Source organism: Kitasatospora sp. NPDC017646 (assembly GCF_044329365.1).
GTDB lineage: Bacteria > Actinomycetota > Actinomycetes > Streptomycetales > Streptomycetaceae > Kitasatospora.
Genome location: NZ_JBIRJC010000039.1, coordinates 1 through 54,370, shown reverse-complemented (window position 1 = coordinate 54,370; position 54,370 = coordinate 1). Strand labels below are relative to the sequence as shown.

Below are 54,370 nucleotides of genomic sequence, written 5' to 3'. Positions count from 1 at the left end.
TGGAGATCGACGAGTCGCTGCTCACCGGCGAGCCCGACCCCGTCCTCAAACAGCCCGGCGACCAGGTGATGTCCGGCAGCTTCGTGGTGGCCGGCGCGGGCGCCTTCACCGCCACCAGGGTCGGCCGCGAGGCCTACGCGGCCCAGCTGGCCGAGGAGGCCAGCAAGTTCACCCTGGTCAAGTCGGAGCTGCGCAGCGGCATCAACAGCATCCTGCGGTTCATCACCTACCTGCTGATCCCCACCGCCCTCGGCCTGATCATCAGCCAGCTGGCCGTCGAGGGCCGCGACTGGCGCGAGGCCGTGCGCCGGATGGTGGCCGGCATCGTGCCGATGGTCCCCGAGGGCCTGGTCCTGCTGACCTCGGTCGCCTTCGCGATCGGCGTGATCCGGCTGGGGCGCAGGCAGTGCCTGGTCCAGGAGCTCCCGGCGATCGAGGGCCTGGCCCGGGTCGACACCGTCTGCCTGGACAAGACCGGCACCCTCACCGAGGGCGGCATGGACGTCGTCGACCTGCGGGTGCTCTCCGACGGCGAGCCCGCCCCGGTCGACGAGGGCGCCATCGAGCACGCGCTCGCCGTGATGGCCGGCGCCGACGCCCGCCCCAACCCGTCCATGCAGGCCGTGATCGACGCGTACGGGCGCGGCGAGGGCCCGGGCCCGGGCGGCAACGGCTGGCGGGTGATCGAGGCGATGCCCTTCTCCTCCGCCCGCAAGTGGAGCGGGGTGCAGCTGCTGGAGCCCCAGGGCGGCGAGGCCAGCTGGCTGCTCGGCGCCCCGGACGTGCTACTGCCCGCCGAACACCCGGCGCTCGCCGAGGTGGACGAGCTGGGCGCCCAGGGCCTGCGGGTGCTGCTGCTCGGCCGCACGCCCGTCCCGCTGGACTCCCCCGACCCGGCCTCCGGACTCGTCCCGCTGGCCCTGGTGGTGCTCCAGCAGCGGCTGCGCGCGGACGCCGCCGACACCCTGCGCTACTTCGAGGGGCAGAGCGTCCGGGCCAAGGTGATCTCCGGCGACGCGGCCGTCTCGGTCGGCGCGGTCGCCGGGCACCTCGGCCTGCCCGGCGCGGACCACCCGCTGGACGCCCGCACCCTGCCCGAGGACGCGGACGAGCTCGCCGAGACCGCCGACCGGACCAGCGTCTTCGGCCGGGTCACCCCCCAGCAGAAGCGCCTGCTCGTCGGGGCCCTCCAGTCGCGCGGCCACACCGTGGCGATGACCGGCGACGGCGTCAACGACGTGCTCGCGCTCAAGGACGCCGACATCGGCGTGGCGATGGGCACCGGCTCGGACGCCACCAAGGCCGTCGCCCAGATCGTGCTGCTGGACGACTCCTTCGCCACCCTGCCCTCGGTGGTCGCCGAGGGCCGCCGGGTGATCGGCAACATCGAACGGGTGGCCGGGCTGTTCCTGGTCAAGACGGTGTACTCGGTGCTGCTGGCGCTGCTGGTGATCTTCACCCACTCGCCGTACCCGTTCCTGCCCCGGCACTCCACCGTGCTGTCCACCCTCACCATCGGCGTGCCGGCCTTCTTCCTCGCCCTCGCCCCCAACAACGAGCGGGCCCGCACCGGCTTCGTGAAACGCGTGCTGCGGCTGGCGGTCCCCGGCGGAGTCATCGCCGGCACCGGCACCTTCGTCGCCTACTCGCTGGCCCGGGCCAACCACGCCACCGACCTCGAGGCCGACACCAGCGTGGCCACCCTGACGCTCTTCCTGATCGCCATCTGGGTCCTCGCCATCGTCGCCCGCCCGTACAACTGGTGGCGCCTGCTGCTGATCGGCACCATGGGTTTCGCCTTCGCCCTGGTGCTGGTGGTGCCGTGGCTGTCGAACTTCTTCCAGCTCTCCCTGGTCGGTGACCGCGACCCGTGGACGGGCGTCGCCATCGCGCTGGTCTGCGGCGTGGTCCTGGAGACCGCCTGGGCGTGGATGAAGCGCCGCGGCTTGGAGTGACGACCGAGGGCGTGTCCGGCGATTCCCGCCGGGCGCGCGATCGCGAATCGTCGGACACGCCTAGCATCACCCCGAGAGGGGGTGCCGAATGGCGCGCAAGGGTGGGGAACTGGAGGCGTTCATCGCCTTCCTGGGCGGGCTGCTGGCGGCCGGGCTGGCGGCGCTGGCGATGGCGGGCATCGGCCTGGCGGTCAGGCCGACGCCCGCGCTGAAGTCGGCGGCGCTGGTGACGCTCGGCGCCATCTGGCTGACCGTCACCACCACCGTCTACCTGCGGATCAAGCCGCGCAGCAGCTGACCCCGGTCAGCCCTCGAAGTCCCGGGCCGCGGACAGCTCGTACGCCCGGTCCGGCTCACTGAGCGCCGCCAGCACCTCGAAGCGCCGGTGCCACTGCCCGACCGACCAGGCCAGGCCCGCCGCCAGGCCCTCCGGGGTGGCGGCGTGCAGCAGGCCGGGCACCGGCGGGACCTCGAACTCGTCGTCCTCGTCGGCGGCTTCGGCCAGCTCCGGGTCGTACGGCGGCTCCGGGACGTCCGCCTCGGGGTCCCACCGCCAGTCGACCGCGGCCTCGCCGCCGTCCGGCCCGACCACCAGCAGCTCCTCGTGCTCCTCATAGGCGACGGGGCAGCCGGGCAGCAGCTCCCGCACCACGGCCGGGACACGGTGCAGCACGCCCTCGGAGAGCACCCGTCCGCCGGCCACCTCGCTGGCCAGCGACACGTGCAGCCGCTCGGCGAGCTCCGCGGCGAGCGCCGGGGCGACCGGCAACAGCGGGTACGGGTGAAGCAGTTGGACCAGGTCGGGGGCGTCGGCGACGACCGCCTCGGTGGCGTCCACCACCACCGTGCGGTCCGGGCGGCGCCCGGTGGCCGGGTCCAGCGGCGGCAACGCCCTTACCACGTCCAGCGGTTCGATCCGTTCGCGGTCGACCCTCGCCAACGCGCTGTGGATGCCGTGCAGTTGGCGGTGCCCGACCTCGGCGGCCGGGTCGGTGAGCCGGTCCAGCACCTCGTCCGGGCCGTGCACCTCGGCGAGCAGCGCGGCCAGCGTGGTGCGCACCCCGAGGGCGTGCAGGAACTGCTCGTCCAGGGTGGTGCGGGCCTCGTCGTACAGGCCGCGCAGCAGCGGGTCGGCCCCGGCGGCGCGCAGCCCGGCGGGCTCGCGGCCGCCCAGCACCGGGTGGTCGCGCAGCCACCAGGCGGTGTACGGCGGCAGGTCGGCGTAGCTGCCGTCCGGCAACAGGGTGCGCACCGGGTTCACCACGGCGTCCCGGTACGGCGGGCGGGCGAGCGCGGCGAGCGCCTCCGGCCAGGCGTCGTCGTCCACCAGGTCGAGGTCCCGGACGGCCAGCAGCTCGGCGGCCACCGGCGGCACGCCGACCGCCTCGTCGGCGTGCAGCGCCTCCAGGGCGTCCTCGGCCCACTCGGCGAGCCCGTCGGGCGCCTCGTCCAGCAGCCCGGTGGGGTGGCCGCCGGCCGCCCGGTCGGCGGGCACGGTCGGGTCGAGCCGCTCCAGGTCGTCCGGGTCGAGCACCACGTCCTCGGCGCGCACCAGCACGAAGTCGGCCAGCACACCGACGGCCGTGAGCACCTCGGGGCCCCAGCGCTCCAGCAGCTCGTCGTCCACCCAGCCGGCGTCCTCCTCCCGGGCGAGCGCGGCGAACGGGCTTCCGGGCAGCACCAGTTCGCCCGCCCGGGCGGGCTCGCCCTCGTCGTCCAGCAGTGCCAGCCGGGCCAGCCAGGGGTGCTCGCCGGGCGCCGGGGCGGCTGCCTTCACCAGCGCCAGCACGGCGTCGGCCAGTTCGAGCGCGGCGTCCAGGTCGTCGTCGGCCAGCTCGTAGGAGCGGGCGACGGCGGCGCGCACCTCGGGGGTGTCCAGCACCCCGGCCGGGGTGGCGGTGCCGGCGCCCAGCTTGGCCAGCAGCGGGTGGGCGGCCTCGGGGTGGGCGAGGCGCAGGTCGAGCGCGGCGAGCGCCCCGGCCAGCGACTCGGGGTAGCCGGGGAAGGCCGCCCAGTCGGCGTCCCCGGAGGGCAGCAGCACCCGCCGGGGACCGGTGACGGTCCGTCCGTCGGCGAGCGGTACGGGCAGTGCGCCCAGCGCCTCCGGGTCGGCCGCGCCGAGCGCCGCGTACAGGTTGCGCCACCAGGCGGGGTCGCGGTCCAGCCCGCCGAGCTGGTCCACCACCTCGGCCAGCGGCACCCGGCGCACGTTGAGCACCCGCAGCTCGGTGCGGCGCTCCAGACCGGCCGGCAGCAGCCCAGGGAAGATCGGCGCGAGCGCCTCCACCACCGAGCCGTCCGCGCCCTCCAGCAGCGTCGCGTCCCGGGGCCGCAGGGCGGGCGTGCCCTCCTCGACGCCGCCCGGGTGCGGCAGGAACGGGGTTCCGGGCAGCCGGGACAGCACCGCCCCGCGCAGCGCGTTGTCCAGTGCGCCCTGCCCCAGCGGTCCGGGGACGAGCCCGAGCGAGCCGAGGTCGGCGCCGCGGGCGCGCAGCAGGTCGGCGTAGCTGTCGGCGGCGCGCTCGGTGAGGAAGTCGGCCAGCGCGCCGGAGGCGATGTGCCGGCGGGTGGAGTCCAGCGGGTAGGAGGCGATCAGCAGCGCGGGCAGGCCGATCGGCTCGTCACTGGGGGTGGGCGCGTGCAGCACCGGCGCGATGGCGGGCCGCTGCGGGCTGCCGTCCTCCTCCACCGGGACGGCCCAGGTCACCGTCCAGTACGGGCGGGCGCGCTCCTCGGTGGGCCGGTCGGCGAGCAGTTCGGCGTCCAACCGGCCGGAGGCGCCGGCGGTCTGCCAGACCGTCCGCCGCAGCCGGCCGCCCGCGTCGTCGGTGACGGTGACCTCGGTGACGCCGTCCGGGCGCGGCTCGGCGGCGCTGCGGGTGAGCATCCGGGTGCCCTCGGGGGTCTCCACCACGACCTCGGCCAGCCCCGGCAGGGTGAGCAGCAGGGCGTCGTCGATCCCGGCCAGCAGACGGCGGGTCAGGTCCTCGGCGGCGGCGTCGCGCAGCGGCAGCACCACCACGGTGTCGTAGCCCTCGGGCGCCGGGCCCTCGGCCGCGAACGGCAGTCGCAGCAGCGGCACGTGGCCGTCCCGGGCCCGCAGCTCGTCGGCCAGCGCGGGCTGCGCCGCGGCGAGCGCCCGGGCCTCGCCCAGCGACCAGCGCACCCCGCCCGCCGCGCCGAGCACGGCCGGCTCGTCGGTGACGGCGAGGACGGCGGCGAAGCCGACGCCGAACCGGCCGACGGCGGGCTCCTCGCCGCGCTTGGAGGAAGCGCGCAGGGTGGACAGCGACTCGACGGCCGCCGCGTCCAGCGGGGCGCCGGTGTTGGCGGCGGCCAGCACGCCGTCGGCCAGGGTCAGCCGCAGCCGCCCGGGTCCGCGCCCGGCCCGCACCGCCGCGTCGGCCGCGTTCTGCGCCAACTCGACCACCAGGCGGTCCCGGTAGCCGCCGAGCGCCAGTTCCTCCTCGGCGTTGGCGTCCTCCCGGAACCGGGCCGGCGAGGCGGCCCAGGCGTCCAGCACCCGCCGGCGCAGCGCGGCGCTCCCGAACGGATCCGCGAGGTGCTCGTCCGCGCCGCTGCCGATGATCCGAGGTTCCACTGGACCTGCCGCCTTCCGCCGCCCTGTACGTCGTAGGGCATTCTTCCCTGCCGCACCGACTGCTCCCGACCACGGCCCGCGCCGACGGCGGCCACGACCGGGATTCCGCAGGTGGGAAACGGCGAACGGGACGGGACGGCAGCGGCCGTCGGCCGGCATCCCACCGGCCGGTCCGACGGCCCGCCCTGCCGCCGTCCGAGGGCTGGGGGTCCCCGCGGACGGCGGGAGGGCCGGGGGCTCCGCGACGGGCGGGCGTCCCCACCCGGAGGAACGCCGCGGCCCGCCCCACCGGTTCAGTGGGACGGGCCGCGGAGGGACATCAGGAGTGGCCGAGCTCCTCCGCCGGGGCGTCCGGCTCGACCGAGCCGGAGGCGCGGTCCGGGTGGAGCTGCAGCGGCTCGACCACCAGCTCGTCCAGGATCAGCTCGGACGGCGCCGGCGGGGCCGGGATGACGGCCGCCTCGGAGTGCCCGCCGCAGCCGTACGCGAAGGAGACGATCTGGCCGTCGGCCGGCCCGAACTCGTTGCCGCACACGCCGAAGGCCTGTCCGAGCGAGCCGCCGATCGGGATCAGGAAGCCGCAGCTGCCGCACGCGGCCGGGGCGGCCTGCGCCATCGGCGTCTGCGGGCCGTGCGCCTTCTCCCAGCGGTCGGCGGCCAGGTGCAGGCCGAGCCGGGAGAGCACCCGGCTGCGGCCCATGCCGAGCTCGTCGGCGACCGCGTTGATCTGGGCGCGGGCCGGGGCGGGCTGGACGTGCGGGTCGGTGACGACCACGTCCTCCTCGGCCGCGAGGGCGACCACGGAGTTCGGCGCGGGCTCGTCCTCGCCGCTCCAGCCCGGCTCCAGCCGCACGTCGTCCGCACCGGTCGGCAGCAGGTCGCCGGGGCCCATGTCACCGGGGCGCAGCCGCTCGCTCCACGGCACCCACTCCGGCGCCAACACCGCGTCCGGGCCGGGCAGCAGCACGACCTCGTCCAGCGTCACGTTCTTGGCGCGCGGCGCGCGGGCCACGGTGACCGCCCAGTGCCAGCCGCGGTAGGCCGCGTCCAGGCACTCGAAGTTGTGGGTGACGACGCGGTCGGCGTCCGCCTGCACACCCAGGTGCGGCCCGACGGCCTCCGGCCCGACGGCCTCCTCGGCTGCCTGACGGGCGAGTTCGACGGCCTCGGCACAGAGCCGGTCGGGGGTACGGCTTCGCATCGCAGCACTCACGGCGTCGATTCTCTCCCAGTTCTTCTGTCGCCCACGGCGTGTTGCCTTCTCCGTCGCGGCTCGGTAGTCCCTCGTCCATTCTGCGCGACCCGGGGCCGCCGCGGGTACCGGCCGCGCCGCTCGTCCGGCCTGCCGGCGCCCCTGCGCCCCGGCGGGCGGACCCTGGGGCAGGCTACCCGCCGGTCGGTGCCCCGGCACAGTCCGGGGCGGAGCCGACCCTTTCGGAGGCCGCGCCGAGCGGCCCCCGATCCCGCGTTGCCGCGGCGAATCTGGGGCAGGATGGGCTTGTGGCGGACGACAACCCGTCGCAGCACGCACTGCGCGCCCGGCGGGCCGACGGCCCCGACGAGGCGGACGCGGCGCCGCGACAGCAGCCTCCGGTCCCCGCTGCGGGCGAACCGCAGCCGGCGGACGGCATCGGGGCGTCCGGTTCCCGGGTCAGCCTGGAGAAATCGGCTCGGCCGGCGATCCCGGAGATCCCGGAGTTGCCGGAGGTCCCGGAGTTGCCGGAGGTCCCCGAAGGGCCGGAGGGCAGGGGCCCGACCGAGGAAGCCCCCGAGCCCAGCCGCCACCTCCTGGTCCGCGCCGCCTCCGCCGTCGGCCTGCGCACCGGCAAGCTGGTGCACGGCACCGGGCGCCGGATCCGCCGGGCCACCTCGGCCGAGGGCGCCGGCGAGTCGGGCCTGGCGAAGCTGATCGAGCTGCACGCGCTGAACTCCTTCGGCGACATGCTGATCACCATCGCGCTGGCCTCCACCATCTTCTTCTCCGTCCCGACCGGCGAGGCCCGCGGCCGGGTCGCCCTGTACCTGCTGATCACGATGGCCCCCTTCGCCCTGCTCGCCCCGGTGATCGGCCCGCTGCTGGACCGGGTGCCGCACGGCCGCCGGGCGGCCATGGCGATGTCGATGCTGACCCGGGCCGTGCTGGCCTGGACGATGGCCGGGGTGGTCTCCGGCGGCGGCATCGCGCTCTACCCGGAGGCGCTGGGCGTGCTGGTGGCGTCCAAGGCGTACGGGGTGGTGCGCAGCGTGGTGGTGCCCCGGCTGCTGCCGCGCCGGCTGTCCCTGGTGAAGGCGAACTCGCGGGTCACCCTGGCCGGGCTGCTGGCCACCGGCGTGGCGGCCGGGGTGGGCGGGGCGCTGCACCTGATCGGGCCGGGCTGGCCGCTGCGCGGCGCCTTCCTCGTGTTCGTGATCGGCACCCTGATGGCCTTCCACCTGCCGCACACGGTCGACTCGGCGAAGGGCGAGCAGCGGGCCGTGCTGCACGCCGACCTGCCCGGCGAGGGCGAGGGCTCCCACCTGCTCCACCACCGGCCCCCGAAGGTCAAGGCCTCGCTGCGCACCGTGGGCCCCTCGGTGGTGCTGGCGCTGCGGGCGATGGCGGGGATGCGGTGGCTGATCGGCTTCCTGGTGTTCTTCCTGGCCTTCCTGCTGCGCACCGATCCGATCGGCGGCCTGCGGCCGACCCTGGCACTGGGCCTGGTGGCGGTGGCGGCCGGGACCGGCAACGCGCTGGGGTCGGTCCTCGGCTCCTGGCTGCGCACCCGCGGCCCGGAGGCGACGGTCACCGCGATGCTGCTGCTGGCGACCTGCGTGACGGCGGCGGCCGCGCTCTGGTACGGCGTGGTGACGGTGGTCCTGGTCGCCGGGGTGTCCGGGACGGCGGCCTCGCTGGGCAAGCTGGCGCTGGACGCGCTGATCCAGCGGGACGTCCCGGAGGCGGTGCGGACCTCGGCGTTCGCCCGTTCGGAGACGCTGATGCAGCTGTCCTGGGTGGCGGGCGGCGCGGTCGGCATCATGCTGCCGCTGAACGGGGTGCTGGGCCTGTCGATCGCCGCCGCGGTGGTCGGGCTGGTGCTGGTGTGGACGGGCCACTCGCTGCTGCGGCTGGGCCTGCGGCGTCACCCGTCCGCGCCCCGGGTGGCGTGAACCGGCCGGTCCGGCCTGAACCGGGGGCACGGACAACACGCGGTGGCCGACCCCGGCGCAGCGTGATCGGCCGGGCCCGGTAGATTCTGACGCATGAGCCTCAATACCCGTGTCATCGCCGCCCTCGGCGCCGTCGTCGTGGTCGGTGCCGCCACGGTTGGCACCTCCGTCGCGGTCGCCTCCGGCCAGACCGAGCACAACTCCCACCGGGCCACCCTGACGGTCGGCACCACGTCGATGGCGGCGGACCCGTTCTGCTGGAACGGCGGCAGCCCGCTGACCGACGACCAGCAGGACCAGTGCAAGGCCAATGCCACGAAGGCTCTGAAGGCGGGCTCGCTGCCCTCCTCCGACGTGGTGCCGAGCGACCGGATCGGCGTCGGCGTCAGCCCGAACGTGGCCGAGACCGGCTGGTGGGCCTCCACCAACGGCGGCTCGAGCGCCCAGGGCGGGCAGACCAGCCTCTTCTCGTACGCCCAGGGCCCGACCTTCTCCGGCCTCCAGACGGCCGGCTCGGTGCTGAACGCCAGCGGCCACACCCTGGTCACCGTGGTCGAGATCGACAAGAAGGCCGAGGCCCCGATCGCGGTCTGGTACTTCCAGCTGAACGGCAAGAACGCCCAGGACGTCAGCAACAGCTGACACTCCCGCGATGACCGCGCCCGTCGCTGACGCGCACCCCGGGCAGCCGGGCCCCGAACGGGCCCGGCTGCTCGTCGTCGTCGCGGTGCCGGTCGAGGCCGAGGCGGTGCTGCGCGGCCTTCCCGGCGGGGCCGACGCCGTGCCGCTGCCCGGCGGGGTGCTGCACCGCTGCGCGGGCGCGCCGGTGGACGTCCTGGCCGCCGGGGTCGGACCGGCCGCCGCCGCGGCCGCCGCCTCCGCCGCCCTGGCGGCCCGCCCGTACGGCCTGGTCGCCTCGGCCGGGATCGCCGGCGGGTTCGCCCCGCACGCACCGGTCGGCGCCACCGTGGTGGCCGACGCGATCGTCGTCGCCGACCTCGGCGCCGAGACCCCCGAGGGCTTCGCCGACGTCACCGAGCTGGGCTTCGGCACCGTCCGGCACACCCCGCCCCCGGCCGCCGTCACGCTCGCCGTGAAGGCGCTCGGCGCACGGGACGTCGACGCCGTGACCGGCCCGGTGCTGACCGTCTCCACCGTCACCGGCAGCGCCGAGCGGGCCGCCGCACTGGCCGCCCGTCACCCGGGCGCCGCGGCCGAGGCGATGGAGGGCTTCGGCGTGGCCGAGGCCGCCGCCCGGTACGGCGTACCGGCCTTCGAGCTGCGCACCGTGTCCAACCCGGTGGGCCCGCGCGACCGGGCCGCCTGGCGGATCGGCGAGGCGCTGGCCGCCCTGGAGCGGGCCTTCGCGGCCCTGCCCGTACCGGAACTGATCGAGGAGGCCGGCCGTGGCTGAACGGCTGAGCATCGCGTACTCGCCCTGCCCGAACGACACCTTCGTGTTCCACGCCTGGGCGCACGGCGAGGTCCCCGGGGCGGACGCCCCCGAGGTGACCTTCGCCGACATCGACGTCACCAACGGCCTGGCCGAGCGCGGCGAGCTGGACGTGCTGAAGATCAGCTACGGCGCGCTGCCCTGGGTCCTGGACGAGTACGCCCTGCTGCCCTGCGGCGGCGCGCTCGGGCGCGGCTGCGGCCCGCTGGTGCTCACCCTGCCGGGCGTCGGCTCCCCCGCGGAGCTCGCCGGCAGGACGGTCGCGGTGCCGTCCGAGCGCTCCACCGCCTACCTGCTGTTCCGGCTCTGGGCGGCGCGGGCGGTGCCGGGCGGCTTCGGCGAGATCGTCGTCCTGCCGTTCCACGAGATCATGCCCGCCGTCCAGGACGGCCGGGTGGACGCCGGTCTCGTCATCCACGAGGCGCGCTTCACGTACCGGCAGTACGGCCTGCACAGCCTGGCCGACATGGGCGAGGCCTGGGAGCGGGAGACCGGCCTGCCGATCCCACTGGGCGCGATCGTCGCCAGGCGCTCGCTGGGCGCCGAGCGGCTGCGCGAGCTGGCCGCGACGATCCGCACCTCCGTGCGGCAGGCCTGGGCGGATCCTTCGGCCAGCCGGGAGTACGTGCTGGCGCACGCCCAGGAGATGGACCCGGCCGTCGCCGACCAGCACATCGGGCTGTACGTGAACGAGTTCACCGCCGACCTCGGCGAGGAGGGCTACGGAGCCGTCCACGCGCTGCTCACCCGGGCCGCCGCGGAGGGGCTGGTGCCCCCGCTCGACCCGGGTGCGCTCGCGTTCCCGTCGTAGGGCGGGTCGGACCCGCCCCGGGGACCGTTCAGACGTCGAACTGGTCGGCCACCGCGCGCAGCAGGCCGGCCAGCTTCTGGCCGGTCGGCTTGGCCGGATAGCGCCCGCGCTGGAGGCCGGGCAACACCGCGTCCAGGGTGGTGATCAGGTCCTGGACGATCGGCGCCATGTCGTCGGCGCTCCGGCGCTGGGCGGCGGCCACCGAGGGCAGTGCGTCCAGCAGCTGAACGGCCATCGCCTGGTCCCCGCGGTGGCCTGCGACCACGCCGAACTCGACCCGCTGGCCCGGCTTCAGCACGGTGACACCGGCGGGCAGCGCCTTGGTGTGGACGAAGACGTCGCCACCGTCGTCGCGCGACAGGAAGCCGAAGCCCTTCGTCTCGTTGAACCACTTGACCTGGCCGGTGGGCATCTCGAACAGTCCTCGAATGGGTGTGAGGGATCCCGGCCCTGGCCGGGGATCACTGGGTGGGGTGGAAGAAAGACGGCCGACCTCGACTCGGCGCCCGCGGGCGCTCACGCCGGTGCGTTTCCAGGAGCAGACTAACGGTCCGTCACTGCCTCATCCGCGTTCCGCGATGACGGTTCCGCGTTCCGAGGCCCGCCGGAGGCGACGGGAGCGCGGGGATCTCGCGGTCACCGGCGACCCGGCACTGGCACGGCCGGGGCGCGGTTGGGCGCTGTCCATCGGCTCACACCCCCGGGTCTGAGGACACGGGACGCACCTGTAGCGCCCCTCGGCACCCCGTGCATACCCCCGCCCAGCAGGGATCAAAACGCATCGCTGCCGGGAAACTGCGCAACGTGACCGAGCCGCTCCGGTGAGCCGCCGCGCCGGGCGTTCTGTCAGACTGGACGGCGCAGACTGGGGCCCGCACCGGGCGGCCCGGCGCAGCATCGAGGAGTGAGCGGACGTGAGCAGCCAGAGCGCCGACCCCGGCGACGTGTACGTCAAGGCCGGGACGGTCGTCTTCGGCCTGGGCGCGCTCGCCACCCTGGTCACCTTCGTCCCGCTGTTCCTGCACCTGACGCCGCTGCCGACGGCCATGTACTGGCTGAGCATGCTGATGCCGGCCGGGTTCCTGGCCGCGCTGGCCGGGCTGTTCGTGAACGCCCGGGCGCAGCGCCGCCGGCTGGAGCCCCAGCGGCCCGCCTGACAGCCCCTGAGGCCTGACGGTCCCTAGTTCGGCCCGAGGTGCGAGTCGAGCCACTCCGGGAAGCCGGTGAGGTCCGCCAGCACCACGTCCGCCCCGGCCGCGCGCAGTTCCTCCGCGCCGTACGGGCCGGTGGCCACGGCGACCGCGACGGCCTCCGCGTGCCGAGCGCCCACGATGTCGCCGAGGTGGTCGCCGACGTAGATGCTCGCGCCGTTCTCCCGCAGCGCCTCGCCCTTGGTCTCCGCCCAGAGGTCGCCGATCACGGCGTCGGCCTTCAGCCCGGCGTGCTCGAGGTGGAGGCGGGCGTTCGGCTCGTACTTGCCGGTGATCACCGCGATCCGGCCGCCGCGGGCGCGGACCGCCTCGACGGCCGCGTGGGCGCCGGGCAGCGGCACGGTCGGGGCGAAGGCGTGGTCGCGGTAGAGCTCGCGGTAGCGGTCCACGGCCCGCTCCACCTCGTCCTCCGGGAACCAGTTGCGGATCTCGTCCCGCAGCGGCGGGCCGAGCCGGGTGACCACGAGGTCCGCGTCGATGGGGGTGCCGGTCTCGGCGGACAGCGCCCGGTACGTGGCGTGGATGCCCGGCCGGGTGTCCAGCAGCGTCATGTCGAGGTCGAAGCCGACGGTGAGCGGGGCGGTTGGGGTCGCAGGCATGCCGTCAGGCTACCGAAGCGGCACGGGCCGCGACGAGGCGATTTGCCCCGCCCCCGCGCGGAACTTAGGTTTACCTGAGTTGTCCGCGGAGAGGGCTCATGACCGACACCACCGCACCACCGGGCAAGCGGCGGGCACCCCGTCACCGGATCCTGTGGCTCGCCGCCGCACTGGCCGTCCTGGCCGTCGCGGTACTGCTGAGCCTGGCGGTCGGCAGCCGCGACGTGCCGCTCTCCGGGACCGTCAGCGCGCTGCTGCACGGCGGCGACTCCGCCGACGCCGTGGTGATCCGCGAGCTGCGGGTGCCGCGCACCGTCGTCGGGCTGGCCGTCGGCGCGGCGCTGGGCCTGGCCGGGGCCGTGATGCAGGGCCTGACCCGCAACCCGATCGCCGACCCGGGCATCCTCGGCGTCTCGCAGGGCGCGGCGGCGGGCGTGGTGGTCGCCATCTCCGGCTTCGGGGCCTCCACCCTCACGGGGTACGTCTGGTTCGGCTTCGCGGGCGCCGTGATCGCCACCGTGCTGGTGTACGGCCTCGCCGGGCGCGGCCGGGGCGGGGCCACACCGATCAAGCTGGCGCTGGCCGGCTCGGCGATGTCCGCCTTCATCGCCTCGCTCAACACCCTGGTGCTCACCACCGACGCGGCCACCATGGACCAGTTCCGCTTCTGGCACGTCGGCTCGCTCTCCGGCCGGACGGCGGACGTGGCCTGGCAGCTGCTGCCCTTCCTGGCCGCCGGCGCCCTGCTGGTGGTGGCGGTGGCCCGCGGGCTGGACGCGCTGGCGCTCGGCGAGGACACCGCCAAGGGCCTGGGCGCCAGGACCGGCGCGGTGCGGGCGGTCGGCGCGCTCGGCGCCACCGTGCTGACCGGCTCCGCGGTCGCGGCGGCCGGCCCGATCGCCTTCATCGGCCTCGCCGTCCCGCACGCCGCCCGCGCCGTGGCCGGCGCCGACCACCGCTGGATGCTGGCCTTCTCCGCCGTCCTCGGCCCGGCGCTGCTGCTGCTCGCCGACACCCTCGGCCGGGTGCTGTTCCCGCCCTCCGAGGTCCCGGCCGGCGTGATGACGGCACTGGTCGGGGTGCCGGTCCTGGTCACCCTGGTCCGCCGCCGGAAGGTGGTGGCGGCATGACCACCGTGTCCCTCCGTGGCTACTCCGCCGTCCGGGCCGGGCGCGCCTCCTTCCTGCTGCACCGGCGCTCGGCCCTCGCCGCCGTCGGGCTGCTCCTCGTGCTCGCCCTGACCGTGGTCGCCTCGCTCTGCCTCGGCGAGGCGACGGTCTCGCCGGGCGAGGTGGTCAGGGTGGTGCTCGGGCAGCCGAGTCCGGACGAACTGGTGGTCGGGGAGTTCCGGCTGCCGCGCGTGGTGGTCGGGCTGCTGGTCGGGGCGGCGCTCGGGCTGGCCGGGGCGCTGGTCCAGACCGTCGCCCGCAACCCGCTGGCCAGCCCCGACGTGGTGGGCGTGACCTGGGGCGCGACCGTGACGGTGGTCGGGCTGACGGCGTACGGCGTGGTCGGCTCCGCCGGGCAGGCCCCGTACGCGGCGGTCGGCGGCGGGCTGGTGGCCGGGCTGCTGGTGTACGCGCTGGCCTGGCGGCGCGGGCTGCACGCCCAGCGCTTCGTGCTGATCGGGATCGGGATCAGCGTGGCACTGTCCTCCCTGACCTCGGTGTTCCTCACCAAGGGGGACGGCTTCCAGGCGCAGGCCGCGAAGGTCTGGATGACCGGCAGTCTGAACGGGTCCGGCTACGACCAGGCGGCCTGGCTGGCCCGGGTGCTGCTGGCGGCCCTGCCGGTGGCGCTGTGGGCGGCGCGTGCCCAGCGGTCGATCTCCTTCGACGACGCGACCGCCGTCGGCCTCGGGCTCCGACTGGACCGGATCCGCCTGGGCATGGCGCTGCTGGGCATCGTGCTGGCCTCCTGCGCCGCGGGCGCGGCCGGGCCGGTGGACTTCGTGGCGCTGATGGCCCCGCAGATCGCGCTGCGGCTGGCCCGGTCGGCGCAGGTCCCGCTGCTCTGTTCGGCGCTGACCGGCGCGCTCGTCGTGGTGCTCGCCGACCTGATCGCCCGGCGCCTGCTCGCCCCGACCGAGCTGCCGGTGGGCGTGGTGACCGGCATGGTCGGCGCGCCGTACCTGATGTGGCTGTTGATCCGTTCCCGCCGCGGGGGTTCCTGATGACCGCGAACACGACCGTGAGCACGCACCGCCTGGAGGCCCGGGGCCTCACCCTGGCCTACGAGGCGCGCACGGTCGTCGAGGGGCTGGACGTCAGCATCCCGGACGGCCGGGTGACCGTGATCGTCGGCCCGAACGCCTGCGGCAAGTCGACGCTGCTGAGGGCCCTCGGCCGGCTGCTGAAGCCCGTCCGCGGCACGGTGCTGCTCGACGGCGAGGAGCTGGCGCGGATCCCGACCAAGCGGATCGCCCAGCGGCTGGGCCTGCTGCCGCAGTCGCCGGTGGCTCCGGAGGGCATCTCGGTGGCGGACCTGGTCTCGCGCGGGCGCCAGCCGCACCAGAGCTGGTGGCAGCAGTGGTCCCCGCAGGACGAGGCGGCCGTCGCCGAGGCGCTGGAGCGCACCTCCACGGCGGAGCTGGCCGAGCGCGGCATGGACGAGCTGTCCGGAGGCCAGCGCCAGCGCGCCTGGATCGCGATGGCGCTCGCCCAGGACACCGACATCCTGCTGCTGGACGAGCCGACCACCTACCTGGACATCGCGCACCAGGTGGAGGTGCTGGACCTGGTCCGGCGACTGAACGTGGAGCGCGGCCGGACCGTCGTCGCCGTGCTGCACGACCTCAACCAGGCAGCCCGGTACGCCGACCACCTGGTGGCGATGCGGGACGGCCGGGTGGTCGCCGAGGGCGCGCCCGGGGAGGTGGTGACGGCGGACCTGGTGCGGGAGGTGTTCGGCCTGGACTCGGTGGTGGTGCCGGACCCGGTCACGGGCACCCCGCTGGTCGTTCCGGGCGCTCCGTGGGCGGCGCGGGCGGAGCCCGCGCACGCCGTGGACGCTGTGGACACCGCCGAGGCTTAGCGGCACTTCCCGTCCGATTTCGGACATAATCGACGCGCCCTTCCTGTTGCCGCGTCACCCGAGGACCCGCCGATGCCCAGGATCGCCCGCCGTACGTTCCTCGCCGGCCTCGGCGGGGCCTCGCTCACGGCGTGCACGTCCTCCTCCGGGGGCTCGCAGTCGCCCACCCCGGACGGCTTCGAGGCGAGCGGCACGCCGTCCCCCACCCCGGTGCCACCGGTGACGGTGAACGCCGCGAACGGGCCGGTGCTGGTACCGGGCGAACCGCAGCGGGTGGTCGTCCTGGACACCGACGTGCTCGACTCCGCGCTGACCCTGGGCATCACCCCGGTCGGCGCCGCGCTCCCGGCCGGCGACACCCGCTTCCCCGACTACTGGCCGGCCTCCCGCACCGCCGAGATCCGCCAGGTCGGCCCGGCCGGTGCGCCCGACCTCGACGCCGTACGGGCGCTGCGGCCGGACCTCGTCCTCTCCAACCAGGCCCGCGACGGGGACCGGTACGAGCAGCTGCGCGCGATCGCTCCGACCGTGCTCACCCAGACCACCGGAGCGCCGTGGAAGGCGGACTTCCAGCTGCACGCCCAGGCGTTGAGCCGGGTGGAGGCCGCGGCGGCCTTCGTGGCCGCGTACCAGAAGCACGCCGGACAGGTGGCGCAGGCACTGTCGGCGGCGAAGCTGTCGGGGCACCGGGTGAGCCTGGTGCGGTTCGTCGAGGGCGGGGGGATCCGGCTGTTCGGGCGGCAGAGCTTCCCCGGAACCGTGCTCGCCGACGCCGCAGTGGGGCGGCCGGACGCACAGAACGTCGACCAGTCGGACTTCGAGATCCCGCTCGACCAGATCGCCAAGGCCGACGGCGACCTGCTGCTGTACGCGACGTACGGCGACCCGGCGAAGGCGGGCACCACCGCGACGCTGGCGAGCCCGGGGTGGCAGGCACTCGGGGCGGTCAAGGCGGTCCGGGCGTTCCCGGTGGACGACCAGCTGTGGTTCCAGGGCATCGGGTACACCGGCGCCAACTTCATGCTGGACGAGCTGCAGCGCTTCCTCGGGGCGTAGTAGGCCTACTGACGACATGTCGACTCGCCGGGAGTTGTGCAGTGGAGCGGCGATTCCGCCACAATGAGCCGCCAATCACAACAATCGTCCCGGGGGACAACACCATGTCAACTGCGGTAGCTCCGACCGCTCCCAACCGCAAGGGGAAGGCCGCCGCGCTCGGCTGGCTGATCAGCATCGCGTTCAACGTGGTCGCGCCGATCATGATCTACAACCAGCTGCACGACCACGGCTACAGCGAGTCCACCGCCATCCTGCTCTCCGGCCTGGGCCCGGTCGTCGACACCGTGATCTACCTGGCCTGGCACCGCCGGATCGACGAGTTCGCCGTCGTCTCGCTGGTCTTCGTGGCGCTGAGTCTGGTCGTCGCGCTGGTCGGCCCGACCGACCCGAAGATGCTGCTGGCCAAGGACTCCTTCGTCTCCGGCCTGCTCGGCGTGCTCTACCTGGCCTCGCTGGTCGCACCGAAGCCGATCATGTTCTACTTCGGCCGCAAGTTCGCCACCGACGGGACCCCGGAGATGATCTCCTGGTGGAACTCGATGTGGCAGTACGAGGGCTTCCGCAAGGTCCAGCGCAACCTGACCCTCGTCTGGGGCATCGTCTTCGTGCTGGAGGCCGCGCTGCGGATCGTGTTCGTCTACACCCTGTCGCACGGCACGGTGGTGACCATCAACAACATCCTTCCGTACGTGGTGATCGGCGGGCTGGTGTACTGGACGATGACCTACGCCAAGCGGGCCAGCGCCCGGGGCCGGGCCGCCGCCGAAGCGGCGGCTGCGGCGGCAGCTTGATTCACGTCGAACTCGCGTAGCGGGCCGGGGACACGCCGACCGCTGCGGTGAAGTCGCGGGTGAGATGGGCCTGATCGGCGTAGCCGAGTTCCACGGCGAGCGCGGCCAGGTCCAACTTGCCCTCCTTCGCGGCGCGTTCGGCGGCCTCGTGCAGCCGGGCGCGCCGCAGCACCCACTTGGGTGAGGCGCCGACGTACTCGGCGAACAGCCGCTGGAGGCTGCGGACGGACACGCCCAGCTCTCGAGCCAGCTCGTCCACCCGGCGCAGGTCCGGGGAACCCGTGATCCGCTCCACCATGGCGGCGACCTCCTCGGCCACCGGGTCGGGCGCGGGGAGACGGGGGCGGAGGAAGGCGTCGACCCGTTCGGCCGTCGGCTCGTCGAGGATCCGGTCGTTGATCCGGTCCGCCTCGGGCCCGAAGTAGTCGGCGGCGGGGACGGACCGGTCGGCGAGATCGCCCACCGGGTGCCCGGCGAAGGGCCGGAAGGCCCCGGGACGGAACTTCACCCCGAGCACGTGTCCGGCGCCCTCCAGCCGGCGGACGAACAGCGAACGGTCCACCCCGTAGACGCGCGACCGAGGGGCCTCGAAGACCAGGTGGACGCTCGGGTGGGCCAACACCTTCTGCTCGTACGGTGGCCGGCCGGTCAGGTCCCAGCGCACCAGCCAGTAGAACTCCACGAACCGCGCCACGGCGGGTTCTGGCACGAGCCGTTCGACATCGATCAGCTCGGCCGCCCGCGCGGGATGCAGCACGCCTCGGCCGAGGTCGGATTCGGAGGAGCCCATGGCGGCCAGGCTAGTGCGCCGGGCCGGGAGTGCGCGCGAGATGCCCACGGCCGCCTTGATCCACGGCAGGTAACGGCTGGGCCTTCGTACCGACGGCGCCGCTCCCTTCACCCACTGGCGTGCGTGAACCGGGCTGCTCAGCCGACACCTCTGCGGTGGTGTCGCGTTTGTTCAAGACCCCACGGCACGGCCTCGAGCAGGATCCCGGGCATGAACGTTCACCCGATGCACCCGTTCCTCGCCCGTGCCGCCGCCGTCGCGTCCGGCGTCGCCGCCGCCGTTCCGGCCGGGGCGCGGCTGGACGCGCCGACGCCCTGCGGGGAGTTCGACGCGCGGGCGCTGATCAACCACTGGGTGCTCTACACCTCCCACGGCCTGGAGCACCGGGCCCGCCGCACCGAGCTGCCCGCGTCGCTGAGCTCCCGCGACTTCACGGCGGACGCCGACTGGCGCTCCGCGTACGCGGCCCAGCTGGAGCGCGCGGTGGCGGCCTGGGGCGAGCCGGCCGCCTGGGAGGGGGACGTCGACCTCGGCGGGTCGCCCGTCCCGGCGGTGGGGATCGCCCGGATGCTGATCATCGAACTGGTGCTGCACGGCTGGGACGTGGCCCGGGCGGTCGGCGCGGAGATCGAGGTCGACGAGGAACTCGCGCTGGTGGTCGGCGAGATCGTCGAGGAGAACGCCGAACTGTACCGGCAGTACGCAGGGTTCGCGGAGACGGTTTCCGTGCCGGTCGACGCCTCGGCGTGGGAGCGGGCGCTGGCCGCCTCCGGGCGCGACCCGCGGTGGAAGGCCTAAGAACCCCCCATTGACGCAAGGATCCTGGCACGGAGCAGCCGGACCGCCGGGGAGTGCTGGTCGCGCCGGGCGACCAGGCCCAGTTTGGCGTACGTCGCCGCGTCGGCGATCGGAACGGCTCGCAGGCCGGCGCCGTCCACGGAGGATTCGCTGAGCACGGCGACCCCGGCACCGCGCTCGGCGAGGCGGAGCACGGCGAGGGGGGAGCTGGCGTCAATGTCCACGCGCGGTTCGAGGCCGAGCCGGCGGCAGGAGTCCTCGTAGGCAGCCCTGAGGCCGGTTCCCGGGGAGAGGCAGAGGACCTTCTCGGACCGGAGGTCGGCGAGCTTCAGCTCCGTGCGGTCGAGCGGGTGCCCCACCGGGACGACCGCGACGATCCGCTCGTCCACGACGAGGTCGACGTCCAGGCCCGGGTCGGTCTCACCCGCGAAGCCGATCAGGGCCAGGTCGAGGGAACCGGAGAGGACCTGTGCCTGGAGGAGGTCGGAGTGCCCCTCGTGCAGGCTCAGGTCGATGCCGGGGTGGGTACGGCCGAGGTCCGCCACGGCGTCCAGGAACGGCGGGATAGAGCAACCCGTGATCATGCCGAGCCGGACGCGCCCGCGCACGGCGTCGGCGAACTCGGCGGCGGTGTGCTCGATGGCGTCCAGGGTGGCCAGGGCGCTCTTCGCCAGCGGGAGGACGGCCTCGCCCGCCGCGGTCAGCCGGACCCGACGGCCGGAGCGCTCCAGCAGCTGCTGACCCAACTCGCGCTCCAGCTTGGCGACCTGGGTGCTGATGCCGGACTGGCTGACGTGCAGCCGGGCCGCGGCGGCGGTGAACGAACCCTCGTCGACCACGGCGGCGAAGTAGCGCAACTGGTGCATCTCCATGACCCGTGACGATATGCGACGGCCGACGGATCAGCCCTGCGGATGCGGCGCACGGCTCCGAGAGGCGGGGCCGCCACCGCCCGTGGCGGCGACGGCCCGGCAGGACGCGGCCGAGTCGAGGCCTAGACGCAATCCTGGACTGACCCTCGGTCGGGCGCCACACAGCGTCACTTTCATCACTGATGCCGATATCAGGAATCGGATCTATATGTTGGACGGATGAATTGGGTGGGCGGAGGATGGGGGCATGACGACGACGAAGACCGCGCGTGAGCTGGCCGAGACCTACTTCACCGCCTGGGAGGCGGGCGACTTCGACACCATCCGGGGCCTGCTGGCCTCGGGCGTCGACTTCGTCGGTCCCCTGGGCGCGGCGTCCGGGATCGAGGAGGCGCTCGGCGGGCTGAAGGGGCTCGGCCAGGTACTGGAGAAGATCGACGTGAAGGTGCGGGTCGCGGAGGGGGACGACGTGATCACCTGGTTCGAGCTGCGCACCACGGTTGCGCCGCCGGCGCCGACGGCGAACTGGATGCACGTGGAGAACGGGAAGATCGCCCGGATCCGGGTGAGCTTCGACCCGCGCGGACTGCTGGCGGGGTTCGAGAAGAAGAGCCGAGAAGGAAAGCCGGGGAGAAGGGCCTGAGCAGGGCGGGCAGAACAGCAGGAGCGGGGGCCGTGATCACCGGGGGCGGTGACGGCCCCTTTCGGCTGTTCGCGCTCAGGCGTCCTCGTCGGGCGGGGTGGCCCTGAGGGCGGTGATGACGCCCAGGGCGACCGTGGCGAACGCGAGGGCGAGGAGGAAGGCGAAGGCCGCCCCGATCAGGAATCGCACTGGCGCTCGCGGTCGGCGTCGAGGAGGAGGACGAGGAGGTTGAGGAGGGTCGAGGCCGGGGCCGTGTTGAAGCGGACGAGGACCCGACCGTCGAGGGTGTGGTCGATGTCGGCGGAGGGGAAGAGGAGGCCGAACCGGCTTCCGCGCTCCTGGAGTTCGGCGAGGAGGGTGCGGATGTGGTCGTCGGTGTAGGCGCGGATGCGGGGGTCGGTCGGCTTCATGGGGAAGCGGCGGTTCACCGGGCACCGCCGTCCAGCTCGAACCAGATGGTCTTGCCGCGCTTCTGGGGGTCGACACCCCAGCGGCTGGTGAGGGCCTCGACGAGTTGGAGGCCCCGGCCGGACTCGGCGAGGAGATTCAGGGGCTGCATCTCGGGCAACACCGGGCTCTCGTCGGAGACGCAGACCCGGAGGGTGCGGGAGGTGACGGCGAGGATCTGGACGACCGGCGCGGGGGTGTTCGCGTGGCGCCAGGCGTTCACGATCAGCTCGCCGAGGGCAAGTTCGGCGTCGAAGCTGGAGGAGGGCGGCCAGCCGAGGCGGGACATGGCGCCCTGGAGGGACTGCTTGGCGAGGGTGAGGGAGGGCGTGTTGCATTGACGCATGGGAGATCTCCCGGCGTGAGGTGGGGTGGAGAACCGGCGGACACGTCGCCGTGAGCCAGGCCAGGCAGATGGGCATGGCTGCTCTGCGGTGCGGACAGCGCGCGTTACTGACGATCCGTCGGATCGATGCGAGAACGACGATAGCGCAACCGACCTGAAATTTGAGACTCATGCTGAGAACTTCCCCCTACCGTGGGGCACACTGATCTCAGACCCGCAGAGAGGACGTCATGGCCCTTCGACCGAACCCCACCCTGCGCCAACGACGACTGGGCGCCGAGTTGCGCAGGATGCGGGAGCAAGCAGGGCTTGGCGGCAGCCAGCTGGCGCGCGAACTCGGCATCCAACCAGCTCAGATCACGCAGATGGAGAGCGGTAAGAGTGGGATCAGCGCCGAACGGCTGCGGACCATCGCTTCGGTGTGCATGTGCACCAACGAGCCACTGATCGAGGCGCTGGCGAACATGGCGTCGGAGCGAGGAAAAGGCTGGTGGGAGGAGTACCGCAGCACTCTCACCATTGACTTCCTTGAGGTCGCAGAGCTTGAGGGCCACGCCGAGAGGATCACCTTCTGCAACACCGTCTACATGCCCGGCCTGCTTCAGACCAGGGCGTACGCCTCGGCGGTGTTCGCCCGACTCGTACCGCCTCTGCCCACGCAGGAGATCGAGACTCGGACAGCTTTCCGACTCAGGCGTCAGGAACTCGTCCGATCTGGGACAACCCCTCTCCGGGCTTTCATCCACGAGGCCGCGCTGCGAATGCAGTTCGGCGGGTCCGTGGTGCTCCTCGATCAGCTCGCTGCCCTGCTGGACGACTCCGAGCGACCCGGAATCTCCGTTCGAGTGGTGCCATTCGCAGTTGACACCTTCCCTGGCGCTGGTGAGAACCTGACTTACGTTGAAGGCCCAGTGCCTGAGTTGGACACCGTCGAGATGGACGTCTCCCATGGCGCCTTGTTCTTTGACTCACCAGCGAATCTGGCCAAGCATCGCACTATCTTCGCCAGCCTGGACGCCACTGCACTCTCCGAAGAACGATCGCGGGAGTTCATCCGATCCCTCATGAAGGAAATGAAGTCCACCCATGCCTAACTCAGACTGGCAAAAGTCCAGCTACAGCGCCTCAAGCAATGAATGCGTTGAGGTTCGCAGCATCGGCGGACTGGTCGAACTCCGCGAGTCCGACGAAGGCCACCTCATCCTCCGCACCACCCCCACCGCCCTCGCCGCCCTCCTCCACGGCATCAAGGCCGGCGAATTCGACCACCACGCCTGACGCCCAGTGGGAAGTCGGCCCCGCCGACTTCCCACTCCTTCCCCATGCCATCCTGGCCGCCATGAAGATCGCTGCCGCCCAGCTCTCCTGCACCCCCGCCGACATCCCCGCCAACGTCCGGCAACTCGTGGCCCTCACCGCCCAGGCCCGCTCGCAGGGTGCCGAGCTGATCGTCTTCCCCGAACTGGCCCTCACCGGCTACGAACTCGAAGCCCTGGCCGCCGACCCCACCCTCCGCACCACCCCGGACGACCCCCGCCTGGACGCCCTCCGCTCCAACGGCATCGCCGCCGTCGTCAACTGCGCCGTCCCCACCGACGGCCCCCTGCCCGCCATCGGCACCTACGTCTTCGACGCCCACGGCGACCTCCTCACCACCTACCTCAAGCAGCACCTCTACGACAACGAGCAGGGCGTCTTCACCCCCGGCGACCAGGACGGCCGCTTCACCCTCAACGGCCTCCGCTTCGCCCTCGCCACGTGCTTCGACAACCACTTCCCGGACCTCACCGCCCGCAGTGCCGCCGACGGCTGCGACGTCCACCTCGCCAGTTCCCTCTACGGCACCGGCAACGGCGTCCACGAGCGCGCCACGCTCTACCCGTCCATCGCCAAGGACACGAACCTGCACGTCGTCCTCGCCAACCACGTCGGCCCCTCCGGCCCCTGGACCGGCTGCGGCGGCGCCGCCCTCTGGGCCCCGGACGGCACCCTCCTCGCCGAGGCCGACGGCCACACCACCACCGTCGCCGTCGCCGACATCCCGTAGCCATCCATCCCCCGGAGTAGGACGTCGCCCCGGCCGACTTCCTACTCAGCTGCGATCTGCGGCCTCCTCCAACACCCGGGACTTGAACTCCGCTTAGCGGGTCGCGTAGTTCCAGGCGGCGTCACGAGCCTGGCAAGCCTCCGAAAGGGGAAGCACATGCCCGCGTTCAGCGACGGCAAGCACGGCGGCGGATCCGGCTCCGGCAGCGGTGGCGGCCAGCAGGACGACTCCAGCAACGGCAACGAGCACGGTGGCGGCGGCAGCGACGAGGGCGGCAACACCTCGGACGGCAGCGGCCCGGCGTCGGGTCGGGTCCTCGACCCTCCCGACGGCAGCCCCCGCCATCCGTCCCCGGCAGCGCTCCCCGGCCACCCCCTCGACACCCGGACGGACGGGAACTCCCCTCAGCCGCCCGAGCGGATCGGCTCGCCCGTCCGGTGCAGGTGGGTGAGGATCTCCCGGTACGAGCGGAGCAGGCCGGTCTCGTAGTACGGGATGCCCTTCTCGGCACAGAACTCGCGGGTGATCCGGGCGGCCCGGCCGAGCGCGGGGGTCGGCATGCTGGGGAAGAGGTGGTGCTCCACCTGGTAGTTGAGGCCGCCCATCACCGAGTCCAGCACCGCGTTGCCGCGCACGTTGCGCGAGGTGAGCACCTGACGGCGCAGGAAGTCGAGCCGCATCTCCGGCGTCACCATCAGCATGCCCTTGTGGTTCGGGGCGAAGACGCAGCCCAGGTAGACCCCGAGCAGCGCCTGGTGCACGGCGAGGAAGGCGACCGCCTTGCCGAGCGGCAGCGCGGCGAGGACCAGGCCGAAGTAGGCCGCGAAGTGGGCCACCAGCAGGGCGCCCTCCAGCAGCGGGCGCTTCACCGCCGGGCCGCGCAGCGCGCGGAAGCTGTTGAAGCTGAGGTTGAGGCCCTCCAGCAGGAGCAGCGGGAAGAACAGGTAGGCCTGGCGACGGCCGATGAACCGGGCCAGGCCGCTCGCCTGCCGGGCCTGTCGCTGCGACCACACGACGAGGTCCGGGGCGACGTCCGGGTCCCGCTCCTCGTGGTTGGGGTTGGCGTGGTGGCGGGTGTGCTTGTTCATCCACCAGCCGTAGCTCATGCCCATCATCAGGTTGGCGGCGATCCGGCCGCCGATCTCGCTCGGCAGCCGTCTGCTGAACACCTGGCGGTGCGCCAGGTCGTGGGACAGCAGGCCGACCTGGGCGAAGACGGCGGACATCACGGCCGCCAGGCCGAGCTGCCACCAGGTGTCGCCCAGCGCGAACAGGGCGTAGAAGCCGCCGAGGAACGCGGCGAGCACCAGGCCCACGCGGACGGTGTAGTAGCCGGGGCGCCGGTCGAGCAGGCCCTCGGCGGCTATCCGGCGGCTCAGCTGGGCGAAGTCGCTGCCGCCGGCCCCCGGCTGCGGGGCGGCGGCCCGCAGGGTCTCGGGAGCGGCCTTGGTCATCGTCACGGACTGTGTGGGCATGCCCCGAGTCTGGTCCGCCTGGCGGGCCCGAAGAACGGGGAAAGCACCCGTCCCGTAGGGGTGTTAGCCCCCTGGTGGCGACGGGGGCCGCCCCCCGGCCCGAGGGGTCGAGCGGGAGGGAGTGGGAAGTCGGCGGGTCCGACTTCCCGCTCCCGGCGCCGACCGTGCGGGTCAGCCCTGCCAGGCGGCGCGCTGGCGGAGGGAGATGCGGTTGCCGTCCGGGTCCACGGCCTCGATGCGGATGCCGAAGCCGTAGTCCTCCGGTTCGGGCTGTTCGAAGACCACGCCGCGCTCGCGCAGCACCTCGAAGTCCGCCCGCAGGTCGTCCGACTCGATGAAAACCGGGCCGGGCGTGGCGCCCGCCAGTCGCTCGGCCGGCTGCCCCGCGGCCGGGGCGTGCGGCCAGAGGATGATCTCGAGCGGACTGCCCGGGACGGCCACGGTCAGGAAGCGGCCGTCGGGGCCGGGGTGGTCGATGCGCTTCTCCAGGCCGAGCCGGTCGGCGTAGAACTCCAGGGCGCGGTCCTGGTCGGTGACGTAGACCGTCACGTACATGATCTTCGTCAGCATGGCGCTGCCGTCCCTTCGTACCGTCGGTGGTGGTTCACTGCCACACCGACGGATCCCCACGGACGAATGTGACGGTCATCGGGAAGTCGTCACGGGCGGAACAGTTCGTCGAGGTGGTGAGTGAGGACCGCCAACGCCTGCTCACCGGTGCGCTGGCCGCCCAGGACGCTGGAGCCGAGGCCGTTGACCATCGCCAGCAGCCCGGCCGCCGCCATCTCGACGTCCCGCTCCGGCGCGATGTCACCGGCCTGCTGCGCCGCGCGCAACTGCTTGACCAGGAAGCCCTCCAGCACGACCGGTGGCTGCGCCGCCTGCTTCTCCAGCACTTCGGGATCACTCAGCACCAGCGCGTAGTACGCCGCGTACGTCCTGGTGATCCGGCGGCTCTCGGCATCGGTCGGCAGGATGCAGGACAGGACCGCCGTCACCACCTCCCGAGGGGCGCGCGCCTCGCCGATCCAGCGCTCCATCCGGGCCTGGAGCTGGGTGCCGAGCCGCGCCAGGGCGTCCAGCAGCAGGCCCTGCTTGGTCGTGAAGTAGTACTGCACGAGGCGTAGCGAGACGCCCGCCTCGGTCGCGACCGCCCGCATGCTGGCCGACTGCAGGCCTTCGGTGTCCGCGATGCGCAGCAGGGCCTCGGCGATCTGGCGCCGGCGCTCCTCATGGTCGACCTTCTCGGCCACGGCCCGCCCCTCCTCATTCTCCCGAGATCTCTTGGTACGCACGTATCATGCATGTGATACATCTGTACCATGCGAATCAGCGAGTTCAAGAACGGCAAGGCCGAAGCCCGCTTCCGCACCGCGTACGAGCACGCCTTCACCCAGCTGTGGCCCGGGCAGCGCACCCCGCTCGACGTGCCGACCCGCTTCGGCACCACCCGCGTCCACCGCACCGGCCCCGCGCACGGGCAGCCGATCGTGCTGCTCCCGGGCTCCGGCGGCAACGGCCTGATGTGGCACGCCTACATCGAGCGCCTCGCCGCACACCACCCCGTCCTCGCCGTGGACACCGTCGGCGAACCCGGCGCCAGCGTGCAGAGCGCCCCGATCGCGGACGGGCACGACGCCGCCGACTGGCTGGAGGAGTTGCTCGCCGCCCTCGACGTCCCGGCCGCCCACCTGGTCGGCTGCTCCTACGGCGGCTGGATCGCCCTCCACCACCAGATCCGCCACCCAGGACGGACCGCCGCCCTCACCCTGGTCGACCCGGCGGGCCTCGCCGACGCCGGACGGCGCTTCTACACCTGGCTCGTCCTCGGCGGCCTCGCTGCCCTCGCCCCGCGCCCGCTCCGGCCCCGGCTGGCCCGGGCGGTCGGCAACAGCGCCATCCTGGAGACCGAGCTGATGTCCCTGATGCGCGCCTCCGTGGGCTTCCGCCGCCGCCTGCCCCTGGCCGACACCCTCGACGACGACCGACTGAGCCGCCTGAGCGCCCCCGCGCTCTTCCTGCTCGGCGAGCGCAGCGCCCTGAACGACCCCCGAACCGTCGCCGAGCGGCTGCACCGGCTCGCGCCGGCCGCCCGGGTCGAGGTCGTCCGCGGCGCCGGGCACGCGCTGCCCACCGACGACCCGGCCGCCGTCCTCGCCGGCATCCTCAGCATGGCGGCGCCGCAGAGCCGTTGAGCCCTCCGCGACCACAGCGGATCCGGGCCCTGTCGCCCCCACGGAGGCGGCAGGGCCGGCGACGGGCCCGGGGCCACGCCGTACGGTGCCGCCCCCCGCGGACCGGCTTCGCGGCACCCTGCCGGCCGACGGAGCCCGGGCGGATCAGTAGATGTCGGTCGGCAGACTGCGGCGCCACTCCTGGAAGCGGTCGAACCAGCCGATCCAGTCCGCGAGCCGACCACCCTCGGCCACGAACAGGGAGCCGATCGCGTCGGCCGGCTCGACGAGCGGGACGGAGAACTCCATCCGCTCCTCCAGGTCCTCCAGGCAGTCCCGCTCGTACTCCGTCAGGCCGTCCCGGGCGTACGTCACCAACGGGTAGCCGCCGGCCGGCGGGCGGGGAACCGGAAGCACCGGAACGCAGCGCCACACCACCCCGCAGCGACGGACCAGCGTCTCGCCGAGGTACCAGGCGGGGACCTCCAGCAGCGGGGTGTCCCGGGCTGCCCGTACCTCCTCCCAGGTGTCGAACCGGCTGAGGATCAGCGCCTGGAGGCGGTCCAGCGAGGCGGGCTCGAAGTCCCAGCCGCCGCCGCTCTCCCGCGCCCACACGGGGAACGCCGCGCGCTGCGCGGCGAGCCAACCCGCCAGCCGGGGATTGTCGGCCCACTCGGGGGTGTCGATCGGATCCATGCCGGCAGCCTACGACCGAGCCTGCTACCGGAGCGTAACGGTCCTGTGTACAAGGTGAGTTGACCTTCGGCAAGGCGGCAAATCGAGGGGCGCGTCCGCCGGCCACCGTCTACTGTTCGAACTTCGGCGGCGCACACGTCAATTGGGGGCCCGTCAGGGCGTCGCCCGAACAGCCGTCCTTTTCACCGGGCTCCTTGGGGGAGTAGCCACGTGACAGACCTGATATCCCGCCGCGCGCGCATCTGGGTGCGCGCCGGCCTCGCACTCACCTGCACCGCCGTCCTGGCGGTCACCGGCCTGCCCGGCCTGCAGGGCACCGCGTACGCGGCGAAGGGCAAGCGCTGCGACGAGCTCTACCCGAACACGAAGGGCGGCACCCAGGGGACGTCCTTCCCGTGGGACACGTCGCCCGACAGCGTCAGGGACAAGAACGCCTGGGACTCGTACGCGTACGACGCCCCGCGCCAGGTCTTCGACGGGCTCACGCTCCCGTCCGACCCGGCCGAGCAGGAGGCGTTCCTCAAGAAGTTCGACAAGCCGCACGAGCAGTACCCCAAGGGCTCCGAGGACCGCCTCTTCGCGACGTACAAGGAGTACCTGGCCCGCGACCCGCAGAACAAGAAGTACGGCACCTTCGAGAAGTGGCTGTCCGACGCCTACATCCTGCCGAACAACAACAACCGCCGCGGCGCCTTCTACGAGGAGAAGGTGGTCAAGGACCTCGGGCTGATCGGCCCCGACTGGCTGTGCCAGGAGGAGATCCCGATCCTCGACAAGGACGGCAAGCCGGTCCTCGACCCGAAGACCAACAAGCCGATGGTCCGCAAGTGGGACGCGGTCAACTACAAGACCAACGACTTCCTGGAGTTCAAGGCCGGCGGCGGCCGTGACACCACCCAGGACCCGACGAACAAGGCCTTCCTTCAGGATCCCCAGCGCAAGGCCGCGCGCGTCACCTACGTCTTCGGCGAGGAGAAGACCAGCGCGACCAAGAAGTACCTCAGCAAGGTCAACACCGACGTGGGCTCGGACCCGGCGAACCCGCGGGTGCGCAGCTACGAGCACCGCTCCACCAGCGTGCCCGTCTCCAAGTTCGACCCGAACACCTCCAAGCCCGACCCGTACATGAACACCGGGGCCAAGCAGCCCTCCGGCGGCGCCGCCCGGAACATCGAGGGATCCATGCCCACCCCGAAGGACATGGCCGAGCGGATGGCCCGGATCCGCGCCGACGACCCGGCCGGCCTGCGGGTGCGCGGCCCGGGCGGCGTGGACTTCTCCACCCTGCAGCTCTCCTACGTCGGCAAGCCCGTCAAGGGCCAGGCGCTGAACTACGCGTTCGCCGCCAAGAAGGCCGACGAGGACGAGGAGAACCTCGGCTGGGGCGGCCAGGAGAAGGCCCAGCTCATCTCGGACTCCTTCTTCACCTGGCTCGCGCTGACCCCGGACAAGTTCTGGGTCAACCTGATGCCAGACCAGCCCGACCGGATCATGGATCCGACCTTCGGGAAGACCGACGCCGGACGGGTACTGCTCCAGGCCGACCTGGAGATGAAGCACGACTGGTCCAAGGACGTGGACCCGCGACACGGCCTCGGCCAGAAACTCATGGAGGCCATGCGGGCCGAGGGCCTCCCCTGCGGGGTGGTCGTCCGCAACTGGATCGTGCCCCAGCCCGCGAAGGTCCGCGCCGACGAGGACGGCGTCTACATCATCGACGCGCCGTTGAAGGTCAACTCCGAGGCCGCGAGTCCCAGCGTCCACAACCCCAACGGGGACTGCAACCTCACCGAGGCCCAGATCCACACCTACGAGCGGCTGGTCCACGAGATCGTCCTCCCGGACGTCGAGCACAAGGTCAACACCGCCCCGGCGTACGCGGACCTGCGCCGCGTCTACAGCGCCCGGGTCGCCGCCGAGTACGTGCGGCAGCAGGACCAGCAGGAGGCCACCGACTACCGGTCGATCATCAACAGCAACGACGTCTCCCAGTGGCCGCTCCGGGGCGAGAACCGGAGCTGGACTCCGCGCCAGACGTACGACGAGTTCCTCAAGTCCTGGACCCAGGGGGACATCCAGTACCCCTGCGGAGAGAACGGCAAGATCTGCGTCCTGGGCGGTGTCGACCTCTCCCAGGCGCCCAAGCAGGACATCGGGGCGACGGAGTTCACGGCCAAGCACAAGGACCTGCCGCGCTCCACGCAGACCTCGGTGAAGGCCATGACCGACAAGGCGGACACCGAGGACCAACTGCTCCTCGGCGGCGGCGGGCCGGTCGACAACGGCCCGACGCCCACGCCGACTCCGACACCGACCCCGACGGACACCCCGACCCCGACGCCGACCGGCAGTCCCACCGGCACCCCGACCGGCAGCCCGACGGACACCCCGACCGCCACGCCCACGACCTCGCCGAGCACTCCGGCGGATGACGGCGGCGCCGGCCCCAGCCCCTCCCCGGCCCCGGCCAGCGGCAACGGCGGCACCGGTGGCGGCAGCGGCACCGGTGGCGGCGGAAGCCTCGCCAGCACCGGCTCCGACGCCCTGCCCCTGGCAGGCACCGCCGCCGCACTCCTCGCGAGCGGCGCGACCATGGTCTGGTGGCGTCGCCGCCGGACCTGACCCGACCGCACAACCGTACGACCGGCCCCGCACCCACCCGGCGCGGGGCCGGCCCCGTACTCAGCCCTGCTGCGGCGGGCGGCGGCGCAGGCTGAGCAGCAACAGGACCACCGCCGTCGCCACGGCGGCCGTACGCAGTACGCCCGGCGCCATCGACCAGCTGAACTGGCCCAGCGGCGAGCCGGGTTGGACCGCGCCCCCGCCGGCCTGCTTGGCGTGGTTCATCGCGAACAGGGTGGTCGCGGTCATCGTGATCAACGGGATTCCCAGGATCACGAACTTGCGCATGACGTCGGAGAGTTGACGGGTCAGGTAGCCGAGGCCCCAGCCCGCCAGCATGGCCGGGAAGAACCCGGACACCGCGCCGCCGACCAGCAGTCCGCAGGACAGCAGGATCAGCGGGGACGGCTTGCGGGCGCCCCGGCCCGCCCCCGCCCCGGCGGCGGGCGCGGCCTTGTCCCCGGTCTTCGCCTTGGCCCTCGCCTCGGCCTTCCGCTGCCGCTTCGGGTTCGACGGCTTCGCCCCGGCCCGGTCGGCCGACTGCTGCTGCGCCTCCTCGGCCGTGCGCTGCTCGGGGACCGCCTTCGGCGCGGGCTGCGGCGTGTCCGAGAAGTCGAGCATCGTCATCGTCCACGGGCTCGAACTCTGCACCGTCGGCGGCGGGATCACCTCCGAGCCGCCGCCGGGACCGGCGACGCCCGGCAGGTCCAGCGACACGTTCGGGATGCCGCCGCCCGCGCCGCCCGCGCCGGACGCGGCCGAGGGACCGTACACGCTGTCCTCGGCCGGCCCACCGGCCGCCGCACCCTCAGCCGAGGAGGCCGAGGAAGCCGGCGAAGCCGGAACGGACGCGCCGGAGGCGTCCGACGCCCCCGCCCGCTCGCTCCACGGCCCGCTCTTGCGCCACCACTCGCCGTCCGTCATCACCGACACCCCGCCTCGCCCGGCCCGCCCATGGAGAGCGCGGCCGCCCACCGAACCGCCCTCGGCCGTGACGGTACCCACCGGACCCCGCCCGCGCGAGTCCATCGCGGCCACCGTGACCGCCACCGCCGTCCGCGGTGCGGCCCCGTGCACGAGCGCACCCCGTCGTCCGCGCTCCCGACTAACCTAGGTCGAATGACCACACAGCAGGGCCCCCAACGCCAAGGCAGGACGCCCGCCGGCCCCCGCACCCTCGCCGAGGAGCTGCGCGCCCGCCCCGACGACGCGATCGCCGCCCTGCTCCGGTCCCGCCCCGACCTGCTGAACCCCGTCCCCGGCGACCTCACCCAGCTGTCCGCCCGGCTCTCCTCGCGCGCCTCCGCGCTGCGCGCCCTGGAACGACTCGACCGGTTCACGCTCCAGGTCGCCGAGGCGCTGGCGACCACCCCGGACGGCACCGGCCTGGCCACCGTACGGACCCTGCTGACCGGCCCCTCCAAGGTCAAGCCGCACCCCGGCGCCACCCCGCTCACCCCGGCCGACCGGTCCGCCGTCGCCGCCGCCCTCCCCCGCGCCATCGCCACCCTGCGCGACCGGGCACTGCTCTGGGGCCCGGACAACAGACTGCGACTGGTGCTCGCCGTCCGCGAGGCGCTCGCCCCGACCGCCGCCAACCCCGGCCGCACCGGCCTCGGCCCCACCCTCGCCGAGGCCACCACCGGCATGTCCCCGGCCCGGCTGCAACAACTGCTCGCCTCCGCCGGACAGCCCGCCACCCCGGACCCGGTCACCGCCGTCGCCGCCCTGACCGCCCTGCTCACCGACCGCGCCCGCTGTGCCGCCCTGCTCGACACCGCCCCGGAGGCCGCGCTGCGCCTGCTGGAGCGGCTGGTCTGGGGCCCGCCCACCGGCACCGTCCCGGACGCCACCCGCCCGGTCACCGCCGAGGACGCCCAGAGCCCGGTCGAATGGCTGCTCGCCCGCGGCCTGCTGCTGCCGACCAGCCCGGGCAGCGTCGTGCTGCCACGCGAACTGGCCCTCCACCTGCGCGGCGGCCGTACCCACCGCACCGTCGAACCGCTCCAGCCCGAGCCCGCACCCGCCGCTCCACCGCGCGATCCACAGGCTGTGGACAACGCCGCGGCCGGGCAGGCGCACACCGCCGTCAGGACCGTCGAAGAACTGCTGGAGGCCTGGAGCCTCACACCGCCGCCCACCCTGCGGGCCGGCGGCCTCGGCGTACGGGACCTCAAGCGCGCCGCCCAGACCCTGGAGACCACCGAGCAGCAGGCCGCCTTCTGGCTCGAACTCGCCTACACCGCGGGCCTGCTGGCCCCCGACGGCGAGGCCGACGAGTGCTGGGCCCCGACCCCCGGGTACGACAGCTGGCTGCAACTGGACACCGCGGAGCGCTGGTCCGTCCTGGCCTCCGCCTGGCTCGCCGCCACCCGCGTGCCCGCTCTCGCCGGCACCCCGGACGGCAAGGGCAAGCCGCGCGCCGCCCTCGGCCCCGAACTCGACCGCACCCTCGCCCCGTCGGTGCGCCGCGCCGCCCTCGCACTGCTCGCCGAACTCCCGCCCGGCACCCCGGCCACCGCCGAGGAACTGCTGCCCACCCTGCGCTGGCAGCGCCCGCTGCGCGGCGGCCCGACCGGCCCGGACGGCCGCGAACTGCGCGACGACCTCGCCACCTGGACCCTCGCCGAGGCCGAACTCCTCGGCATCACCGGCCGCGGCGCCCTCGCCGCCCCCGCCCGCGCCCTGCTCACCGCCGAGTCCGACCCGGCCGAGGTGCTCGCCCCGCTGCTGCCGCAGCCGCTGGACCACGTGATCCTCCAGCCGGACCTCACCGCGATCGCCCCCGGCCCGCTGCTCACCCCGCTCGCCCAGGCGCTCGCGCTCTGCGCCGACATCGAGTCCAAGGGTGGCGCCACCGTCTACCGGTTCACCCCGAACTCCGTCCGCCGCGCCCTGGACGCCGGGCGCACCGCCGCCGACCTGCAGACCTTCCTCGCCCAGCACAGCCGCACGCCCGTCCCCCAGCCGCTCGCCTACCTGATCGACGACGTCGCCCGCCGGCACGGCATCCTGCGGGTCGGCGCCGCCTCCTCCTACCTGCGCTGCGACGACCCCGCGCTGCTGAACGAGGTGCTCGCCGACCGCCGCGCCGCCGACCTGCGGCTGCGACTGCTCGCCCCCACCGTCCTGGCCTCCCAGGCCGCCCCGGACGTCCTGCTCGCCGCCCTGCGCACCATGGGCTACGCCCCGGCCGCCGAATCCGCCGAGGGCGACGTGCTGATCACCCGGCCGGACAGCCACCGCACCCCGCCCCGCACCGCCCCCACGCCCGTCCCCGACGGGCCGCCCACTCCCGACGACACCCTCCTCGCCGCCGCCATCAAGGCCATCCGGGCCGGCGACCGCGCCGCCACCGCCACCCGCCGCGAGCCCACCCCGGACCCGCGCCAGCTCCCCCGCACCGCCGCCGCCGAGACCCTCGCCGCCCTCCAGACGGCCGTCCTCCTCGGCGAACGGATGTGGATCGGCTACCTCAACGCCGAGGGCATCGCCAGCCAGCGCATCATCGACCCGGTCAAGGTCGAAGGCGGCTTCGTCACCGCCTTCGACCACCACGCCGACGAACTCCGCACCTTCGCCCTCCACCGCATCACCGGCGTCGCGGAGCTCGACGAGTAACAGTGGGTGACCGGGCGTCAGTGCCCCTTGGCCTCCTTCATCTTGTCCTTGACCGCCTGGTCCGCCAGGCTGCCCATCTGTGCCTGCCCGACCGGCAGCGAGGTGCCGCCCACCTGCTCGGCGATCAGGAATCCGGGCGCCGCCAGCAGACCGCCCGGCCCCTCCCCGATGCCCGCGAGGGCGTGGGCGGAACCGGCCGAGGAGGCCGTGGCGGCGAAGGCGGTGCCCATCAGGGCGAGGGCGGTGAGAACACGCTTGGAGCTCTTCATGACCAGCTCAACGAGCGAGCACGGACCGTGGTCACTCCGAGCGGCCTCCCGCGCAACGCCCGGGATGAGCGGCACTGGAGGGTCTGCGCCGATCCGGACTGCCAATCCAGCCGGTCAACCCCGCCGGTCAACCCAGCCTGTCAGCCAGTGGAGGGCTCCCCCGCGTGAACGACGGACCGCTCATCGTCACCACGCTGCTTGGCGGCAAAACGACTGGGCCGCTGGCGACTACGGGCGGCCATATCACTGTGGCAACACGGACCACCGATGTTCTGGTTGTCCTGGACGGACCGGAGGCTGTGACCTGTGCTCTTGTCCAGCACGCCGTGACGCGCAGCCTGGTACCTGCCATCTCTGTCCGCTTCCGGCTCGCTCACGCCTACCAGCTCGGCGCATTCCGCTTCCAGTCGGCGTCCTGGGACCTTGCCGAAACGGTCATGGACGTACAGAACGAGCTTGCCCAAACCGGCGGGCGATCGCTCTGCAAACTCTCGCTGCAACTGGTCCGGTTCACAGCGCGGGGAGCAATGCTCAGGACTTGTGGATCGGTGCGAGGAGGGACGCGGAGGGCGTACCTTCCCGAATGATCCTGTGATGGCCGACGAGCACGGACGGCGCCTGGTGGTCCGCAACGGCCGCCACCGGCCCCGGACCGTGGTCACTGCGGCCGGGCCGGTCGAGGTCAGGGCGCCGCGGGTGAACGACCGCCGCACCGACGCCGAGACGGGCGAACGCAAGCGGCGACCGGTAGCCGACCAGCAGCCGCCGGCCCCGCGCCCCGTTGGCGTCCGAGCGTGACACGACCGCTCACGTCCCGTGCCGCGTGCATCGGTAAGCGGCAACGGGACGCGAGACGGCGCGGCGGTGCTCAGGACGACGATCGCGGGCGATCTGCGGGGATGGTGCCGGAGTGCGTCAGCCGGCCGTGGGCGGCTGACGATCGCGGATCCTCGACTCGCCGCGCTGCTGCACGGCGAGAACACGGTCCCGCTCGGTGTCCGGGCCGTCTCACACTCCGGCGAGCAGCTCTCGCACGCGGGCGGCGGTGTCGGCGTCGCGGGCGGCCGCGAGAGGCAGGTCGTTGCCGCCCTCGATCCGGAACGGTCGGCCCGAGACGGTGGTCTGGGCGCCGCCCGCCTCGGTGACGAGGAGCAGGCCGGCCGCATGGTCCCAGGCGTTCTCCCAGCAGAAGGCGGTGGCATCGAGGTCACCGCGGGCGATCGCCACGTACTCGAGCCCTGCGGAGCCTGCGCACGGCCGTACGTCCATCCCGTCGATCTCCAGCCTGAGCAGGGAGCGTTTCTGCTCGGGCGTCGTGTAGTCGGGATGCGAGGTGGCGACTTCCAGAGCTGTCCCGGGCGTTGGGGAACCGGATCGCAGCGAAGTGCCGTTGAGCCGTGCGCCGCGGCCTCGGATCGCTGTGGCCATCTCGCCGAGGGCCGGCGCGTACGTCCACGACGCCAGCACTTCACCGCGGTGGGCGAGGGCTACCAGGGTGCAGAACCCGGCCTCACCTTGGACGAACGGCCGGGTACCGTCGATCGGATCGATGATCCATACCGCGACGTCACCGCGGAGCGCGTCGTACATACCGGGATCCGCATGGACTGCTTCCTCCCCGACCACCACCGAGCCCGGGAGGGTTTCGGTCAGGGCAGCGGAAAGGTACTCCTCCGCACGCCGGTCCGCGATGGTCACCAGGTCATGCGGTCCCCTCTTCTCGGCCACCTGGTCGGCGGCGAGTTTCCGGAACCGCGGCATGATCTCCGCAGCAGCCGCGTGCCGGATGATCTCCTCCACCGTGCCCGCAAGACTGCCGACAGAACGTTCGTCGAGCATCCGTCCGTCCATCCATCGTGAGTGGCCCTTCGTCGCATGGTCCGGGCCAGGGTAGATCAAGGCACCGACAACGTGGCCGGCGCGTTTGCGTGAGGGCTCATCGGCCTGCTCCCGAACTCCGGCAACGGTCCGCGAGGTGAGGGCACCGGGGAGGTGGCGAGCAGAACCACTGACCGTAGGTCCTGAAGCTTCTGGTTGACACTGAGCCGAGGGCCTGGTGACGGCCATAATTGGTCGCGACCAGTCGCCATTGACAGGTGAACCAGTCGGACCGCAGGGGGACTTAGTGGACATCACTACGCTTGCTGTGGCGGTCATCGGCGTCGGTGGAACGTTGAGTGGGACCCTGGGTGGAGCCGTCCTCAGTCAACGCGCCCGCCGCGCGGAGATCGCCGAGCACGAGTCAACGCACCGAGCGTGAACGCGAACAGGAACGTAATGAGCGCGCCCTGGAGGCGAAGCGCGACCAGTATGCGCGGCTCAACGCCGCAGCCCGCGCTTATCGGGCAGCGGCCAGGGATGCTGTTTACGCTGCCGAACGCGGCGAGGACACTGACGCTCAGACTCTCGACGCGGCGAAGGAGGCGTGGGCCGATCAGTATGCCCAAGCCCAAATGATGCTGCCGAAAAAGGTGTTGAACATCGTCTCAGACCTCAACCGGTCTCTCGGCCTCGGCTATTCAGTCGTCAAGCAACTGCCGAACAGCCCCGACCGCAACGCAGCGTGCGAACGCGGCAAGGCATGGTTCAACGGCCCGCTGTCCGACGGCGTGTACCTACTTCGCGTCACTCTTCGACACGATCTCGGCGTCGAGGCGGAAGAGCCCTTTGAGCAAACCTCGCGCCAGATACTAGATGCACTTCTCCAGTCAGATAGGTTGCTGGCCGATCAGCTCGCCTCGGAGCGAGGCCGAGGCGCAGCAGCTACCCATAGCGGTGACTGAGCGGCGAACACCTCAGTAGCAGTTCAACTACACACACGGCGGCCTGCCTTCGGCCTTCTCCGAAGGCAGGCCGCTTAACGTTCCTCAGTCCGTCACCGTCTCGGGTTCCGACAGATCATCGCCTTGGCCTACAGCTTTCTCGGCTGCCATGACCTTCCCGGCTACGGAGCGCCGCATCATCCCCTCCTCACCGAAGTGGAGGGCAAGACGCTTCAGGTCAAGGACCTTGCCGGCCTTCGCCGCGGGGGCCACCTCGACGTACGCGCCAGTGCTGAGCAACAGATCCCGCTTCCCGGCCACGTCGGCGCCCCGCCAGACCTCCTCATGCGTCTTGCCGACCGGAACCCGCACAGCGCGCAGTGCGCCACCCCGCGCAGCAGCGATGTCGCTTCCCGCCTGCGCTCGCCCGGGTTGTTCGAGCGGCGGCCCAATTCGTCCTGGAGCGCCTGCCAGGTGTCCATGTCCAGGATCGGCGGCCGGTTCACCAGCGGCAGCCCATCGGTCCGGAGGATCGGCTTGCCGTCCTCGATGACCTGCCCGAGCAACTGCGGGTTGCTCAGCAGACTCCGCAGTGAAGTCGTATACCACTTCTTCGAGTTGCTGCGCTTGCCGGTGGTCTGCCGCGACGTGTGCCCTGGCGACGGGATGTCGGCCTCGGTGAGGTCGATGGCGATCTGGATCAACGAGTCCTTGGCCAACACCCGCTTCACGATCGTGTGAATGGTCTTGGCCTCCTCCTGGTTGACCACCAGTACCTTCCCCGCGCCGTCCGGGTTCGGGGCCACCTCGTAGCCGTAGGGGACGCGTCCCCCGGTGTAGCGGCCTTCCCGCCGCAGGTGCTCGTGGGCGCCGGCGACCCGCATGCCGATGGTGTCCGACTCCAGCTCGGCGAAGACGGCGATCACCTTCGTCATGGCCCGCCCCATGGACGACGTGAGGTCGAGCGGTTCCGTCGCCGACGCCAGGGCAACGCTCTGCGCCTCGGTGATGTTCATGATCTCGGCGAAGTCCACCGTGGACCGGGCAAGCCGGTCGATCTTGAAGAACACGATCACGTCGAACTCGTCGAGCCGCTCCAGGATCTTCTGGAGCCCAGGCCGTTCCAGGCCGCGCGAGAAGCCGGAGACATCGATGTCCTCCTCGACGGCGACCACGGTCCAGCCGCGTGCCGCGCACAGCTGCTCGCAGGCCACCCGCTGGCGTTCCGGGGAAGTAGTTTCCTCTGTCTCGCGCGATAGGCGAACATAGATAGCTGCGCGCATTCCAGGCGCGCTTGCCGGAACGCCCTTCCGGCGACGGGCCCGGGGCATGGCCCGAACGGTGGCAGTCGTGGTCTCTGCCACGTGGCGATCCTATCCACGGAGGTATGCGTGTCCTGCTTGATCGTCCAGAGCGACAAAACTCTTCTCCTGGAGATCGACCACCCCAAGGCCGCCGACTGCCGCCGCGCCATCGCGCCGTTCGCCGAGCTGGAGCGGGCCCCCGAGCACGTGCACACGTACCGGGTGACGCCGCTCGGGCTGTGGAACGCCCGGGCCGCCGGGCACGACGCCGAGCAGGTGGTGGACGCCCTGGTGACGTACTCGCGCTACCCGGTGCCGCACGCGCTGCTGGTGGACGTGGCGGACACCATGGGCCGGTACGGGCGGCTCCAGCTGCTCAGGCACCCCACCCACGGGCTGGTGCTGTCCACCACCGACCGCCCGGTGCTGGAGGAGGTGCTGCGCTCCAAGAAGATCGTCCCGCTGGTCGGCGCCCGGGTGGACCCGGACACCGTGGTGGTGCACCCCTCCGAGCGCGGGCAGATCAAGCAGGTGCTGCTCAAGCTCGGCTGGCCCGCCGAGGACTTCGCCGGGTACGTGGACGGCGAGGCGCACCCGATCGACCTCGACGAGGACGGCTGGCAGCTGCGCCCGTACCAGGCGCAGGCGGTCGAGGGCTTCTGGCACGGCGGCTCGGGCGTGGTCGTGCTGCCCTGCGGCGCCGGCAAGACGCTGGTCGGCGCGGCGGCGATGGCCCACGCCAAGTCGACCACGCTGATCCTGGTCACCAACACCGTCTCGGCCCGCCAGTGGAAGCACGAGCTGGTCAAGCGCACCTCGCTGACCGAGGACGAGATCGGCGAGTACAGCGGGACGAAGAAGGAGATCCGCCCGGTCACCATCGCCACCTACCAGGTGATGACCACCAAGCGGAAGGGCGTGTACGCGCACCTGGAGCTGTTCGACGCCCGCAACTGGGGCCTGGTGGTATACGACGAGGTGCACCTGCTGCCCGCGCCGGTGTTCAAGTTCACCGCCGACCTCCAGGCCCGGCGCCGGCTCGGCCTGACCGCCACGCTGGTGCGCGAGGACGGCCGCGAGGGCGACGTGTTCAGCCTGATCGGCCCGAAGCGCTTCGACGCCCCGTGGAAGGAGATCGAGGCGCAGGGCTACATCGCGCCCGCCGACTGCTGCGAGGTGCGGGTCACCCTGACCGACTCCGAGCGGCTCGCCTACGCCACCGCCGAGCCGGAGGAGCGCTACCGCTTCTGCGCGACCACGGCGACCAAGCGGCGGGTGGTGGAGGCGCTGGTCAGGAAGCACGAGAAGGACCAGACGCTGATCATCGGCCAGTACATCGACCAGCTGGACGAACTCGGCGAGGCCCTGGACGCCCCGGTGATCAAGGGCGAGACCAGCAACCCCCAGCGCGAGAAGCTCTTCGACGCGTTCCGGAACAAGGAGATCAGCGTCCTGGTGGTCTCCAAGGTCGCGAACTTCTCGATCGACCTGCCCGAGGCGACGGTGGCCATCCAGGTCTCCGGGACCTTCGGCTCCCGCCAGGAGGAGGCCCAGCGCCTCGGCCGCGTCCTGCGCCCCAAGGCGGACGGGCACGCGGCGCACTTCTACTCGGTGGTCGCCCGGGACACCGTGGACCAGGACTTCGCCGCCCACCGGCAGCGCTTCCTGGCCGAGCAGGGCTACGCGTACCGCATCATCGACGCGGACGACGTGCTGTAGCGCTGTTCAGGGCCGGGATCTCAGCACCTGGACACCGTCGCGCCCGAGGAAGATCACGCGCACGGTGGTGTCCAGGGCGATGCCGACGTTGCGGACGGCAGTCCTCAGCAGGTTGTGGTGGCGGCCCTGGACGGCAGTCGCGCCGGCCGGAGCGGTGCGGGATTCGTTTCGACTGCTCATGTCTTCAACGGTAGGCACCCGACCGGCCGACGGCATCACTCCAAAGGCCGCATCCGGCGAGCGGGCCGTCCTCCTCCCGGTGTACGGGAGCCCCGGGACCTCCCGGGCTGGAACCCCGAGACGGACGGGTCTAAGATCGTCCGCCTGCCCCCTCCCGAACCGTGGTACCTGGCGGTGTCCCGCAGGCAGCCGGGGGAGGCGCCGACCGCACGGCAACCGGCCGGCCCGTACACCACCGTGAGCTCCATCGATCCGCTGCGCCCGCCACCGGGGCAGCCGGGAAGGTTCGCTGTGCCCGCCACCCCCACCACCGACCCCCTCCAGCGCGAACGCGACCACCTGACCGCCTCCCGGTCCGCGCTGCGGGCGATGCGCGAGGACGTCGAGTCGCTCGACATCCGCGACGTGACCGGTACCTGGGTCACCGCCGTCATCCTCCAGAACCAGATCGAAGCCAGGATCGCCGCCCTGGCCGACCTCTCCGACACCCCGCTGTTCTTCGGCCGCCTCGACTACCTGCACGCGATCAGCGAGGAGCTGTCGGAGGGCAGCGGCGGGGAGAGCTTCTACATCGGCCGCCGCCACGTCCACGACGCCGACGGCGACCCGATGGTGATCGACTGGCGCGCGCCGGTCTCCCAGCCGTTCTACCGGGCCAGCCGCGCCGAGCCGATGGACGTCGAACGCCGCCGCCGCTTCGGCTACACCGGCGGCGAGCTCACCGCCTACGAGGACGAGCACCTCACCGACCCGGCCGCGGAGACCTTCACCGGCTCCGCCGGGGGCGCCACCACCTCCGCCCTGCTCGCCGCCGAGATCGAGAAGCCCCGCGTCGGCCCGATGCGCGACATCGTCGCCACCATCCAGCCCGAGCAGGACGAGATCGTCCGCTCCGACATCGCGGGCACCATCTGCGTCCAGGGGGCACCCGGCACCGGGAAGACCGCAGTCGGCCTGCACCGCGTCGCCTACCTGCTGTACGCGCACCGCGAGCGCCTGGCCCGGACCGGCACCCTGGTGATCGGGCCGAACAACGCCTTCCTCTCGTACATCGAGCAGGTGCTGCCCGCCCTCGGCGAGCTGGAGGTCGCCCAGGCCACCGTGCAGCAGCTGGTGGCCCACGTCGAGGTGAGGGGCGAGGACACCCCGGAGGCGGCCCGGCTGAAGGGCGACGCCCGGATGGCCGAGGTGCTGCGCCGCGCGGTGCGGGCCGGCATCACCCTGCCCACCGAACCCTGCGTGGTGGTCCGCGGCTCCCGCCGCTGGCGCGTCCCGGTCCACGAACTGGTCGGGATCATCGAGGAGTTGAAGGACCGCGAGATCCGCTACGGCGCCGCCCGGGACGCCCTGCCGCAGCGCATCGCGCACGCCGTGCTGCTGAAGATGGAGCAGGGCGGCGAGGCCCCGGACGACCGGGTGCAGGACGCGGTGGCCCGCAACAGCGCGGTCAAGGCCGTGGTCAAGGAGTGCTGGCCGGCCGTCGACCCGGCCAAGCTGGTGCTGCGGCTGCTCTCCGAGCCGGAGTTCCTGGCCCGGTGCGCCGAGGGCGTGCTGACCGCCGAGGAACAGCAGGCGGTGCTGTGGCCCAAGCCCGGCCGCTCGGTGAAGACCGCCCGCTGGACGCCGGCCGACGCCGTCCTGGTGGACGAGGTGACGGACGTGGTGCAGCGCACGCCCTCGCTCGGGCACGTGGTGCTGGACGAGGCCCAGGACCTCTCACCGATGCAGTACCGCGCCGTCGGCCGCCGCTGCACCACCGGCTCCGCGACCGTCCTCGGCGACCTCGCCCAGGGCACCACCCCCTGGGCGACGGCGAGTTGGCCCGACGCCCTGCACCACCTGGGCAAGCCGGACGCGCACGTGGAGGAGCTGACCAAGGGCTTCCGGGTGCCCGAGGAGGTCATCGCGTACGCCTCCCGGCTGCTGCCCGCGATCGCGCCGGGCCTGGCCCCGGCGACCTCCGTCCGCGACGCCCCGGGCTCGCTGGTGGTCCGTCCGGTCACCGCGTGGGAGGACGACGTCCTGGAGGCCTGCCGGGAGGCGCTCGGGCACGAGGGCTCGACCGGCCTGATCGCCGCCGACGCCCGGATCCCGCAGCTCGCCGAGCTGCTCACCGCGGCCGGCCTGCCGCACCTCTCCCCCGGCACCGAGACCAGCGCCGAGGCCCGGCTGACCCTCGTCCCGGCCTCGCTGGCCAAGGGTCTGGAGTACGACTACGTGGTGCTGGACGAGCCGGCCGCGGTGATCGCCGGCGAGCCGGACGAGCGGACCGGCCTGCGCCGGCTGTACGTGGCGCTCACCCGCGCGGTCTCCGGCCTGACGGTGCTGCACGGCGAGCCGCTGCCCGAGCAGCTCCGGTAGCCGGAGAGGGGCCGGCCCCACTCCGGGAGCCGGCCCCTTTCCCCTGGTCTCAGGCGTCGATCAGCGCCCGCCACTCGGCGACCCTGGCCGCGTCGACCGGCGTCCGCCAGCCGTCGACCCGCACCGCGCCGCCGACGTGGAAGGCGTCGAAGCCCTCCGCCCGCAGCTCCTCGAGGTGCTCGGCCCGCAGGCCGCCGCCGATCAGGATCCGCTGGGTGTACCCGGGCTCGCCCGTACGGGCCAGCTCGGCGGCCAGCACCTCGCGCCCGGCGTCCACCCCGGCGGCCGCGCCGGAGGTGAGGAAGGTGTCCAGCCCGGGCAGCGCGCCGACGGCGGCGCGCAGGGCGGCCCGGTCGGCGCTGTGGTCGACCGCCCGGTGGAAGGTCCAGGGGCAGCCGGCGATCGCCTCGGCCACGGCCGTGGTGGCGGCCAGGTCGACGGCGCCCCCGGCGTCGAGGAAGCCGAGCACGAACTCCTCGGCCCCCTCGGCCCGCAGCGCGGCGGCCCGGGCGCGCAGCTCGTCCACGTCGCCGGGGGTGAAGCCGTCCCGGATCCGGAGCATGACGCGCAGCGGGATGCCGACGGCAGCGCGGATGCGGGCGAAGTCCTCGACGGACGGGGCGAGCCCGTCGGCGGCCATGTCGGTGACCAGTTCGAGCCGGTCGGCGCCGCCCGACTCGGCAGCCCGGGCGTCCTGGGGCGTCAGCGCGATGACTTCCAAAATTGGTCTAGACATATGAGACACCCTGCCACATCCGACCGCCCCCGGCGAGACCGCACCCCCCGTTCCGGTCACCCCGGCCGGGGTCCACGTCACGCCCGTCCCGGCACCACGCCGAGGGCTTCCCGGCGGCCGAACCGGCGCTCCGCCACCGCCACCAGCACCAGCAGGGCCACCGCCGGCACCGCCACCGGCAGCAGGTGCGAGATCCCGCGGGCCTCCCGCCAGATGTTGAACAGGCAGCCCGGCCCGGTCAGCACCAGCACCGCCAGCCCCACCGCCATCGGCCCCGTCCGCCCGCGCAGCCCGGCGACGGTCAGCAGCAGCGGCACGATCAGCATCACCACGAACCACGGCAGGTCCAGCGGGAAGCTCGTGTCGTCCCAGTTCTGGGCCGCCTCCAGCAGTCCGCCCGCGGCCACCGAGGTCAGCACCACGGCAGCCGTCCGCCGGTTCGGCCGGGGCAGCAGGTCGGTCGGCGCCGCGACCAGCAGCAGCGCGGACACCACGAACGGCAGCGTGGCCATCCCGATGTAGCCGGCCCACCAGACGTCGAACGCGTACGGCTGCCAGACGGCCCCGCCCAGCTCGTACAGCCCGGCGGCGCCCAGGACCAGCGCGGTGGCCCGCACCGCCGTCCACCGCCCCAGCAGCGCCGCCACCCCGAGCAGCAGCGCGGCCACCGGCGGGGCGAACGCCCGGACGTGGTTCTGGAGCGAGTCGTCCCAGGCGAGCCACCTGGTGGTCCGCTCCAGGGTGGTCAGCCAGGGCACCATCGTGGCCCCGACCGCCGCACCGGCGACCATCGGCGCCAGCAGCGCGAGCAGCCGGCCGGCCGCCGAGGCGCCGGTCAGCCCGAGCCGCACCCGCAGCCCGTACACCGCCAGGCCGAGCACCTCCCGGGCGACCGCCAGCCGGCCGCCCGCCGCGGTGGTGTCGGCGAACACCTCGGCCAGTTCCTCCCCTCGCTCCCGGCGGTACCGCGCCGGGTAGAGCTGGAGCGCGGCCCGCAGAACCGCCGAGGGCGGGGCACCGATCACCGGCGTGGTCATGAGAGTCCTCCGTCCGCCGCGGGCCGCCCCTGCGACCCGCTCCTCCCCGGCAGCATCGACCGGATCTTCGCCAGCCGGCGCTCGGCCTCGGTGGCGACCGCCCGCAGCCGCTCGGCCTCGGCGGACAGCGCGTCCCGCCCGGCGTCGGTCAGCGCGTAGGTGCGCCGGGCCCGGCCGTCCACCACCTCCTCGGCGGCGACCTCGATCAGACCCTGGCCCAGCAGCCGGTCGAGCGCGCCGTAGAGGGTGCCGGTGCGCATCCTGACCCGACCGTCCGAGATCGCGGCGATCTCCTGGATGAGCGCGTAGCCGTGTCTCGGCGCGTCGGCCAGGGCGGTGAGCAGCAGCAGCGTGGGCTCCTGCATGGAGCGTTCTGTCATACGACTACATATATCGCCAAACTACCTATGGGTCCAGTCTCGGACCACGTCCGGCCGGCCCGCCACAATGTGCCCCATGCCCACCGAGGACGAGTTGCTCACCGCCTGGACCGCACTGCTGCACCGCTGCGGCGCCGCCGACGACCCCGAACCGTACGGACGCGAGCTGCTGCGCCGCTGGTCGGAGCCCCAGCGGCGCTACCACACCGTCGAACACCTGCGCGCGGTCCTGCGCCACGTCGACGACCTCGCCGGACACGCCGCAGACCCGGACGCCGTCCGGCTCGCCGCCTGGTTCCACGACGCCGTCTACCGGCCCGACCGCACCGAGAACGAGGAGCGCAGCGCGGCCCTGGCCGTCCGCGCGCTGACCGCCGCCGGACTGCCCGCCGAGCGGGTCGCCGAGGTCGAACGGCTCGTCCTGCTCACCGTCACCCACGACCCGGCCCCCGGCGACCTCGACGGCGAGGTGCTCTGCGACGCGGACCTCGCCGTCCTCGGCGGCACCCCCGAGGCGTACGCGGCCTACGCGGCGGCGGTCCGGGAGGAGTACGCCTTCGTCCCGGAGCCGGACTTCCGCGCGGGCCGGGCGACCGTCCTGCGCCAACTGCTGGCGCTCCCGGCCCTCTACCGCACCCCCGCCGCCCACGAGCGCTTCACGGCGGCCGCCCGCACCAACCTGGCCGCCGAACTCGAGAATCTCTAGCGGAGCTCGCCCACGGGTGCCACCACCACGCCCCGCTTGCCGCACACCCAGTGCGGCTGGGGCCCCAACTCGGGCTCCACGCCCAGCGCGTGCGGGTCCCCGTCGGCCGCGCAGGCGGTGCACAGCGGCCACCGTCCGTACGCCTCCAGCAGCGCGTCCTGGACGTCCTGGGCGACCAGGCCGAGCACGTACTCGGTGCCGTCCGGCCACTGCTCCAGCCACCAGCGGCGGTGGGTGACGGCCTGCTCCACCAGCGAGACGACGGCGGCGTCCGCCACGTCCCGCGCGGTGAGGTCGGCCAGGATCAGTGCCCGCGCGCTGTGCAGGGCGGTCTCGATGTCGTCGGAAGCCATCCGCCCATCCTCTCGCGAAACACCGGCAGCCCGGAAACGCCGCGTGGGCGGCCCCCCGAAGGGGACCGCCCACGCGGACGAGGAGTCAACCGACCCGATCGCAGCGATCAGGATCAGAAGTCCATGTCACCGCCCGGCATGCCGCCGCCGGCGGCCGCGGCGGCCTTCTCCGGCTTGTCGGCGATGACGGCCTCGGTGGTGAGGAACAGCGCCGCGATGGAGGCGGCGTTCTGCAGCGCGGAACGGGTGACCTTGGCCGGGTCGATGATGCCCTCGGCGACCAGGTCGACGTACTCGTTGGTGGCGGCGTTCAGGCCGTGACCGGCGGGGAGGTTGCGCACCTTCTCCACCACGACGCCACCCTCCAGGCCGGCGTTGGTCGCGATCTGCTTGATCGGGGCCTCCAGCGCGACCTTGACGATGTTGGCACCGGTGGCCTCGTCGCCGTCCAGCTCCAGCTTGTCGAACGCGACACCGGCCTGCAGCAGGGCGACGCCACCACCGGCGACGATGCCCTCCTCGACGGCGGCCTTGGCGTTGCGGACGGCGTCCTCGATGCGGTGCTTGCGCTCCTTGAGCTCCACCTCGGTGGCCGCGCCGGCCTTGATGACGGCCACGCCGCCGGCCAGCTTGGCGAGGCGCTCCTGGAGCTTCTCGCGGTCGTAGTCCGAGTCGCTGTTCTCGATCTCGGCGCGGATCTGGTTCACGCGACCGGCGACCTGCTCGCTGTCGCCGCCACCGTCGACGATGGTGGTCTCGTCCTTGGTGATGACCACCTTGCGGGCGGTGCCCAGCAGGTCGATGCCGGCGTTCTCCAGCTTGAGGCCGACCTCCTCGGAGATCACGGTGCCACCGGTGAGGATGGCGATGTCGCCGAGCATGGCCTTGCGGCGGTCGCCGAAGCCCGGGGCCTTGACGGCGACGGACTTGAAGGTGCCGCGGATCTTGTTCACGACCAGGGTCGACAGGGCCTCGCCCTCGACGTCCTCGGCGATGATGACGAGCGGCTTGCCGCTCTGCATGACCTTCTCCAGCAGCGGGAGCAGGTCCTTGACCGAGCCGATCTTGGAGTTGGCGATGAGGATGTACGGGTCCTCGAAGGTCGCCTCCATGCGCTCCAGGTCGGTGGCGAAGTAGGCGGAGATGTAGCCCTTGTCGAAGCGCATGCCCTCGGTGAGCTCGAGCTCCAGGCCGAAGGTGTTGCTCTCCTCGACGGTGATGACGCCTTCCTTGCCGACCTTGTCCATGGCCTCGGCGATCAGCTCGCCGATCTGGGTGTCAGCGGCGGAGATGGAGGCGGTGGAGGCGATCTGCTCCTTGGTCTCCACGTCCTTGGCCTGGGCCAGCAGCTGGTCCGAGACGGCGGCGACGGCCTTCTCGATGCCGCGCTTCAGGGCCATCGGGTTGGCGCCGGCGGCGACGTTGCGCAGACCCTCGCGAACCAGGGCCTGGGCGAGCACGGTGGCGGTGGTGGTGCCGTCACCCGCGACGTCGTCCGTCTTCTTGGCGACCTCCTTGACGAGCTCCGCGCCGATCTTCTCGTACGGGTCCTCGAGCTCGATCTCCTTGGCGATGGAGACACCGTCGTTGGTGATCGTGGGGGCGCCCCACTTCTTCTCCAGCACGACGTTGCGACCCTTGGGGCCGAGCGTGACCTTCACTGCGTCGGCGAGCTGGTTCATGCCACGCTCAAGGCCGCGGCGAGCTTCCTCATCAAAGGCGATGATCTTGGCCATCAGAAGTGGTCCTCCGGGACACGGTCGACTGCTCGGACCAAGGGGTGCCCGCGACGGACGGCCCTGGTGCGCGGAGGTCCATTCCCCTACCGCTCCCGGGGGCCTCACCGACCCGGTCCGCTGTCACTCTCACACTGTGAGTGCTAACGCCAATGATTAGCACTCCGGGTGGTCGAGTGCAAGCCCAATCGCCAACCCGCGAGCCGCCGTCCGGGCCCGCACCGACCCCCGCCCGCACCCGCACGGGAACGCGAACGGGCCCGTACGACGCGTGTCGTACGGGCCCGTCGAGAAGCGAGTGGTCACCAGCCGTGGGCCGCGCCGAGCTCCTGTTCGGAAGGGGTCAGACCGCCGCGCGGACCATGTCCGCCTGCGGGCCCTTCTGTCCCTGGGAGATCTCGAACTCGACCCGCTGGCCCTCCTCGAGGGTGCGGTAGCCGTCCATCTGGATCGCGCTGTAGTGGACGAAGACGTCCGCACCACCGTCGACCGCGATGAAGCCGTAGCCCTTCTCCGCGTTGAACCACTTGACGGTGCCCTGAGCCATTCCGAACTCCCCTAGTGCTGTGCTGGCCCTTCACGGTCCCGCAGGTCGCGGGCCCGGGTCTGGTTTGGAGGCCGGCCCGGGGAACCCCCCCTGGGCGCAGCCGTACGCGCCGCAACCGTCCGCACGGGAACGCCTGACGGCTTCCGTGAGCGGGTGATTACGTCGACCGCCGCTGAATGTATCCGGATCGACGCCCTCTGCAACAGGGTCAACCGTGGGGAATTCCATAGCACGCCGAGAGACAAGCCCGAGCAAATCGGAAGGAACTCGGCATTCCGCGCCGGACATAGCGGACGAATTACCCAAATGCCCGCAGGAATTCTGACATCTGCCTGACATGTTTCCCGGGCCGGTCCCAGCGTCCGGACATCTCGGGCGCAGCACCCGGCGGCCGGAAGGGGAAGCCCTGTTCCCAGCCGAGCCACACTCTACTCCGACTCGACCGGGAAATATTCCCGCCGAAATGCAGACGGCCGCCCGCACGTACGGAGAGTGGAATTCCGTACGTGCGGGCGGCCGCGAAACGGGCCGGGAAGCGGACCGGAACGGCTCAGCAGCCGCCGGCCACCGCCGGAATGATCGAGACGCTCGCGCCGTCCCCGATCTCGGTCGCCAGACCGTCGGCGAACCGCACGTCGTCGTCGTTCACGTACACGTTGACGAAGCGGCGCAGCTTGCCGGTGTCGTCCAGGACGCGGGCGGAGATGCCGGCGTGGTTCTTCTCCAGGTCGGCGATGACCTCGGCCAGGGTGGCGCCCTCGGCGGTCACCTCGGCGGCGCCGCCGGTGTAGGTGCGCAGGATGGTGGGGATGCGGACGTTGGCGCTCATGGCTCTCCTAGCGGGGTGGGAGTGGTTCAGGCGGACGCGAGGCCGGCGGCGCGGAAGGAGTCCAGCGTCGGGCGGATGACGGTGGTCATCCCGGCCTCGGAGACGGCGTCCAGCGTCTTCAGGCCGTCTCCGGTGTTGATCGCGACGGTCTCCTTGGCCGGATCCAGCTGCCCGGTCTCGACCAGCTTCTTCAGCACGCCGACGGTCACCCCGCCCGCGGTCTCGGCGAAGATGCCCTCGGTCCGGGCCAGCAGCCGGATCGCCGCCACGACCTCCGCGTCCGTGACGTCCTCGACCGCGCCGCCCGTCCGACGGGCGATGTCCAGCACGTACGGGCCGTCCGCCGGGTTGCCGATCGCCAGCGACTTGGCGATGGTGTCCGGCTTCACCGGCCTGATCACGTCACGGCCGGCCTTGAACGCGGCCGACACCGGCGAGCAGCCCTCCGCCTGGGCGCCGAAGATCCGGTACGGCCGGTCCTCCACCAGACCGAGCCTGATCAGCTCCTGCAGCCCCTTGTCGATCTTCGTCAGCTGCGAGCCCGAGGCGATCGGGATGACGATCTGCTCCGGCAGCCGCCAGCCCAGCTGCTCGCAGATCTCGTACGCCAGCGTCTTGGAGCCCTCGCCGTAGTACGGCCGCAGGTTGACGTTGACGAAGCCCCAGCCCTCGCCGGCCGGGTCCCCGATGAGCTCCGAGCAGAAGCGGTTCACGTCGTCGTAGTTGCCCTCGATGCCCACCAGCTCGCCGCCGTACACCCCGGCCATCACGACCTTGCCCTGCTCCAGGTCGTGCGGGATGAAGACGCAGGAGCGGAACCCGGCCCGGGCCGCCGCCGCGCCCACCGCACCGGCCAGGTTGCCGGTCGAGGAGCAGGACAGCGTGGTGTACCCGAACGCCCGTGCCGCCTCGATCGCGCAGGCCACCACCCGGTCCTTGAACGAGTGGGTCGGGTTGCCGGAGTCGTCCTTGACGTGCAGCTGCGCCGTGAACCCGAGCTCCCGCGCCAGGTTGTCCGCCTTCACCAGCGGGGTCCAGCCGGGGTTCAGATTGGGCTTCGAGGCCACGTCGGCCGGCACCGGCAGCAGCGGCGCGTAGCGCCAGATGGACGCGGGGCCGGACTCGATCCGCTTGCGCAGCTCCTCGGCGCGCTCGCTGCCGAAGTCGTAGGCGATCTCCAGCGGCCCGAAGCACTCCAGGCAGGCGAAGCTGGGGCCGAGCGGGAAGCGGGTGCCGCACTCCCGACAGGACAGCGCGGCGGCGGGGCCGAGGTCGACGGGCGAGGGTCCCCCCGGCAGAAGGCCGGGGGAGGGTGCGGCAGTGTCGATAGCCATGATGGCGAGGCCTCTCTCCTCATCTTCCCCGTGGCGCGGTCGCGCCACGGGCCGGAATTGGCACCTGTCCCGCCGGGGCCTGTCGACGACAGCCGAGCGAGAAGGTTGCCGGGACGTCAACGGGCCGTTCCCTCAGTCCCTCTGGATGAGCATGTGAAGTTATGGTTCAGCGGCGACCCCGGCGTGCGCAGGTCCGACCGCTGTACGAAGACTGTATCCGAAGGCGTCCAGCCCGAAAGGGGCCGTCCGCCAAGCGAGATGGCCCGTTCCACCGACCCCGCCGAGGAGAGTCACCGTGCCCGCCGAACCGACCCCCGCGCTCCTCCCGCAGGCGGCGTCCTGGCTCCGCCGCCGCTCGTGGAGCGCGGCCGACCGGCCGGTGCACACCCTGCTGGAGGCCAAACAGCGCACCGGCCGCACCGTCAGCGTCGTCCTCCCGGCCCTCGACGAGGAGGCCACCGTCGGCGACATCGTCCGCACCATCCGCCGCGAACTGATCGAGCGGATCCCCCTCGTCGACGAACTCGTCGTGGTCGACTCGGGCTCCACCGACGCCACCGCCGCCGTCGCCGCCGAGGCCGGCGCCCGGGTGGAGCACCGCGACGCGATCCTGCCCCGGCTGCCGGCCGTGCCCGGCAAGGGCGAGGTGCTCTGGCGCTCCCTGCTGGTCACCCACGGCGACATCGTCTGCTTCGTCGACGCCGACCTGCGCGAGTTCGACCCCGCCTTCGTCACCGGCATCGTCGGCCCGCTGCTGACCGACGAGAACCTCCAGCTGGTCAAGGCCATGTACGACCGCCCCCTCGAAGTGACGATCAGCGGCTCCGCCGCGGGGGACACCGACGCGATCGTCCCCACCGGCGGCGGCCGGGTCACCGAACTCGTCGCCCGCCCCCTGCTCAACCTCCACTGGCCGGAACTCGCCGGTTTCGTCCAGCCCCTCGGCGGCGAGTACGCGGCCCGCCGTTCACTGCTCGAACGGCTGCCCTTCCCCACCGGCTACGGCGTCGAACTCGGCCTGCTGGTCGACGCGCTGGAACTGGCCGGGCTGGACGCCCTGGCCCAGGTCGACGTCGGCGTCCGGCACCACCGCCACCAGGACGGCCAGGCCCTCGGCCGGATGGCCGCCACCATCTACCGCACCGCCCTCGAACGCCTCGACCGCACCCACCGCCTCAAGGCCTCCGCCGACCTGGTCCACCCCCACCTCACCCAGTTCACCCGCGACCCGGAAACCCGCTCCTTCACCGCCCACACCCACCCCGTCACGGCCCTGGAGCGCCCCCCGATGCACACCGTCCCCGAGTACGCCACCCGCCACTGAAGGGGTCCGTCTTCGGACTCCACGGGTTTGCCGCCCCGGACCCCCGGCAACGTACCAACCATGGGCGATCTCACGACCGAACGTTCGAGCGCGACCGGCACCGCCCCCGTCCTGGTGGCTTCCAACCGGGGACCGGTGTCCTTCAGCACGACCGACGACGGCACGCTGACCCTTCGCCGCGGTGGCGGAGGGCTGGTGTCCGGCCTCTCCGCCATCGACGACCCCCACGCCGTCTGGGTCTGTGCCGCCCTCGGCGACGCCGACCGCCGGGCCGCGCGGGAAGCCCCCGACGGCCGCCTCGACCTCGCCGGGCACGAGGTCGGCCGCCAGGCCGTACGGATGCTGGACATCGACCCGCAGACCTTCGCCCACGCCTACAACGGCGTCGCCAACTCCACCCTGTGGTTCGTCCACCACCTGCTCTACGCGACCCCCACCGCGCCCGCCTTCGACGTCCGCTTCCGCACCGAATGGGCCGCCTACCAGGCGTACAACGCCGCCTTCGCGAACGCCCTGGCCGCCGAAGCCGCCCCGAACGCCGCCGTCCTGGTCCAGGACTACCACCTCTCCCTCGTCCCGGCCCTGCTCCGCGAGGCCCGCCCCGACCTGCGGATCGGCCACTTCTCCCACACCCCCTGGGCCCCGCCCGAGTACTACCGGCTGCTCCCCGACGACGTCGCCCGCGCCGTCCTCACCGGCATCCTCGGCGCCGACCGGGCCGGCTTCCTCACCGAACGCTGGGCCCGCGCCTTCGCCACCTGCTGCGAGGACCTCCTCGGGGCGACCGTCGACCACCGGGAACTCACCGTCACCCTCCCCCAGCCTTCGGCCGGGGGGACCCTCGTGAGCCGCACCACCCGGCTGGGCGTGCACGCCCTGGGCGCCGACGCCGACTTCCTCCGCGAGCGCGCCCACCGCCCCGACGTCGACGAACGCCTCGACGCCCTCCGCACCGCCGTCGGCGACCGCCGCACGATCGTCCGGGTCGACCGCACCGAGCTGAGCAAGAACATCGTCCGCGGCCTCCAGGCCTACCGGCACCTGCTCCGCACCCGCCCCGAGTGGCACGACCGGGTGGTGCACATCGCCTTCGCCTACCCCTCCCGGACCGACCTCGCCGAGTACCGCGACTACACCGCCGCGGTCCGACGCCTCGCCGCCGAGATCAACGACGAGTTCGCCACCCCCACCTGGCAGCCCCTGCTCCTGCACGTCGACGACGACTTCCCGCGCTCCCTGGCCGCCTACCGCCTCGCCGACGTGGCACTCGTCAACCCGATCCGGGACGGCATGAACCTGGTCGCCAAGGAGGTACCCGTCGTCTCCGACCACGGCTGCGCCCTCGTCCTCTCCCGGGAGGCCGGCGCCCACGCCGAACTGGGGGACGACGCCCTCACCGTCAACCCCTACGACGTCATCGCCACCGCGGACGCCCTGCACGCCGGCCTCAGTATGAGTCCGGAGGAGCGCGCCGACCGCAACAAGCGCCTCGCCGCCGCGGCCACCGCGCTCCCCCCTCAGCAGTGGTTCCTCGACCAGCTCAACGCCCTCTGAGCGCCTCCTCCAAGGCGCCCAACAGCTCCACCACGCCCTCGGGCCCGTCGACCACCAGATCCGCCCGGTCGGCCAGCTCGCGCACCGGCGCGTCCCCCACCGCCCCGGCGCACACCAGCAGCCCGGCCAGCCCCTGCCCGCGCAACTCCTCCACCGCCGCGAACGCCGCCACGTCCCCCAGGTCGTCCCCGGCGTACAGCACCGACCGCGCCCCGCGCTCCCGCAGGAACCCGGTCAGCGCCGCCCCCTTGTCCACCCCCGGCGGCCGCAGCTCCAGCACCAGCCGCCCGGGTTCCACCACCAACCCGTACTCGGCGGCCAACTCCCCCACCGGCGCCCGCAACAACTCCAACGCCTCCTCCGGCGCCCCCGTCCGACGGGTGTGCACCGCCACGGAGCGCCCCTTGTCCTCCACCCACGTCCCCTCGGGGGCCCCCACCCGCTCCAACATCCCCGGCAACGCCGTCCGCACCCCCGCCACCCCCGGATGCACCTCCGGCGCCGTCACCACACCCCCCTCCCAGCGCTCGGCCCCGTAGTGCCCCAGCACCACCAGCCTCGGCACCTCCGAGAACCCCCCGAACTCCGCCGCCACCCCCGCCGGCCGCCCCGTCACCACCACCACGGCCCCCACCACCGGCGCCAGCCCCCGCAACGCCCCCACCACCCCCGGATGCGCCCGCGCCGCACCCGGATCCGCCACGATCGGCGCCAAGGTCCCGTCGAAATCCAAAGCGACGACCGCCTCCCCCGGCCACGCCAGAATCGCCCTCAACCCATCCCGCCCGGCATCGGTGGCCGGCTCGAACATCTCCTCAGAACCCATACCAACCCCCATACCCCCATCCCCCCGCACTCCCACGTGGCCGCACGGCCACAACACCCCCCACCCCACAACACCCCCCACCCCACCCCACCCCCGCCCCTCACCCCACGCCCACCCCCTCACCCAACCCAGGCGAGAGGGACGCGCTGCGGGAGGGGCGGTGGAGGGGGTGGCCGCGGAGAGGGGCGTAAAGGGTGATTTTCAGACTGCCAACGGCGAGCA

At 72.9% G+C, this 54,370-nt stretch carries 54 protein-coding genes, 1 pseudogene and 1 riboswitch (1 of these 56 cut by a window edge); of the genes and pseudogenes, 29 read left to right on the top strand and 26 right to left on the bottom strand.

Annotation, left to right across the window (positions count from 1 at the left end):
* Positions 1-1,955 carry the 3' portion of an HAD-IC family P-type ATPase gene (locus ACH4J0_RS35230; protein ID WP_396245184.1) on the top strand. It extends 502 nt beyond the left edge of the window, so only the last 1,955 of its 2,457 coding nucleotides appear in the window; its start codon lies beyond the left edge, outside the window; it ends in the stop codon at positions 1,953-1,955.
* A gap of 88 nt (positions 1,956-2,043) precedes the next feature.
* Entirely contained in the window at positions 2,044-2,253 is a 210-nt protein-coding gene (locus ACH4J0_RS35225; RefSeq protein ID WP_396245182.1) for a hypothetical protein, read from the top strand.
* A 6-nt stretch (positions 2,254-2,259) separates the two neighbouring features.
* Here ACH4J0_RS35225 and ACH4J0_RS35220 read toward each other — a convergent pair whose 3' ends face one another.
* Entirely contained in the window at positions 2,260-5,556 is a 3,297-nt protein-coding gene (locus ACH4J0_RS35220) for a sacsin N-terminal ATP-binding-like domain-containing protein (protein WP_396245181.1), read from the bottom strand.
* A 319-nt stretch (positions 5,557-5,875) separates the two neighbouring features.
* A complete protein-coding gene (locus ACH4J0_RS35215; RefSeq protein WP_396245202.1) occupies positions 5,876-6,757 on the bottom strand; it encodes a DUF3027 domain-containing protein in 882 nt (293 codons plus the stop codon).
* Positions 6,758-7,344: 587 nt separating this feature from the next.
* Here ACH4J0_RS35215 and ACH4J0_RS35210 point away from each other — a divergent pair.
* From ACH4J0_RS35210 to ACH4J0_RS35195, 4 genes are all read left to right on the top strand, one after another.
* The gene (locus tag ACH4J0_RS35210; protein ID WP_396245199.1) at positions 7,345-8,703 is read left to right on the top strand and encodes an MFS transporter; all 1,359 of its coding nucleotides are present in this window, start codon (positions 7,345-7,347) and stop codon (positions 8,701-8,703) included.
* A gap of 93 nt (positions 8,704-8,796) precedes the next feature.
* Positions 8,797-9,345: a hypothetical protein gene (locus ACH4J0_RS35205; protein WP_396245180.1), complete on the top strand. Its 549-nt coding sequence runs from the start codon at positions 8,797-8,799 to the stop codon at positions 9,343-9,345.
* Positions 9,346-9,355: 10 nt separating this feature from the next.
* Positions 9,356-10,117, top strand: coding sequence for a futalosine hydrolase (locus ACH4J0_RS35200; RefSeq protein WP_396245179.1), 762 nt, complete (start codon positions 9,356-9,358; stop codon positions 10,115-10,117).
* Positions 10,110-10,967 (top strand): 1,4-dihydroxy-6-naphthoate synthase, encoded by an 858-nt coding sequence (locus ACH4J0_RS35195; RefSeq protein ID WP_396245178.1) that lies wholly within the window; start codon positions 10,110-10,112, stop codon positions 10,965-10,967. The genes ACH4J0_RS35200 and ACH4J0_RS35195 overlap by 8 nt, the downstream gene beginning before the upstream one ends.
* Positions 10,968-10,995: 28 nt before the next feature.
* Here the strand turns inward: ACH4J0_RS35195 and ACH4J0_RS35190 are convergent, their stop codons facing one another.
* Positions 10,996-11,379 (bottom strand): cold-shock protein, encoded by a 384-nt coding sequence (locus ACH4J0_RS35190; RefSeq protein ID WP_030289703.1) that lies wholly within the window; start codon positions 11,377-11,379, stop codon positions 10,996-10,998.
* Positions 11,380-11,881: 502 nt separating this feature from the next.
* Between ACH4J0_RS35190 and ACH4J0_RS35185 the strand changes: the two genes are divergently transcribed.
* On the top strand, positions 11,882-12,124 hold the full coding sequence (locus tag ACH4J0_RS35185) for a hypothetical protein (protein WP_396245177.1): 243 nt from the start codon (positions 11,882-11,884) through the stop codon (positions 12,122-12,124).
* Between the two features lie 23 nt (positions 12,125-12,147).
* On the opposite strand, the gene ACH4J0_RS35180 is transcribed toward ACH4J0_RS35185, so the two are convergent.
* Positions 12,148-12,777 (bottom strand): HAD family hydrolase, encoded by a 630-nt coding sequence (locus tag ACH4J0_RS35180; RefSeq protein WP_396245176.1) that lies wholly within the window; start codon positions 12,775-12,777, stop codon positions 12,148-12,150.
* 98 nt (positions 12,778-12,875) lie between these two features.
* Between ACH4J0_RS35180 and ACH4J0_RS35175 the strand changes: the two genes are divergently transcribed.
* The 5 genes from ACH4J0_RS35175 to ACH4J0_RS35155 all read left to right on the top strand — a co-directional run bounded on the left by ACH4J0_RS35175 (position 12,876) and on the right by ACH4J0_RS35155 (position 17,660).
* A complete protein-coding gene (locus ACH4J0_RS35175; RefSeq protein WP_396245175.1) occupies positions 12,876-13,907 on the top strand; it encodes a FecCD family ABC transporter permease in 1,032 nt (343 codons plus the stop codon).
* Complete coding sequence (locus ACH4J0_RS35170) at positions 13,904-14,950, top strand: FecCD family ABC transporter permease (RefSeq protein WP_396245174.1); 1,047 nt, start codon at positions 13,904-13,906, stop codon at positions 14,948-14,950. Before ACH4J0_RS35175 ends, ACH4J0_RS35170 begins: the two co-directional genes overlap by 4 nt.
* Positions 14,950-15,810 carry an ABC transporter ATP-binding protein gene (locus ACH4J0_RS35165; protein ID WP_396245173.1) on the top strand — a complete coding sequence of 287 codons (861 nt, stop codon included), beginning with the start codon at positions 14,950-14,952 and terminating at the stop codon, positions 15,808-15,810. The genes ACH4J0_RS35170 and ACH4J0_RS35165 overlap by 1 nt, the downstream gene beginning before the upstream one ends.
* A 72-nt stretch (positions 15,811-15,882) precedes the next feature.
* A complete protein-coding gene (locus tag ACH4J0_RS35160) occupies positions 15,883-16,866 on the top strand; it encodes an ABC transporter substrate-binding protein (protein ID WP_396245172.1) in 984 nt (327 codons plus the stop codon).
* A 104-nt stretch (positions 16,867-16,970) separates the two neighbouring features.
* Positions 16,971-17,660 carry a VC0807 family protein gene (locus ACH4J0_RS35155; RefSeq protein ID WP_396245171.1) on the top strand — a complete coding sequence of 230 codons (690 nt, stop codon included), beginning with the start codon at positions 16,971-16,973 and terminating at the stop codon, positions 17,658-17,660.
* A 1-nt stretch (position 17,661) separates the two neighbouring features.
* Here the strand turns inward: ACH4J0_RS35155 and ACH4J0_RS35150 are convergent, their stop codons facing one another.
* Positions 17,662-18,450, bottom strand: a complete 789-nt coding sequence (locus tag ACH4J0_RS35150; RefSeq protein WP_396245170.1) for a DUF6597 domain-containing transcriptional factor — start codon at positions 18,448-18,450, stop codon at positions 17,662-17,664.
* Positions 18,451-18,660: 210 nt separating this feature from the next.
* Between ACH4J0_RS35150 and ACH4J0_RS35145 the strand changes: the two genes are divergently transcribed.
* Complete coding sequence (locus ACH4J0_RS35145; protein WP_396245169.1) at positions 18,661-19,248, top strand: TIGR03086 family metal-binding protein; 588 nt, start codon at positions 18,661-18,663, stop codon at positions 19,246-19,248.
* Here the strand turns inward: ACH4J0_RS35145 and ACH4J0_RS35140 are convergent.
* Entirely contained in the window at positions 19,245-20,120 is an 876-nt protein-coding gene (locus ACH4J0_RS35140) for a LysR family transcriptional regulator (RefSeq protein ID WP_396245168.1), read from the bottom strand. The two genes, ACH4J0_RS35145 and ACH4J0_RS35140, sit on opposite strands and share 4 nt — an antisense overlap.
* A gap of 247 nt (positions 20,121-20,367) precedes the next feature.
* On the opposite strand from ACH4J0_RS35140, the gene ACH4J0_RS35135 reads away from it, so the two are divergent.
* On the top strand, positions 20,368-20,763 hold the full coding sequence (locus ACH4J0_RS35135; RefSeq protein WP_396245167.1) for a nuclear transport factor 2 family protein: 396 nt from the start codon (positions 20,368-20,370) through the stop codon (positions 20,761-20,763).
* Positions 20,764-20,939: 176 nt separating this feature from the next.
* On the opposite strand, the gene ACH4J0_RS35130 is transcribed toward ACH4J0_RS35135, so the two are convergent.
* On the bottom strand, positions 20,940-21,173 hold the full coding sequence (locus ACH4J0_RS35130) for a hypothetical protein (RefSeq protein WP_396245166.1): 234 nt from the start codon (positions 21,171-21,173) through the stop codon (positions 20,940-20,942).
* 14 nt (positions 21,174-21,187) lie between these two features.
* Positions 21,188-21,556 carry an ATP-binding protein gene (locus ACH4J0_RS35125; protein WP_396245165.1) on the bottom strand — a complete coding sequence of 123 codons (369 nt, stop codon included), beginning with the start codon at positions 21,554-21,556 and terminating at the stop codon, positions 21,188-21,190.
* A gap of 230 nt (positions 21,557-21,786) precedes the next feature.
* On the opposite strand from ACH4J0_RS35125, the gene ACH4J0_RS35120 reads away from it, so the two are divergent.
* The 4 genes from ACH4J0_RS35120 to ACH4J0_RS35105 all read left to right on the top strand — a co-directional run bounded on the left by ACH4J0_RS35120 (position 21,787) and on the right by ACH4J0_RS35105 (position 24,092).
* Positions 21,787-22,650, top strand: a complete 864-nt coding sequence (locus tag ACH4J0_RS35120) for a helix-turn-helix domain-containing protein (RefSeq protein ID WP_396245163.1) — start codon at positions 21,787-21,789, stop codon at positions 22,648-22,650.
* Positions 22,643-22,834 carry a DUF397 domain-containing protein gene (locus tag ACH4J0_RS35115; protein WP_396245162.1) on the top strand — a complete coding sequence of 64 codons (192 nt, stop codon included), beginning with the start codon at positions 22,643-22,645 and terminating at the stop codon, positions 22,832-22,834. Before ACH4J0_RS35120 ends, ACH4J0_RS35115 begins: the two co-directional genes overlap by 8 nt.
* Positions 22,835-22,895: 61 nt before the next feature.
* A complete protein-coding gene (locus ACH4J0_RS35110; RefSeq protein WP_396245161.1) occupies positions 22,896-23,603 on the top strand; it encodes a carbon-nitrogen hydrolase family protein in 708 nt (235 codons plus the stop codon).
* 156 nt (positions 23,604-23,759) lie between these two features.
* A complete protein-coding gene (locus ACH4J0_RS35105; protein WP_396245160.1) occupies positions 23,760-24,092 on the top strand; it encodes a hypothetical protein in 333 nt (110 codons plus the stop codon).
* Here the strand turns inward: ACH4J0_RS35105 and ACH4J0_RS35100 are convergent.
* From ACH4J0_RS35100 to ACH4J0_RS35090, 3 genes are all read right to left on the bottom strand, one after another.
* Entirely contained in the window at positions 24,008-25,057 is a 1,050-nt protein-coding gene (locus ACH4J0_RS35100) for a fatty acid desaturase family protein (RefSeq protein WP_396245197.1), read from the bottom strand. The genes ACH4J0_RS35105 and ACH4J0_RS35100 overlap by 85 nt on opposite strands.
* Before the next feature lie 192 nt (positions 25,058-25,249).
* Positions 25,250-25,648, bottom strand: a complete 399-nt coding sequence (locus ACH4J0_RS35095) for a VOC family protein (protein WP_396245159.1) — start codon at positions 25,646-25,648, stop codon at positions 25,250-25,252.
* Positions 25,649-25,737: 89 nt separating this feature from the next.
* Positions 25,738-26,331 carry a TetR/AcrR family transcriptional regulator gene (locus ACH4J0_RS35090; RefSeq protein WP_396245158.1) on the bottom strand — a complete coding sequence of 198 codons (594 nt, stop codon included), beginning with the start codon at positions 26,329-26,331 and terminating at the stop codon, positions 25,738-25,740.
* Between the two features lie 69 nt (positions 26,332-26,400).
* Here ACH4J0_RS35090 and ACH4J0_RS35085 point away from each other — a divergent pair, with 69 nt between their 5' ends.
* Positions 26,401-27,273: an alpha/beta fold hydrolase gene (locus ACH4J0_RS35085; protein WP_396245157.1), complete on the top strand. Its 873-nt coding sequence runs from the start codon at positions 26,401-26,403 to the stop codon at positions 27,271-27,273.
* A 144-nt stretch (positions 27,274-27,417) separates the two neighbouring features.
* On the opposite strand, the gene ACH4J0_RS35080 is transcribed toward ACH4J0_RS35085, so the two are convergent.
* On the bottom strand, positions 27,418-27,948 hold the full coding sequence (locus ACH4J0_RS35080; protein ID WP_396245156.1) for a hypothetical protein: 531 nt from the start codon (positions 27,946-27,948) through the stop codon (positions 27,418-27,420).
* Positions 27,949-28,158: 210 nt separating this feature from the next.
* On the opposite strand from ACH4J0_RS35080, the gene ACH4J0_RS35075 reads away from it, so the two are divergent.
* The gene (locus tag ACH4J0_RS35075; protein WP_396245154.1) at positions 28,159-30,570 is read left to right on the top strand and encodes a hypothetical protein; all 2,412 of its coding nucleotides are present in this window, start codon (positions 28,159-28,161) and stop codon (positions 30,568-30,570) included.
* Between the two features lie 60 nt (positions 30,571-30,630).
* Here the strand turns inward: ACH4J0_RS35075 and ACH4J0_RS35070 are convergent, their stop codons facing one another.
* Positions 30,631-31,494: a hypothetical protein gene (locus ACH4J0_RS35070; RefSeq protein WP_396245152.1), complete on the bottom strand. Its 864-nt coding sequence runs from the start codon at positions 31,492-31,494 to the stop codon at positions 30,631-30,633.
* A gap of 195 nt (positions 31,495-31,689) precedes the next feature.
* Between ACH4J0_RS35070 and ACH4J0_RS35065 the strand changes: the two genes are divergently transcribed.
* Complete coding sequence (locus ACH4J0_RS35065; RefSeq protein WP_396245149.1) at positions 31,690-34,191, top strand: helicase-associated domain-containing protein; 2,502 nt, start codon at positions 31,690-31,692, stop codon at positions 34,189-34,191.
* Positions 34,192-34,208: 17 nt separating this feature from the next.
* On the opposite strand, the gene ACH4J0_RS35060 is transcribed toward ACH4J0_RS35065, so the two are convergent.
* Complete coding sequence (locus tag ACH4J0_RS35060; RefSeq protein ID WP_396245148.1) at positions 34,209-34,460, bottom strand: hypothetical protein; 252 nt, start codon at positions 34,458-34,460, stop codon at positions 34,209-34,211.
* Positions 34,461-34,624: 164 nt separating this feature from the next.
* Between ACH4J0_RS35060 and ACH4J0_RS35055 the strand changes: the two genes are divergently transcribed.
* Positions 34,625-35,047 (top strand): hypothetical protein, encoded by a 423-nt coding sequence (locus tag ACH4J0_RS35055; RefSeq protein ID WP_396245146.1) that lies wholly within the window; start codon positions 34,625-34,627, stop codon positions 35,045-35,047.
* A gap of 13 nt (positions 35,048-35,060) precedes the next feature.
* Positions 35,061-35,201, top strand: a pseudogene (locus ACH4J0_RS35050) (IS256 family transposase); the annotation flags it as partial.
* Positions 35,202-35,468: 267 nt separating this feature from the next.
* On the opposite strand, the gene ACH4J0_RS35045 reads toward ACH4J0_RS35050, so the two are convergent.
* On the bottom strand, positions 35,469-36,299 hold the full coding sequence (locus ACH4J0_RS35045) for an inositol monophosphatase family protein (protein ID WP_396245145.1): 831 nt from the start codon (positions 36,297-36,299) through the stop codon (positions 35,469-35,471).
* Between the two features lie 350 nt (positions 36,300-36,649).
* On the opposite strand from ACH4J0_RS35045, the gene ACH4J0_RS35040 reads away from it, so the two are divergent.
* The gene (locus tag ACH4J0_RS35040; RefSeq protein ID WP_396245143.1) at positions 36,650-37,243 is read left to right on the top strand and encodes a hypothetical protein; all 594 of its coding nucleotides are present in this window, start codon (positions 36,650-36,652) and stop codon (positions 37,241-37,243) included.
* 212 nt (positions 37,244-37,455) lie between these two features.
* Here the strand turns inward: ACH4J0_RS35040 and ACH4J0_RS35035 are convergent, their stop codons facing one another.
* Entirely contained in the window at positions 37,456-38,505 is a 1,050-nt protein-coding gene (locus ACH4J0_RS35035; protein ID WP_396245195.1) for a recombinase family protein, read from the bottom strand.
* A 108-nt stretch (positions 38,506-38,613) separates the two neighbouring features.
* Here ACH4J0_RS35035 and ACH4J0_RS35030 point away from each other — a divergent pair, with 108 nt between their 5' ends.
* Positions 38,614-40,245, top strand: coding sequence for a DNA repair helicase XPB (locus ACH4J0_RS35030; RefSeq protein WP_396245141.1), 1,632 nt, complete (start codon positions 38,614-38,616; stop codon positions 40,243-40,245).
* A gap of 6 nt (positions 40,246-40,251) precedes the next feature.
* On the opposite strand, the gene ACH4J0_RS35025 is transcribed toward ACH4J0_RS35030, so the two are convergent.
* Entirely contained in the window at positions 40,252-40,425 is a 174-nt protein-coding gene (locus ACH4J0_RS35025; protein WP_396245139.1) for a hypothetical protein, read from the bottom strand.
* A gap of 369 nt (positions 40,426-40,794) precedes the next feature.
* On the opposite strand from ACH4J0_RS35025, the gene ACH4J0_RS35020 reads away from it, so the two are divergent.
* Positions 40,795-42,786 carry a HelD family protein gene (locus tag ACH4J0_RS35020; protein WP_396245193.1) on the top strand — a complete coding sequence of 664 codons (1,992 nt, stop codon included), beginning with the start codon at positions 40,795-40,797 and terminating at the stop codon, positions 42,784-42,786.
* A 49-nt stretch (positions 42,787-42,835) separates the two neighbouring features.
* On the opposite strand, the gene ACH4J0_RS35015 is transcribed toward ACH4J0_RS35020, so the two are convergent.
* The 3 genes from ACH4J0_RS35015 to ACH4J0_RS35005 all read right to left on the bottom strand — a co-directional run bounded on the left by ACH4J0_RS35015 (position 42,836) and on the right by ACH4J0_RS35005 (position 44,939).
* Complete coding sequence (locus ACH4J0_RS35015) at positions 42,836-43,522, bottom strand: copper homeostasis protein CutC (RefSeq protein WP_396245138.1); 687 nt, start codon at positions 43,520-43,522, stop codon at positions 42,836-42,838.
* Between the two features lie 77 nt (positions 43,523-43,599).
* Complete coding sequence (locus ACH4J0_RS35010; RefSeq protein WP_396245137.1) at positions 43,600-44,559, bottom strand: hypothetical protein; 960 nt, start codon at positions 44,557-44,559, stop codon at positions 43,600-43,602.
* The gene (locus tag ACH4J0_RS35005; RefSeq protein WP_396245135.1) at positions 44,556-44,939 is read right to left on the bottom strand and encodes a PadR family transcriptional regulator; all 384 of its coding nucleotides are present in this window, start codon (positions 44,937-44,939) and stop codon (positions 44,556-44,558) included. The genes ACH4J0_RS35010 and ACH4J0_RS35005 overlap by 4 nt, the downstream gene beginning before the upstream one ends.
* A gap of 76 nt (positions 44,940-45,015) precedes the next feature.
* Here ACH4J0_RS35005 and ACH4J0_RS35000 point away from each other — a divergent pair, with 76 nt between their 5' ends.
* Positions 45,016-45,645, top strand: coding sequence for a hypothetical protein (locus tag ACH4J0_RS35000; protein WP_396245134.1), 630 nt, complete (start codon positions 45,016-45,018; stop codon positions 45,643-45,645).
* Here ACH4J0_RS35000 and ACH4J0_RS34995 read toward each other — a convergent pair.
* The 5 genes from ACH4J0_RS34995 to thrC form a co-directional block, all read right to left on the bottom strand.
* Positions 45,642-45,998, bottom strand: coding sequence for a hypothetical protein (locus tag ACH4J0_RS34995; RefSeq protein WP_396245131.1), 357 nt, complete (start codon positions 45,996-45,998; stop codon positions 45,642-45,644). The two genes, ACH4J0_RS35000 and ACH4J0_RS34995, sit on opposite strands and share 4 nt — an antisense overlap.
* A gap of 113 nt (positions 45,999-46,111) precedes the next feature.
* Positions 46,112-47,734 carry a chaperonin GroEL gene (gene groL, locus ACH4J0_RS34990; protein ID WP_270144962.1) on the bottom strand — a complete coding sequence of 541 codons (1,623 nt, stop codon included), beginning with the start codon at positions 47,732-47,734 and terminating at the stop codon, positions 46,112-46,114.
* A gap of 343 nt (positions 47,735-48,077) precedes the next feature.
* A complete protein-coding gene (locus ACH4J0_RS34985; RefSeq protein WP_030289665.1) occupies positions 48,078-48,281 on the bottom strand; it encodes a cold-shock protein in 204 nt (67 codons plus the stop codon).
* Between the two features lie 550 nt (positions 48,282-48,831).
* Positions 48,832-49,110 (bottom strand): MoaD/ThiS family protein, encoded by a 279-nt coding sequence (locus ACH4J0_RS34980; RefSeq protein ID WP_396245129.1) that lies wholly within the window; start codon positions 49,108-49,110, stop codon positions 48,832-48,834.
* Positions 49,111-49,136: 26 nt separating this feature from the next.
* Positions 49,137-50,444, bottom strand: coding sequence for a threonine synthase (thrC, locus tag ACH4J0_RS34975; RefSeq protein ID WP_396245128.1), 1,308 nt, complete (start codon positions 50,442-50,444; stop codon positions 49,137-49,139).
* A gap of 16 nt (positions 50,445-50,460) precedes the next feature.
* A riboswitch (SAM riboswitch) is annotated at positions 50,461-50,596 on the bottom strand.
* A 143-nt stretch (positions 50,597-50,739) separates the two neighbouring features.
* On the opposite strand from thrC, the gene ACH4J0_RS34970 reads away from it, so the two are divergent.
* Both ACH4J0_RS34970 and ACH4J0_RS34965 read left to right on the top strand, forming a co-directional pair.
* Entirely contained in the window at positions 50,740-51,768 is a 1,029-nt protein-coding gene (locus ACH4J0_RS34970; protein ID WP_396245126.1) for a glucosyl-3-phosphoglycerate synthase, read from the top strand.
* A gap of 60 nt (positions 51,769-51,828) precedes the next feature.
* Positions 51,829-53,322 (top strand): trehalose-6-phosphate synthase, encoded by a 1,494-nt coding sequence (locus ACH4J0_RS34965; RefSeq protein ID WP_396245125.1) that lies wholly within the window; start codon positions 51,829-51,831, stop codon positions 53,320-53,322.
* Here ACH4J0_RS34965 and otsB read toward each other — a convergent pair.
* The gene (gene otsB, locus ACH4J0_RS34960; protein WP_396245124.1) at positions 53,309-54,160 is read right to left on the bottom strand and encodes a trehalose-phosphatase; all 852 of its coding nucleotides are present in this window, start codon (positions 54,158-54,160) and stop codon (positions 53,309-53,311) included. The genes ACH4J0_RS34965 and otsB overlap by 14 nt on opposite strands.
* Between the last annotated feature and the right edge of the window lie 210 nt (positions 54,161-54,370).

Bases quoted from the DNA above. Each gene is read 5' to 3' on its own strand.
- ACH4J0_RS35015 (WP_396245138.1), bottom strand. From the start codon at position 43,522: ATGTCTAGACCAATTTTGGAAGTCATCGCGCTGACGCCCCAGGACGCC.
- ACH4J0_RS35120 (WP_396245163.1), top strand. From the start codon at position 21,787: ATGGCCCTTCGACCGAACCCCACCCTGCGCCAACGACGACTGGGCGCC.
- ACH4J0_RS35085 (WP_396245157.1), top strand. From the start codon at position 26,401: ATGCGAATCAGCGAGTTCAAGAACGGCAAGGCCGAAGCCCGCTTCCGC.
- ACH4J0_RS35000 (WP_396245134.1), top strand. From the start codon at position 45,016: ATGCCCACCGAGGACGAGTTGCTCACCGCCTGGACCGCACTGCTGCAC.
- ACH4J0_RS34980 (WP_396245129.1), bottom strand. From the start codon at position 49,110: ATGAGCGCCAACGTCCGCATCCCCACCATCCTGCGCACCTACACCGGC.
- ACH4J0_RS35150 (WP_396245170.1), bottom strand. From the start codon at position 18,450: ATGGGCTCCTCCGAATCCGACCTCGGCCGAGGCGTGCTGCATCCCGCG.
- groL (WP_270144962.1), bottom strand. From the start codon at position 47,734: ATGGCCAAGATCATCGCCTTTGATGAGGAAGCTCGCCGCGGCCTTGAG.
- ACH4J0_RS35225 (WP_396245182.1), top strand. From the start codon at position 2,044: ATGGCGCGCAAGGGTGGGGAACTGGAGGCGTTCATCGCCTTCCTGGGC.
- ACH4J0_RS35065 (WP_396245149.1), top strand. From the start codon at position 31,690: ATGACCACACAGCAGGGCCCCCAACGCCAAGGCAGGACGCCCGCCGGC.
- ACH4J0_RS35140 (WP_396245168.1), bottom strand. From the start codon at position 20,120: ATGGAGATGCACCAGTTGCGCTACTTCGCCGCCGTGGTCGACGAGGGT.
- ACH4J0_RS35080 (WP_396245156.1), bottom strand. From the start codon at position 27,948: ATGGATCCGATCGACACCCCCGAGTGGGCCGACAATCCCCGGCTGGCG.
- ACH4J0_RS35115 (WP_396245162.1), top strand. From the start codon at position 22,643: ATGCCTAACTCAGACTGGCAAAAGTCCAGCTACAGCGCCTCAAGCAAT.
- ACH4J0_RS35060 (WP_396245148.1), bottom strand. From the start codon at position 34,460: ATGAAGAGCTCCAAGCGTGTTCTCACCGCCCTCGCCCTGATGGGCACC.
- ACH4J0_RS35095 (WP_396245159.1), bottom strand. From the start codon at position 25,648: ATGCTGACGAAGATCATGTACGTGACGGTCTACGTCACCGACCAGGAC.
- ACH4J0_RS35200 (WP_396245179.1), top strand. From the start codon at position 9,356: ATGACCGCGCCCGTCGCTGACGCGCACCCCGGGCAGCCGGGCCCCGAA.
- ACH4J0_RS34985 (WP_030289665.1), bottom strand. From the start codon at position 48,281: ATGGCTCAGGGCACCGTCAAGTGGTTCAACGCGGAGAAGGGCTACGGC.
- ACH4J0_RS35110 (WP_396245161.1), top strand. From the start codon at position 22,896: ATGAAGATCGCTGCCGCCCAGCTCTCCTGCACCCCCGCCGACATCCCC.
- ACH4J0_RS35130 (WP_396245166.1), bottom strand. From the start codon at position 21,173: ATGAAGCCGACCGACCCCCGCATCCGCGCCTACACCGACGACCACATC.
- ACH4J0_RS35105 (WP_396245160.1), top strand. From the start codon at position 23,760: ATGCCCGCGTTCAGCGACGGCAAGCACGGCGGCGGATCCGGCTCCGGC.
- ACH4J0_RS35100 (WP_396245197.1), bottom strand. From the start codon at position 25,057: ATGACCAAGGCCGCTCCCGAGACCCTGCGGGCCGCCGCCCCGCAGCCG.
- ACH4J0_RS35005 (WP_396245135.1), bottom strand. From the start codon at position 44,939: ATGACAGAACGCTCCATGCAGGAGCCCACGCTGCTGCTGCTCACCGCC.
- ACH4J0_RS35025 (WP_396245139.1), bottom strand. From the start codon at position 40,425: ATGAGCAGTCGAAACGAATCCCGCACCGCTCCGGCCGGCGCGACTGCC.
- ACH4J0_RS34965 (WP_396245125.1), top strand. From the start codon at position 51,829: ATGGGCGATCTCACGACCGAACGTTCGAGCGCGACCGGCACCGCCCCC.
- ACH4J0_RS35125 (WP_396245165.1), bottom strand. From the start codon at position 21,556: ATGCGTCAATGCAACACGCCCTCCCTCACCCTCGCCAAGCAGTCCCTC.
- ACH4J0_RS35070 (WP_396245152.1), bottom strand. From the start codon at position 31,494: ATGACGGACGGCGAGTGGTGGCGCAAGAGCGGGCCGTGGAGCGAGCGG.
- otsB (WP_396245124.1), bottom strand. From the start codon at position 54,160: ATGGGGGTTGGTATGGGTTCTGAGGAGATGTTCGAGCCGGCCACCGAT.
- ACH4J0_RS35215 (WP_396245202.1), bottom strand. From the start codon at position 6,757: ATGCGAAGCCGTACCCCCGACCGGCTCTGTGCCGAGGCCGTCGAACTC.
- ACH4J0_RS35180 (WP_396245176.1), bottom strand. From the start codon at position 12,777: ATGCCTGCGACCCCAACCGCCCCGCTCACCGTCGGCTTCGACCTCGAC.
- ACH4J0_RS35045 (WP_396245145.1), bottom strand. From the start codon at position 36,299: ATGCTCGACGAACGTTCTGTCGGCAGTCTTGCGGGCACGGTGGAGGAG.
- ACH4J0_RS35160 (WP_396245172.1), top strand. From the start codon at position 15,883: ATGCCCAGGATCGCCCGCCGTACGTTCCTCGCCGGCCTCGGCGGGGCC.
- ACH4J0_RS35035 (WP_396245195.1), bottom strand. From the start codon at position 38,505: ATGCGCGCAGCTATCTATGTTCGCCTATCGCGCGAGACAGAGGAAACT.
- ACH4J0_RS35175 (WP_396245175.1), top strand. From the start codon at position 12,876: ATGACCGACACCACCGCACCACCGGGCAAGCGGCGGGCACCCCGTCAC.
- ACH4J0_RS35205 (WP_396245180.1), top strand. From the start codon at position 8,797: ATGAGCCTCAATACCCGTGTCATCGCCGCCCTCGGCGCCGTCGTCGTG.
- ACH4J0_RS35190 (WP_030289703.1), bottom strand. From the start codon at position 11,379: ATGCCCACCGGCCAGGTCAAGTGGTTCAACGAGACGAAGGGCTTCGGC.
- ACH4J0_RS34995 (WP_396245131.1), bottom strand. From the start codon at position 45,998: ATGGCTTCCGACGACATCGAGACCGCCCTGCACAGCGCGCGGGCACTG.
- ACH4J0_RS35020 (WP_396245193.1), top strand. From the start codon at position 40,795: ATGCGCGAGGACGTCGAGTCGCTCGACATCCGCGACGTGACCGGTACC.
- ACH4J0_RS35010 (WP_396245137.1), bottom strand. From the start codon at position 44,559: ATGACCACGCCGGTGATCGGTGCCCCGCCCTCGGCGGTTCTGCGGGCC.
- ACH4J0_RS35135 (WP_396245167.1), top strand. From the start codon at position 20,368: ATGACGACGACGAAGACCGCGCGTGAGCTGGCCGAGACCTACTTCACC.
- ACH4J0_RS35145 (WP_396245169.1), top strand. From the start codon at position 18,661: ATGAACGTTCACCCGATGCACCCGTTCCTCGCCCGTGCCGCCGCCGTC.
- ACH4J0_RS35155 (WP_396245171.1), top strand. From the start codon at position 16,971: ATGTCAACTGCGGTAGCTCCGACCGCTCCCAACCGCAAGGGGAAGGCC.
- thrC (WP_396245128.1), bottom strand. From the start codon at position 50,444: ATGGCTATCGACACTGCCGCACCCTCCCCCGGCCTTCTGCCGGGGGGA.
- ACH4J0_RS35165 (WP_396245173.1), top strand. From the start codon at position 14,950: ATGACCGCGAACACGACCGTGAGCACGCACCGCCTGGAGGCCCGGGGC.
- ACH4J0_RS35170 (WP_396245174.1), top strand. From the start codon at position 13,904: ATGACCACCGTGTCCCTCCGTGGCTACTCCGCCGTCCGGGCCGGGCGC.